General features: G+C 34.0%; 54 protein-coding genes and 1 pseudogene (2 of these 55 cut by a window edge). 42 read left to right on the plus strand and 13 right to left on the minus strand.

Annotation, left to right across the window (positions count from 1 at the left end):
* The 11 genes from K6T82_RS22845 to K6T82_RS22890 form a co-directional block, all read left to right on the plus strand.
* A protein-coding gene (locus K6T82_RS22845) for a phage tail protein (protein ID WP_223711115.1) crosses the window boundary here: on the plus strand, positions 1–581 show its 3' portion. Its footprint begins 43 nt before the window's first position; only the last 581 of its 624 coding nucleotides appear in the window; its start codon lies beyond the left edge, outside the window; its stop codon occupies positions 579–581.
* 6 nt (positions 582–587) lie between these two features.
* The gene (locus K6T82_RS22850; protein ID WP_223711117.1) at positions 588–1,184 is read left to right on the plus strand and encodes a phage tail protein; all 597 of its coding nucleotides are present in this window, start codon (positions 588–590) and stop codon (positions 1,182–1,184) included.
* Between the two features lie 11 nt (positions 1,185–1,195).
* Complete coding sequence (locus tag K6T82_RS22855; RefSeq protein ID WP_223711120.1) at positions 1,196–8,107, plus strand: MBG domain-containing protein; 6,912 nt, start codon at positions 1,196–1,198, stop codon at positions 8,105–8,107.
* Between the two features lie 28 nt (positions 8,108–8,135).
* Positions 8,136–9,452: an OmpA family protein gene (locus tag K6T82_RS22860; RefSeq protein WP_223711123.1), complete on the plus strand. Its 1,317-nt coding sequence runs from the start codon at positions 8,136–8,138 to the stop codon at positions 9,450–9,452.
* A 271-nt stretch (positions 9,453–9,723) separates the two neighbouring features.
* Positions 9,724–10,656: a quinolinate synthase NadA gene (nadA, locus tag K6T82_RS22865; RefSeq protein WP_223711126.1), complete on the plus strand. Its 933-nt coding sequence runs from the start codon at positions 9,724–9,726 to the stop codon at positions 10,654–10,656.
* Between the two features lie 27 nt (positions 10,657–10,683).
* On the plus strand, positions 10,684–12,198 hold the full coding sequence (gene nadB / locus K6T82_RS22870) for an L-aspartate oxidase (protein WP_223711128.1): 1,515 nt from the start codon (positions 10,684–10,686) through the stop codon (positions 12,196–12,198).
* A gap of 27 nt (positions 12,199–12,225) precedes the next feature.
* Positions 12,226–12,957 (plus strand): iron-sulfur cluster repair di-iron protein, encoded by a 732-nt coding sequence (gene ric / locus K6T82_RS22875; RefSeq protein WP_223711130.1) that lies wholly within the window; start codon positions 12,226–12,228, stop codon positions 12,955–12,957.
* An 11-nt stretch (positions 12,958–12,968) separates the two neighbouring features.
* Complete coding sequence (locus K6T82_RS22880) at positions 12,969–15,092, plus strand: ribonucleoside triphosphate reductase (protein WP_255596602.1); 2,124 nt, start codon at positions 12,969–12,971, stop codon at positions 15,090–15,092.
* Positions 15,073–15,240 carry an anaerobic ribonucleoside-triphosphate reductase gene (gene nrdD, locus K6T82_RS24560; RefSeq protein WP_255596603.1) on the plus strand — a complete coding sequence of 56 codons (168 nt, stop codon included), beginning with the start codon at positions 15,073–15,075 and terminating at the stop codon, positions 15,238–15,240. The genes K6T82_RS22880 and nrdD overlap by 20 nt, the downstream gene beginning before the upstream one ends.
* Positions 15,241–15,244: 4 nt before the next feature.
* Complete coding sequence (locus K6T82_RS22885; RefSeq protein ID WP_420828333.1) at positions 15,245–15,907, plus strand: anaerobic ribonucleoside-triphosphate reductase activating protein; 663 nt, start codon at positions 15,245–15,247, stop codon at positions 15,905–15,907.
* Positions 15,908–15,931: 24 nt separating this feature from the next.
* Positions 15,932–16,378, plus strand: a complete 447-nt coding sequence (locus K6T82_RS22890) for a copper resistance protein CopD (protein ID WP_223711135.1) — start codon at positions 15,932–15,934, stop codon at positions 16,376–16,378.
* Between the two features lies 1 nt (position 16,379).
* Here the strand turns inward: K6T82_RS22890 and K6T82_RS22895 are convergent, their stop codons facing one another.
* From K6T82_RS22895 to K6T82_RS22920, 6 genes are all read right to left on the minus strand, one after another.
* The gene (locus tag K6T82_RS22895; RefSeq protein ID WP_223711137.1) at positions 16,380–16,751 is read right to left on the minus strand and encodes a hypothetical protein; all 372 of its coding nucleotides are present in this window, start codon (positions 16,749–16,751) and stop codon (positions 16,380–16,382) included.
* A gap of 31 nt (positions 16,752–16,782) precedes the next feature.
* On the minus strand, positions 16,783–17,151 hold the full coding sequence (locus tag K6T82_RS22900; protein ID WP_223711139.1) for an immunity protein Imm33 domain-containing protein: 369 nt from the start codon (positions 17,149–17,151) through the stop codon (positions 16,783–16,785).
* A 340-nt stretch (positions 17,152–17,491) separates the two neighbouring features.
* The gene (locus tag K6T82_RS22905) at positions 17,492–18,238 is read right to left on the minus strand and encodes a hypothetical protein (protein ID WP_223711142.1); all 747 of its coding nucleotides are present in this window, start codon (positions 18,236–18,238) and stop codon (positions 17,492–17,494) included.
* A gap of 112 nt (positions 18,239–18,350) precedes the next feature.
* A complete protein-coding gene (locus K6T82_RS22910; RefSeq protein ID WP_223711144.1) occupies positions 18,351–18,941 on the minus strand; it encodes a hypothetical protein in 591 nt (196 codons plus the stop codon).
* Positions 18,942–18,979: 38 nt separating this feature from the next.
* On the minus strand, positions 18,980–19,135 hold the full coding sequence (locus tag K6T82_RS22915) for a hypothetical protein (protein ID WP_223711146.1): 156 nt from the start codon (positions 19,133–19,135) through the stop codon (positions 18,980–18,982).
* The gene (locus tag K6T82_RS22920; RefSeq protein WP_223711148.1) at positions 19,120–19,356 is read right to left on the minus strand and encodes a hypothetical protein; all 237 of its coding nucleotides are present in this window, start codon (positions 19,354–19,356) and stop codon (positions 19,120–19,122) included. Before K6T82_RS22920 ends, K6T82_RS22915 begins: the two co-directional genes overlap by 16 nt.
* Before the next feature lie 191 nt (positions 19,357–19,547).
* Here K6T82_RS22920 and K6T82_RS22925 point away from each other — a divergent pair, with 191 nt between their 5' ends.
* The 6 genes from K6T82_RS22925 (at position 19,548) to K6T82_RS22950 (ending at position 26,580) form a co-directional block, all read left to right on the plus strand.
* On the plus strand, positions 19,548–20,447 hold the full coding sequence (locus tag K6T82_RS22925; RefSeq protein ID WP_223711151.1) for a carbohydrate kinase family protein: 900 nt from the start codon (positions 19,548–19,550) through the stop codon (positions 20,445–20,447).
* A gap of 160 nt (positions 20,448–20,607) precedes the next feature.
* Positions 20,608–22,785 (plus strand): HAD-IIB family hydrolase, encoded by a 2,178-nt coding sequence (locus tag K6T82_RS22930; protein WP_223711154.1) that lies wholly within the window; start codon positions 20,608–20,610, stop codon positions 22,783–22,785.
* Positions 22,786–22,884: 99 nt separating this feature from the next.
* A complete protein-coding gene (locus K6T82_RS22935) occupies positions 22,885–24,417 on the plus strand; it encodes a glycoside hydrolase family protein (protein WP_223711156.1) in 1,533 nt (510 codons plus the stop codon).
* A 12-nt stretch (positions 24,418–24,429) separates the two neighbouring features.
* A complete protein-coding gene (locus K6T82_RS22940; RefSeq protein ID WP_223711159.1) occupies positions 24,430–24,951 on the plus strand; it encodes a PPC domain-containing DNA-binding protein in 522 nt (173 codons plus the stop codon).
* A 273-nt stretch (positions 24,952–25,224) separates the two neighbouring features.
* Complete coding sequence (locus tag K6T82_RS22945; protein ID WP_223711161.1) at positions 25,225–25,815, plus strand: Crp/Fnr family transcriptional regulator; 591 nt, start codon at positions 25,225–25,227, stop codon at positions 25,813–25,815.
* A gap of 75 nt (positions 25,816–25,890) precedes the next feature.
* Positions 25,891–26,580 carry a CPBP family intramembrane glutamic endopeptidase gene (locus K6T82_RS22950; RefSeq protein WP_223711164.1) on the plus strand — a complete coding sequence of 230 codons (690 nt, stop codon included), beginning with the start codon at positions 25,891–25,893 and terminating at the stop codon, positions 26,578–26,580.
* A gap of 78 nt (positions 26,581–26,658) precedes the next feature.
* Here K6T82_RS22950 and K6T82_RS22955 read toward each other — a convergent pair whose 3' ends face one another.
* Positions 26,659–27,015: a hypothetical protein gene (locus K6T82_RS22955; RefSeq protein WP_223711167.1), complete on the minus strand. Its 357-nt coding sequence runs from the start codon at positions 27,013–27,015 to the stop codon at positions 26,659–26,661.
* Between the two features lie 196 nt (positions 27,016–27,211).
* On the opposite strand from K6T82_RS22955, the gene K6T82_RS22960 reads away from it, so the two are divergent.
* Positions 27,212–27,541 (plus strand): hypothetical protein, encoded by a 330-nt coding sequence (locus tag K6T82_RS22960; RefSeq protein WP_223711169.1) that lies wholly within the window; start codon positions 27,212–27,214, stop codon positions 27,539–27,541.
* A gap of 220 nt (positions 27,542–27,761) precedes the next feature.
* Here the strand turns inward: K6T82_RS22960 and K6T82_RS22965 are convergent.
* Positions 27,762–27,863 (minus strand): annotated as a pseudogene (locus K6T82_RS22965) (SDR family NAD(P)-dependent oxidoreductase); the annotation flags it as partial.
* Positions 27,864–28,381: 518 nt separating this feature from the next.
* Here K6T82_RS22965 and K6T82_RS22970 point away from each other — a divergent pair.
* The 15 genes from K6T82_RS22970 (at position 28,382) to K6T82_RS23040 (ending at position 42,004) form a co-directional block, all read left to right on the plus strand.
* Positions 28,382–29,197, plus strand: a complete 816-nt coding sequence (locus tag K6T82_RS22970) for an alpha/beta fold hydrolase (RefSeq protein ID WP_223711172.1) — start codon at positions 28,382–28,384, stop codon at positions 29,195–29,197.
* Positions 29,198–29,254: 57 nt separating this feature from the next.
* Positions 29,255–29,572, plus strand: a complete 318-nt coding sequence (locus K6T82_RS22975; protein WP_223711174.1) for a phosphoribosylpyrophosphate synthetase — start codon at positions 29,255–29,257, stop codon at positions 29,570–29,572.
* A 148-nt stretch (positions 29,573–29,720) separates the two neighbouring features.
* Positions 29,721–30,353 carry a hydrolase gene (locus K6T82_RS22980; RefSeq protein ID WP_223711176.1) on the plus strand — a complete coding sequence of 211 codons (633 nt, stop codon included), beginning with the start codon at positions 29,721–29,723 and terminating at the stop codon, positions 30,351–30,353.
* Positions 30,354–30,395: 42 nt separating this feature from the next.
* Positions 30,396–31,784, plus strand: coding sequence for an alginate export family protein (locus K6T82_RS22985; protein ID WP_223711178.1), 1,389 nt, complete (start codon positions 30,396–30,398; stop codon positions 31,782–31,784).
* Between the two features lie 231 nt (positions 31,785–32,015).
* A complete protein-coding gene (locus tag K6T82_RS22990; protein WP_223711181.1) occupies positions 32,016–32,750 on the plus strand; it encodes a M17 family peptidase N-terminal domain-containing protein in 735 nt (244 codons plus the stop codon).
* Positions 32,751–32,757: 7 nt separating this feature from the next.
* A complete protein-coding gene (locus tag K6T82_RS22995) occupies positions 32,758–34,644 on the plus strand; it encodes an amidohydrolase (RefSeq protein WP_223711184.1) in 1,887 nt (628 codons plus the stop codon).
* A gap of 11 nt (positions 34,645–34,655) precedes the next feature.
* Positions 34,656–35,084, plus strand: coding sequence for a DoxX family protein (locus K6T82_RS23000; protein ID WP_223711186.1), 429 nt, complete (start codon positions 34,656–34,658; stop codon positions 35,082–35,084).
* 1 nt (position 35,085) lies between these two features.
* Positions 35,086–35,559, plus strand: a complete 474-nt coding sequence (locus tag K6T82_RS23005) for a Dps family protein (protein WP_223711189.1) — start codon at positions 35,086–35,088, stop codon at positions 35,557–35,559.
* 6 nt (positions 35,560–35,565) lie between these two features.
* Positions 35,566–36,234, plus strand: coding sequence for a YoaK family protein (locus K6T82_RS23010; protein WP_223711191.1), 669 nt, complete (start codon positions 35,566–35,568; stop codon positions 36,232–36,234).
* 52 nt (positions 36,235–36,286) lie between these two features.
* On the plus strand, positions 36,287–38,554 hold the full coding sequence (locus K6T82_RS23015; RefSeq protein WP_223711193.1) for a tetratricopeptide repeat-containing sensor histidine kinase: 2,268 nt from the start codon (positions 36,287–36,289) through the stop codon (positions 38,552–38,554).
* A 17-nt stretch (positions 38,555–38,571) separates the two neighbouring features.
* On the plus strand, positions 38,572–39,933 hold the full coding sequence (locus K6T82_RS23020; protein WP_223711195.1) for a sigma-54-dependent transcriptional regulator: 1,362 nt from the start codon (positions 38,572–38,574) through the stop codon (positions 39,931–39,933).
* Positions 39,934–40,006: 73 nt separating this feature from the next.
* Positions 40,007–40,297 (plus strand): GNAT family N-acetyltransferase, encoded by a 291-nt coding sequence (locus K6T82_RS23025; RefSeq protein WP_223711197.1) that lies wholly within the window; start codon positions 40,007–40,009, stop codon positions 40,295–40,297.
* A 16-nt stretch (positions 40,298–40,313) separates the two neighbouring features.
* Positions 40,314–40,937 carry an alpha/beta hydrolase gene (locus K6T82_RS23030; protein WP_223711199.1) on the plus strand — a complete coding sequence of 208 codons (624 nt, stop codon included), beginning with the start codon at positions 40,314–40,316 and terminating at the stop codon, positions 40,935–40,937.
* Positions 40,934–41,287, plus strand: a complete 354-nt coding sequence (locus K6T82_RS23035) for a cupin domain-containing protein (protein WP_223711202.1) — start codon at positions 40,934–40,936, stop codon at positions 41,285–41,287. Before K6T82_RS23030 ends, K6T82_RS23035 begins: the two co-directional genes overlap by 4 nt.
* A 96-nt stretch (positions 41,288–41,383) precedes the next feature.
* A complete protein-coding gene (locus K6T82_RS23040) occupies positions 41,384–42,004 on the plus strand; it encodes a TMEM175 family protein (protein WP_223711204.1) in 621 nt (206 codons plus the stop codon).
* On the opposite strand, the gene K6T82_RS23045 is transcribed toward K6T82_RS23040, so the two are convergent.
* Positions 42,001–43,581 (minus strand): sigma-54-dependent Fis family transcriptional regulator, encoded by a 1,581-nt coding sequence (locus tag K6T82_RS23045; RefSeq protein WP_223711207.1) that lies wholly within the window; start codon positions 43,579–43,581, stop codon positions 42,001–42,003. The genes K6T82_RS23040 and K6T82_RS23045 overlap by 4 nt on opposite strands.
* A gap of 319 nt (positions 43,582–43,900) precedes the next feature.
* Between K6T82_RS23045 and K6T82_RS23050 the strand changes: the two genes are divergently transcribed.
* The 9 genes from K6T82_RS23050 to K6T82_RS23090 all read left to right on the plus strand — a co-directional run bounded on the left by K6T82_RS23050 (position 43,901) and on the right by K6T82_RS23090 (position 50,552).
* A complete protein-coding gene (locus K6T82_RS23050; protein WP_223711209.1) occupies positions 43,901–44,839 on the plus strand; it encodes a ring-cleaving dioxygenase in 939 nt (312 codons plus the stop codon).
* Positions 44,840–45,013: 174 nt separating this feature from the next.
* Positions 45,014–45,790: a DUF2500 domain-containing protein gene (locus tag K6T82_RS23055; RefSeq protein ID WP_223711211.1), complete on the plus strand. Its 777-nt coding sequence runs from the start codon at positions 45,014–45,016 to the stop codon at positions 45,788–45,790.
* Between the two features lie 47 nt (positions 45,791–45,837).
* Positions 45,838–46,461, plus strand: a complete 624-nt coding sequence (locus tag K6T82_RS23060) for a hypothetical protein (protein WP_223711213.1) — start codon at positions 45,838–45,840, stop codon at positions 46,459–46,461.
* Between the two features lie 58 nt (positions 46,462–46,519).
* Entirely contained in the window at positions 46,520–46,978 is a 459-nt protein-coding gene (locus tag K6T82_RS23065) for a DUF4440 domain-containing protein (protein WP_223711215.1), read from the plus strand.
* Between the two features lie 18 nt (positions 46,979–46,996).
* Positions 46,997–47,611 (plus strand): hypothetical protein, encoded by a 615-nt coding sequence (locus K6T82_RS23070; protein ID WP_223711217.1) that lies wholly within the window; start codon positions 46,997–46,999, stop codon positions 47,609–47,611.
* 143 nt (positions 47,612–47,754) lie between these two features.
* Positions 47,755–48,234: a DUF3805 domain-containing protein gene (locus tag K6T82_RS23075; protein ID WP_223711219.1), complete on the plus strand. Its 480-nt coding sequence runs from the start codon at positions 47,755–47,757 to the stop codon at positions 48,232–48,234.
* A 113-nt stretch (positions 48,235–48,347) separates the two neighbouring features.
* Complete coding sequence (locus tag K6T82_RS23080; protein ID WP_223711222.1) at positions 48,348–48,878, plus strand: hypothetical protein; 531 nt, start codon at positions 48,348–48,350, stop codon at positions 48,876–48,878.
* Positions 48,879–48,893: 15 nt separating this feature from the next.
* Positions 48,894–50,048, plus strand: a complete 1,155-nt coding sequence (locus K6T82_RS23085) for a DUF4291 domain-containing protein (RefSeq protein ID WP_223711224.1) — start codon at positions 48,894–48,896, stop codon at positions 50,046–50,048.
* Positions 50,049–50,093: 45 nt separating this feature from the next.
* Positions 50,094–50,552 carry an SRPBCC family protein gene (locus K6T82_RS23090; protein WP_223711227.1) on the plus strand — a complete coding sequence of 153 codons (459 nt, stop codon included), beginning with the start codon at positions 50,094–50,096 and terminating at the stop codon, positions 50,550–50,552.
* A 177-nt stretch (positions 50,553–50,729) separates the two neighbouring features.
* Here K6T82_RS23090 and K6T82_RS23095 read toward each other — a convergent pair whose 3' ends face one another.
* The 4 genes in view from K6T82_RS23095 to K6T82_RS23110 are tightly spaced (at most 5 nt apart) and all read right to left on the minus strand, a layout consistent with a single transcriptional unit that may run on beyond the window.
* A complete protein-coding gene (locus tag K6T82_RS23095) occupies positions 50,730–51,251 on the minus strand; it encodes a DUF3347 domain-containing protein (RefSeq protein ID WP_223711230.1) in 522 nt (173 codons plus the stop codon).
* A complete protein-coding gene (locus tag K6T82_RS23100) occupies positions 51,248–53,686 on the minus strand; it encodes a zinc-dependent metalloprotease (protein ID WP_223711232.1) in 2,439 nt (812 codons plus the stop codon). Before K6T82_RS23100 ends, K6T82_RS23095 begins: the two co-directional genes overlap by 4 nt.
* A gap of 5 nt (positions 53,687–53,691) precedes the next feature.
* On the minus strand, positions 53,692–55,116 hold the full coding sequence (locus K6T82_RS23105) for a RagB/SusD family nutrient uptake outer membrane protein (RefSeq protein WP_223711234.1): 1,425 nt from the start codon (positions 55,114–55,116) through the stop codon (positions 53,692–53,694).
* Positions 55,117–55,120: 4 nt separating this feature from the next.
* Positions 55,121–57,671, minus strand: the 3' portion of a protein-coding gene (locus tag K6T82_RS23110; protein ID WP_223711237.1) for a SusC/RagA family TonB-linked outer membrane protein. It continues 1,094 nt past the right edge of the window; the window shows 2,551 of its 3,645 coding nt (coding positions 1,095–3,645); its start codon lies beyond the right edge, outside the window; it ends in the stop codon at positions 55,121–55,123.

Raw genomic sequence — 57,671 nt, forward strand, 5'->3', positions numbered from 1 at the left:
CAATCTCGACATATGCACAAGATACTCCCATTTTAGGAGAGATACGAATTTTTCCTGGTAAGACTGTTCCTAGAGGATGGATGAGATGTGAAGGACAAATTCTAAATGTAATGCAAAATCAAGCGTTATATTCTCTTTTAGGAAACTCTTATGGAGGTAGCCCCGGTACTACTTTCGCATTGCCAGATCTTAGAGAAAGAATGCCCGTAGGTGTTGCAAACACCACTAACTGGTACCCTTTTAGCCAAGTATTTACTTTAGGTATGAAAACCGAAGGCAACAAAACTATAGCTTTAGCTAATCTACCAGCTCATACACATAATGTTTCCATTATGGCTTCATCAAATACTGGAAATTCGAAAACGCCTTCTTCAGCATTATCAATAGCCGCTCCTGTTCAATTTTTTAACAACTCTACTCGCAACATTACTTATTATAATAATTCAGCTCCAGACATAACACTTCCAGTGACAAGTCTATCAATATCAACTGTAGGCTCAGGAAGTCCTGTTGTGCAACAACCTATTTTAGTAACCAATTATTGTATTGCAGTACTAGGAATTTATCCATCACGTAATTAGTAAAATATGAAGAAAAAATACTTTTTAATGTTTGTTTTGTTTTTATGTACAAAACTAATATATGCTCAAAATCAGCCATACATAGGAGAAGTTAGAATTTTCGCCGGTAATTACGCTCCTATTGGATGGGCTATTTGTGATGGTAGCTTATTAAATATTAGCGGAAATGAAGCTTTATATACTTTATTAGGAACTACATATGGTGGTGATGGACAAACAACGTTTGCACTTCCTGATTTTCGAGGTAGAGCAGGAATAGGATTTTCGGGGACTTCGCCCCTTGGTACAAAGGATGGTTCAGAAAATGTTGTTCTAAGTATCTCTAACCTACCGCCACACACTCATTCTGGTAATATAAAAGTGAGCTCTGCAAAAGCAACAGTAACTACTCCTGTTGCTAATTCTTCTATCGCTTCGCCGTCTATAACAGTAAATGGAGTAACAAGAGATGTATTAGGTTATAATGACAAGACTCCTAATACTACTTTAGCTCCTATCAACACAAGTCTTAATGGTGGATCTTTACCCATAAATGTGATGCAACCCTATTTAGTAGTTAATTATATAATAGCTTTAGAAGGTATTTTCCCTTCATCTAATTAAAATCAAATAAAATGAAAAAAATATACACAATACTATTTGTTATATTCCTTTTTTCTAGCTCCATTTTTGCACAAACAACTGAAACATTTGAAGACGAGACTGCTAATTCGACAGTTTTCACAGACAATGGTGTGTCTTTCAATATTACAAGTCAAACTGGAGGAACATTTGCTATAGCAAATTATGCAACAAAAGGATGGAATGGAACTACTGCTGATAATAAATTTATTGACAATTCAAATTCAGCAGATATAGGTATTCCAGTAGAATTTACAATTAAAAGTAGTGGTTCTTCACTATTTAAACTAAAATCAATCTATCTTCTTTTAAGACAATCAGATTTAGGTACTGGAGCAGGATCTTGCACTATTAAAGGAAAACGAAATGGAAGTGTTGTTTTTACAGCTACTTCAGCTTCGGGATTTAATAATAGTAGTTCGACTAATAACGGCTACACTAATATTGATTTTACAACTTATGGTGGTGCAGATAATTCAAATACAATTATTGATGAATATGTTGTGACTACAACTGGAACTTTCGAATATGTTGCACTTGATGCAATGAGATGGGAAAAGGTTACTTCTCTAATCACTACAAGTAGTTCTTTCACTACATTTACTTCATGCTCAGGTGTACCCTCTGCAGAACAGTCTTTCCTTGTTTCTGGTTCAAATTTAAATGGCAATATCACAGTAACTGCACCAACAGGTTACGAAGTATCAACAACTTCAGGCAGTAATTTTACGTCAAATCTCACATTACTTCAATCTGGTGGAACGATAACTTCTATGCCCGTATATGTTCGTACAACTTCAAGTGCTTCAAATAATTCTGGCAATATAATTTTAACATCACCAGGAGCAAATGCTACTTTGGCAGTAACAAATTCGACAACTTTAAGGCCTACAATAAGCCAATCACCAACAAGCAAAACGATATGTCAAGGATCAAATACGACATTTAGTGTTACTGCGACAGGAGCGAATTCTTATCAATGGTATCAAGATGTATCTGGAGTAATAACCTCTGTTACGGATGGAGGTTCATCGCCTGCTTTTTCTGGAGCTACAACAAGAACATTAAGTGTATCGAATGTAAATTCAACCATGAGTGGTTACAAGTACTATTGTGCTGTAAGTAATAATTCATGTACTGTAAATACAAGTGCAGCCACTTTAACTGTACCTGCAAAAATTGAGACTTATATTGAAGCGCAAACCAATGTTAGTATATACGGTTTGTCTAATGGTTCAGCAAGAATTTCTGTTACTGGAGGTGTTTCTCCCTACTTTTATTCTTGGTCACCAACAGGAGGAACAGGTCGTGAGGCAACTGGTCTATCTGCTGGAACTTATTTCGTAACTATTACCGACAGCACACCAAATGGTCTGGGAGGTTGTAGTGCAACTCAAGAAGTAAAAATAACTCAACCGCCAGGCATTATTGTATCTACTAGTTCTTTAAACAATTTTACATCTTGTGAGGGAACAACACCCACACCACAAAATTTCACTGTAAATGGAGAAGGTTTAACTGCTAACTTGCTTATCTCTGCTCCATCAGGATTTGAGGTTGCTACATCTTCAGGAGGAACTTATGGAAGCAGCATTTCACTAACCCCTACAAGTGGTTATATAAGTACTAGGTCTATTTTTGTAAGGCTTTCAAACACAGCTACAGGTAGTCCTTTAGGATATATTACCTTATCATCAAATAATATACCGCCTAAAACTGTAGCAGTTACAGGAAGTGTTACTCCTATTACCACTATTGATACAAATCCAACCGACGTTTCTATTTGCAATAACTCAAATGCGACTTTTACAGCCGCTGTTTCTAATGCTACAAGTTATAAATGGCAGATAAAACAAGGAGTACAATTCAATGATATTTTAGAAGGAGGTGTATACTCAGGCACTACTACGACTACTCTTACTGTAACAGGGGCAACCTCTGCTTTAAATAACACGCAATATCGTCTAGTGGCTTCAGGAAACTGTACGCCATCAATTGCAAGTTCCGAGGCTACATTATGGATATCTAATATAGCTGCAGCTACAGTGCAAACCAATATTGCCTGTAATGGAGGTAATACTGGTAACTTAACTGTTAATCCTACGGGAGGTGTAGGAACTTATACTTATCTGTGGTCAAATGGAGCAACGACTTCTTCGATTACCAATTTAATCGCAGGTGACTACAGTGTAACTGTAAAAGATGCTGTTTGCGAAAAAGTATTCAATTTCACAATAACTGAATTTCCTCGCTTAATAGCTACTGCTGGTACCGTTAAAAATGTAAGCTGTAATGGCGGTTCAAATGGTACTGCAACAGTTAACGTAACTGGAGGTACTCCTTCTTATACATATTCTTGGGCGCCATTTGGAGGAACTGCTGCAACTGCAACAGCCCTTACAGCTGGTGACTATACTGTTACTGTAAAAGATTTTTATGGTTGCGAGACTAAACAAGATTTTACTATTACACAACCAACTGATCCTTTAATTGCTACGGCCTCTGCACAAACCAATATTTTATGTCGAGGAGCAGCTACAGGATCTGCAACAGTTAGTGTTACAGGTGGTAGTCCATCATATACTTATTCATGGTCGCCATTTGTTGGTACTGGTGCAACCGTCTCAAATCTTACTGCTGGAACCTACACCGTAACTGTTAGAGATGCTAATTTATGTCAAACGACCCAAACGTTTACCATTACAGAGCCGGCATCAGCACTAACAGCTTCTCCAGGTGCAATTACAAATGTAAAATGTAAAGGTTATTCAACAGGACAAGCAACTGTAATTGTTACAGGAGGAACTGGTGATTATACTTATTCTTGGGCTCCTTATGGTGGAACTAATGCAACGGCCACAGGTCTTACTGCCGGTACTTATACAGTAACTGTGAAAGATGCTAATTTATGCCAAACTACACAAAGCTTTACTATTATTGAACCGTCATCTGCTCTAGAAGCAAGTTTTGGTTCACAAAATAATGTTTCATGTAACCAAGGAGCAAATGGTACTGCAACTGTAAAAGTTATAGGAGGAACAGGTGCATATACTTATTCTTGGGCTCCGTATGGAGGAACTAATGCAACTGCTACAGGTTTAAGTGCAGGAACTTATACAGTAACCGTGAAAGATGCTAATTTATGCCAAACTACACAAGATTTCACTATTACTCAGCCAACAGCTTTAGTAGCAAGTTTTGGTTCACAAACCAATGTTTCTTGTAATGGAGGTACTAATGGTTCTGCAACAGTAAATGTAACCGGAGGAACCAGTGCTTATACCTATTCTTGGGCTCCTATGGGTGGAACTGCTGCTACAGCTTCAGGATTAATAGCAGGAACATATACTGTAACCGTAACTGACGCTAATAATTGTCACGCTATACAAAGTTTTACTATTACACAACCAACAATTCTAGATGCTTCGATATCAAAAACAGATGTTCTTTGTGCAAATACTGCTACAGGAACTGCTACAGTAAAAGCTACTGGAGGAAGCAATACATACACTTACGTATGGTCTCCCTCTGGAGGTACTGCAGCAACTGCTACTGGGTTAGCAACGGGAAATTATAGCTGTTTAATTACAGATGCTAATGGCTGTTCAATAACAAGAAACATTCTTGTTGGCCAACCTCCTACATTAGACGCATATCCTTCTCAAACAAATGCTACTTGTTCTGTTGGTGGCGAAGCTAGCGTTTCAGCATCTGGAGGTGTAGGAGCTTATTCTTACTTGTGGACTCCTGGAGGTGCTACTACATCAACTGTCACTAATTTAGCTGCTGGTAATTATAGCTGTCGTATTACAGATGGCAATGGTTGTACTATTACTAAAAATTTCACAATAACTACAACTAATACGTTAGTTGCTAGTACTCGTCAAACAGACTTATTATGTAATGGATCAAGTACTGGATCCGCATCTGTAGTTCCATCTGGAGCACCTGGACCATTTACTTACGTTTGGTCTCCTTCTGGAGGAAATGGAGATACAGCTACGAACCTTGCAGCAGGAAATTACTCTGTAACTATAACAGCTGGTAATGGATGTTCTATTGTAAAGAACTTTACGATCACTGAACCACCTGCAATTGTTATCACTAAAACTGGACAAACTAATGCTAGTTGCTTTAACGGAACTAACGGATCTTTGTCTGTAGCTGTAACTGGAGGAACTGGTTCTTATACTTATAAGTGGGCACCCTCTGGAGGAACTGCTGCAACAGCAACTGGTCTTGCTGCCGGAACTTATACAGTAACGGTAAAAGATGCTAACGAATGTGTCAAAACAGAAAATTATATAATCACACAACCTGCTGCACTTACACCATCAATAACCAAAACTGACGTATCTTGCAATGGTGGTTCCAACGGATCTGCAACGGTAAACGTTACGGGAGGAACTGGAGCTTATACGTATTCATGGGCACCTTTTGGAGGAACTGCTGCAACAGCATCTGGCCTTACTGCAGGAAACTATATTGTTACAATAAAAGATGCTAACTTATGTCAGACCACAGCAAACGTTCTAATAAGTCAACCTGATTTACTTAATGCAACGGCAGAAAAAACAGATGTTACTTGTCTTGGTGCTAGTGACGGAACTGCAACCATAAATGCTGTTGGCGGAACTGGTGCTTATACCTATTCATGGGCTCCTTATGGAGGAACGGCTTCCACTGCAACTGGATTAGCTCCTGGAACTTACACGGCAATCATAACAGATGAAAATGGATGCTTTATAACAAAAACTGTTACTATAAATACAACTCCTGATGTAACAGCACCAATTCCTAGTGTAGCCGTATTACCAGAGATTACAAACTATTGTGCTGTTTTAGCCTCTCAAATTACCATTCCTACAGCAATAGACAATTGCGTGGGAGCTGTAAACGGGACAACAACTGATACTTTAAATTATAATACTCCTGGTACCTATACAATTACTTGGAAATATGATGATGGCAATGGCAATACAACAATGCAGCCTCAGACTGTAAAAGTTCTTGGATCTCCTATTAATGCAGTAACTTTTAGCAATGCTGAATTTACTTATGATGGAAATCCGCATTCAATTGAGGTCGCTAACTTGCCAACAGGAGCATCGGTATCCTATTCAGGAAACAATGGAGTTGTAAATGTGGGAACTTATACCATTACAGCCACAATTACACCAGCTTCAACATCTCCACACTGTTCTCCAGTGGTTCTTACTGCAAATCTTGTGATCAACAAAGCATCACTTAGCATCATCGCAAATTCTCAAACTAAAGTATACGGTTCGTCAGATCCAGCACTTACTTATGTTGCAAATGGTTTTGTTAATACAGATGACGCTAACATCCTAGGTGGTAAATTAACAAGAGTCGACGGTGAAAATGTTGGTACGTACACCATTAATCAAGGTACACTAAGTGCAAACAATAATTATAATATCATCTATACAAGCGATAAGCTGACTATTACTCCAAAGGCAATTACTGTTATTGCAAATGCTCAAACTAAAGTGTATGGTTCAACAGATCCAGCACTTACTTATGCTGCAAATGGTTTTGAAAATGGAGATAATACAAGCATTATCACAGGGACTTTAACAAGAGTAGATGGAGAAAATATTGGTACTTACACCATTAATCAAGGTACATTAAGTGCAAACAATAATTATAATATCATCTATACAGCCGATAAGCTGACTATTACTCCAAAGGCAATTACTGTTATTGCAAATGCTCAAACTAAAGTGTATGGTTCAACAGATCCAACCCTTACTTATGTTGCAAATGGTTTTGAAAATGGAGATAATACAAGCATTATAACCGGTTCGTTAACACGAGCAGCTGGTGAAAACACTGGTAATTATACTATCAATCAAGGTACAATTAGCGCAGGTAATAATTATATTATCAACTACACCAGTGATAAATTAACAATTACAGCAAAAACACTTACTGTCATTGCTAACGCACAAACTAAAGTATACAACACTGCAGATCCAGTATTTACTTATACAGCAACAGGTTTTACAAATAGTGATACAAACGCTGTTATTACTGGTCAGCTTTCTAGAGAAGCAGGAGAAAATGTTGGAAAATATAACATTATACTAGGAACTTTAAATTCTGGCTCAAATTATACTATTGTTTTTACAGGAGCAGAATTTGAAATTACCAAAGCCAATCAGGTGATTACTTGGAATCAAGTTTTAGAATATGGTTGTGATGATTCGACAGAAATAGTGTTAACCGCATCAAGTAACAGCGGATTACCAATTTCTTATACTATAGCAAATCCTCAAATAGGAACAATAGCTGGAAATGATCTTACTATTTTGAATTCAGGCAGTACAACAATTACAGCCTCACAAAATGGAGATCAAAATTATAATGCTGCTGTTGTTGTCATTAAACCAATTGAAATTAGCCAAGCTGGACTTATAGTACAGCAATGGGCAGATGTTCTTTTATTTGATAATAAATCTAATAATTTCGTTGCTTGGCAATGGTACAAAAATGGAAATCCAGTTTCTGGTGCAACGCGTCAGTATTACAACGAAAATCAAGCTATAAATGGTTCTTATTTTGTTGTTGCAACAGACAAAAATGGAAATTCAATTAAATCTTGTCCAGTTGAAATAACAGGTACTGCTTTTTCAAAAAGTTTAAAAATTCATCCTAACCCAGTTAGACCATTAAATGAATTTACTTTAGAATGTGATTTTAGCGAATCTCAACTAAGTGGATCCGAGATTACAATTTTTGATGTTTCAGGAAAATTAGTCCAAACTATTACGAATGCAAAACCTCAAAACCAAATCATCGCTCCTTCTCAGTCGGCTATATATGTTGTAGTTCTTTCTCTGAGCAATGGTCAGAAAAAAACAATCAACTTATTGGTTAAATAAAAATGGGATTTATTTTAAAATGAAAAAAATGAAAATTAAAATCACCTTAGCAATCCTAGTATTGTTTAATGTCACCATAAAAGCGCAGGAATTTAATGTAAAAATCAATGGAGGACCTTCTGGAATTCTATATGATAGTACTATTGGAAACGGTAAACTAAAATTTGGCGGAGGAATTGGTCTTGGATACACTTATTTCTTTAGCAAAAACTGGGGAATTTCAACTGGTATTGATGTTGTTTACAATCAAAATACATTTGAGCTTAATGATGGAAATACAATTTCTACTTATGAAATTGATGACCAGACTTCTGCATTTGAGTATCGTGTAACACCGACAAAATACAAAGAAGAACAGCATTTTATATCGGCAGCTATTCCGCTTCTTTTACAGTACAGAACAGCTTTTGCTTCACAAACACAATGGTATCTGGGAATTGGAGGAAAAATTCTCTTTCCAGGAAAACAAACTGTAAAAGCTTCTGCGTCTGAATTACAATTGAGCGGTTATTATCCAGATCTAAACTTACTAATCGATGACCTACCAACTCACGGATTTGGTAGTGTATCAAACTGGCAGGATAAAACAACAGTAAATCTGGAGCCTTCCTTTTTATTAAGTGCAGAAACTGGTCTTACTTTCAAAATAAAAGAAAAGACGCAACTTTACACAGGTGTTTATATCGATTATGGTTTGTCCAATTTAGCAAAAGATATTCCAGATCTTAATATCGTTGCATATGATCCAAACGGAATTGATAATATTCAGGCAAATGGTACAACTGGAAATAAAAAAATAATACAAGAAAGTCGTTATCTATCTGCAGGAATTCAGCTAAAATTAGGTTTTTCTTTAGCAAAAGACAAACAACAGCCAGTACAACCAATAACAGAAACTGTAGCTCAAACTGAGGCGCCAGTTCAAGAAGCACCTGTATCAAAGCAAAAAGCTGTTGAAGCAGTTCCGCAGAAAACTGAACTGACTGTAACGGAGAGAAATTACATTGAAAAACAACCTCTTGCCTTCGAAGAAATTGGTAATACCAGTGTAACTCCTGAACTTTCTGTTCGATTAGATGAAATTGCAAAAATTCTAAAATCAAATAAAGACACTGATTTAAATATTACAGGATATACTTGTGATATTGGAACTGAAGCAAGAAATTTAGAAATCGGAATGCAGAGAGCACAAGCTGTTGCCGATTATCTAAAAAACAAAGGAATTGAATCGAACCGTATGCATTTATTCTCAAAAGGACAAAACGAACCTTTGGTTCCAAATACTCCAGCAGAGAATAAACCTCTTAATAGAAGAGTTACTCTTGTCTTAGTAGACGTAAAATAGATTATCCAACTTCCAAAAATTAAAGCCTGAAAGAAGAGATTCAATTCTCTTTTTTCAGGCTTTTTCTTTGAATAGATATTTCAGACTTATTCATCGCATAATATAAAAAAATAAATATTCAACAGTATGATTTGAATCATGTTTTGAAAGAAATGATGATGATACATTTACCCTATTAAAAATTATATGCTTTAAAGCATTTCAAAACATACTAAATCAATACCAAAAATTATTTCTGTAATAAAATGCAGAAAGAAATTAAAACCAAAAAATGGACAAGAACTTTTTAATACAGGAAATCATCCGATTAAAACAAGAAAAAAATGCTGTTATCCTGGCTCATTATTACCAGAATGAGGAAATTCAGGAAATAGCAGATTTTATCGGAGACAGTCTTGAATTATCTAAAAAAGCGCAACATACCAATGCCGATGTTATTGTTTTTGCGGGAGTTCATTTTATGGCAGAAACGGCTAAGATTTTAAACCCAAACAAAAAAGTATTACTTCCAGATTGGGAGGCTGGCTGTTCGTTGGCTGACGGTTGTGATCCAAAAGATTTTAAGTTGTTTAAAGAGCAATATCCCGATCATGTTGTAGTGACATATATTAATTGTTCTGCCGAAATAAAAGCCATGAGCGATTTGGTTTGTACTTCGGCGAATGCCAAAAAAATAATCGGGTCTATTCCCGAAGAACAAAAAATCATATTTGCTCCGGATGAGAATTTAGGTAATTATCTCAAAAAAGAAACCAAACGTGACCTCGTCTTATGGAAGGGCTCTTGCATTGTGCACGAAGCCTTTTCATTAGACAAATTGATTGAAATCTATAATAAGAACCCGAATGCCAAAATAGCAGCGCATCCAGAATCTGAAAGTCATATTTTGAAAGTGGCACATTACATCGGTTCTACATCGGGCATAATTAATTTTATTAAAACGGATCCTGCTTCCGTTTTCATTGTGGCTACAGAAGCCGGTATCCTGCATGAGCTTTCTAAAGCGGTACCTGATAAGACGTTGATTCCGGCTCCTTCCACAGAAGACAACAGTTGTGCCTGCAGCGAATGTGCTTTCATGAAAATGAATACGCTCGAAAAATTGTACAGATGCCTTAAATATGAAAATCCGGAAATGAAGATTACCGAAGAGCTCAGAATGGAAGCTTTAAAACCAATTGAAAGAATGCTTGAATTATCATAAATGCAATAACGCTAAAATCAAAATAACATGCTTAAAACAGATATATTGATCATCGGTTCTGGTATTTCGGGATTATTTTTTGCCATGAAAACAGCAAAAAAACGCCCAGATTTATCTATTGTTATAATGACGAAAGAAAGTGCTCAAAATACCAATACACAACTCGCTCAAGGCGGAATTGCTGTGGTGACTGACCTTATAAAAGACAGTTTTAGCAAACACATTCATGATACGCTTCGTTCAGGAGGCGGATTGTGTGATAAGGAAATTGTCAATATGGTAATTAAACAAGCCCCAGAAAGACTTCAGGAATTAATAGAAATTGGAACTTCTTTCGATAAAAATGAAAAAGGACAATGGGATTTAGGTTTAGAAGGCGGGCATTCGCAACATAGAATATTACATCATAAAGACAGCTCCGGATTAGAAATTGAGCAAAAACTGCTCAAAATCATCAGGAAAATGCCAAACATCGAACTTTTAGAAAACCATCTGGTGATTGACCTGAATACAGAAGTAAAGCGGAATAAAACAATCTGTACCGGAGCATTTTTTTATGAAAAAAAACACAATAGAATAAAATACATCAGAACCAGATCTGTGGTTTTAAGTACAGGCGGATGTGGTCAGCTTTTTGAAAATACGACGAATCCAAAAATTGCAACGGGAGACGGAATAGCAATGGCAGCACGCGCAGGAGCAGAAATTGTTGACATGCAATATATACAGTTTCATCCGACGGCTTTATTTACTGGAAAAAAGAATCCGCTGTTTTTAATTTCTGAAGCTGTTAGAGGTTTTGGCGCTCATATCGTAAACGAAGACGGAAAACGATTTTTATTCAAATATGATATTCGAGGCGAATTGGCGACTCGTGATATGGTTTCAAATGCGATCAGTAAAGAACTTCAATTGAGCGGAAAAGATCATGTTTATCTAGATTGTCGCCATTTGAATGCGGCTGAATTTTATGCTCATTTTCCTGTAATTGCCGCACACTGTAATGAATTAGGAATAAAACCAGAAAAAGATTTAATACCGGTTGTTCCAGCGGCTCATTATCAATGTGGTGGAATAAAAGTAGATGAAAATGGTGCGACTTCTATAAAAAATCTTTACGCTGTGGGTGAATGTGCAAGGACAGGTTTGCATGGAAAAAACCGTCTGGCTTCCAATTCTCTTTTAGAAGCTTTGGTTTTTGCGCATCAGGCTTCAGAAAATGTAGACCGAACTATTGCCGAATTTACTTTTTCGAACAAAATATTAATTCCGAAGTTTCCTAAAGCAGAACAAACCAATGATTATTATGCTTTTAACATTCTAAAAAATGAATTGCAAAAACTGGTAACGGCTTTTTATACGAGCGAAGAACGTGATGCCGATTTGGCTTTTGAAAAAATCAAACTGCTTAATAACAGCGCCATTGCATTAGTCAAAGATCATGAAATTACAATTCCGTTTATAGAATTTTCAAATATGATTGCGACGTCTCTAATCATTATCAAACAATGTAAAGAAGCGGCAAACAAACAAATGTGCTGAACCAAAAATTAATCTATACCTCCCATTATGAAACTATCAAATAAAAGTACCATTGGCGAAATCGTAGCAGATGATTTCAGAACAGCAGCTGTTTTTACCAAATACCACATTGATTTTTGCTGCAAAGGCTATCGAACTATTCAAGAAGTCTGCAAAAAAAGAGATATCGACGAAATTGTTTTAATAGAATACATTCGAGATGCCAAAAGAAACACAGCCAATCAATCTTTTGATTATAAAACATGGCCTGTTGATGTAATTGCAGATTATCTCACCAAAACACATCATCGTTATATTGAAGAAAAAGGCCCCGTTATCCTTCAGTATTTAACCAAATTAGCTGGTGTTCATGGACCAATACATCCTGAATTGCATGAAATTCATACAATTTTCTCTAAGTCATTTTTGGACTTAACCGCTCATATGAAACGAGAAGAAATGGTTGTTTTTCCTTTCATTATAAAAATGAAAAATGCACAAAGCAAAGGAACTGATTTAGATACGCCTCCTTTTTTAAGCATCGAAAATCCGATTGCAACTTTGAAAGAGGATCATGAAACAACAAGTGAGCGCTTTAGAAGAATTGCAGCCTTAACCAACAATTATACACCACCAACCGAATCTTGTAATACGTATAAAGTGGCTTTTGCCATGCTGGAAGAATTTGAAAAAGATTTACGAAAACATATTCATTTAGAGAATAATACCTTATTTCCGAAAGCAATCGAACTGGAAAAAACTTTTGAAAAAGTACTGTAAACACATTTATGATGGAAAAATATGTAATCAAACGCAATGGAGATTATAAGCCTTTCGAAGCTTATAAAATTCAGGATGCCATTCAAAAAGCTTTTCAAAGCGTCAATAAACCTTTAGATAAAAGAATCTACAAAATTGTACTTTCTGGTTTGGAGGTTAAATATTCTTGGCCTGTAGAAGAAATTCAGGACATGATTGAAAGAGTGCTTTTTGAAAATGGCTATTTCCAGACCATGCGTTCCTTTATTATTTACCGCCATACCAGAAAATTACAACGTGAACATGTAGACGGTTTAAACGATGATACCACCTATATTGACAGTACACAAACTGTTGAAGAATACATCAATCAGTCCGACTGGCGTATTAATGCCAACGCGAATATTTCGTATTCGAACGCCGGACTGGTCAGCAATACCGCAGGAAAAATAATTGCCAATTATTGGCTGGATAAAATATACACTAAAGAAGAAGGTTCTGCTCATAGGAATGGCGACATACACATTCATGATTTGGATTGTCTTACCGGATACTGCGCTGGTTGGAGCCTACGAGTGCTATTAAATGAAGGTTTTAATGGCGTTCGAGGACGTGTCGAGAGCAGACCTCCTTCTCATTTTAGAGAAGCTTTGGGGCAAATGGCTAATTTTCTGGGAATTTTGCAAAGCGAATGGGCTGGTGCTCAAGCCTTCAGTTCTTTTGATACTTATTTGGCGCCTTATGTTTTTAAAGATCAGCTTTCTTATGAGGAGGTTTTAAAAGCAATTAGAAGTTTTGTTTACAATCTGAATGTACCCGCTCGTTGGGGGCAATCACCTTTTACGAATATTACTTTGGATTGGAATGTTCCTGAAGATTTGAAAGGACAGATTCCGACAAGAAATGATCAACATTTATTTTTAAATGTGGGTAATGAAAATCTGATTTTGGAAGCCAAAAAGAGAGGCGCAACTAAATTAATAGATTTAAAATATGCTGATTTTCAAAAAGAAATGAACCTCATCAATAAGGCCTATTATACGATTATGACCGAAGGAGATGCCAACGGACAACCGTTTACTTTTCCGATTCCGACTGTGAATATTACAGAAGATTTTGACTGGCAAGGCGAAAATGTTGATTTGTTGTTTGAAAACACCGCTAAAATTGGTTCTTCTTATTTCCAGAATTTTATTGGAAGTCAATATATTTTGGATGAAAAAGGAAATCGAATCGAAAATCCTGAAGCTTACAAACCCAACGCAGTTCGAAGCATGTGCTGTCGCTTGCAATTGGATTTAAGAGAACTTTTAAAACGAGGAAACGGGCTTTTTGGAAGCGCCGAAATGACCGGAAGCATTGGTGTAGTTACAATTAATATGGCACGTTTGGGGTATCTTCACAGAGGAAATATTCTCAACTTGTTTGCTCATTTAGATGAATTACTTAAAATCGCTAAATCGACTTTGGAAAAGAAAAGAAAGTTCATTCAAAAAATGTACGACCGCGGACTTTATCCGTACACCAAACGTTATCTAGAACATTTTAGAAATCACTTTTCTACAATCGGTGTAAACGGAATGAACGAAATGGTGATTAATTTTTCTGAAGGAAAACAGGATATTACGTCTAGTTCAGGAATTCATTTTGCTACAGAAATTCTGGATCATATTCGTTTAAGAATGAAAGAATTTCAGGAAGAAACGGGAAATCTTTACAATCTGGAAGCCACTCCAGCCGAAGGTACAACCTACCGTTTTGCCAAAGAAGACAAAAAACGTTTTCCTGAGATTATACAAGCGGGACAAAATGAAAATATTTATTACACCAATAGTTCACAAATTCCTGTAGATCATACCGACGATCCTTTTGAAGCTTTACTGCTTCAGGACGAATTGCAATGCAAATATACTGGCGGTACAGTTCTGCATCTTTATATGAGAGAAAAAATAAGCAGCCCAGAAGCTTGTAAAAACTTCGTAAAGAAAGTTTTAACCAACTTCAAACTGCCATACATCACCGTAACCCCCATTTTTAGCATTTGCCCTATTCATGGTTATTTAAATGGAGAACATGAATATTGCCCAAAATGCGACGAGATTTTACTCAATAAAAACAATCAAAAACACTTGGCTTATGAAAACAAAAACGCATAAAATTCTATCAGAAAACAAAACCGAAAGAAGCAAATGTTTGGTTTATACACGTGTAATGGGTTATCACAGACCTGTAGAAAGTTTTAACATTGGAAAAAAAGGGGAACACCAACAACGTAAACATTTCGAAGAAACCATTATCTATTAAGGGAATATTTAGCCTCACGCCTTTTACTTTATTAGATTATCCGCATAAAACAGCCTGCATCGTGTGGTTTGCGGGCTGTAACATGCGGTGTTTATACTGCTATAATCCAGACATTGTTTTAGGAAAAGGAAAAATTGATTTTACTAATGTTTTGAATTTTCTAAAAACCCGAAAAGGATTATTAGACGGTGTAGTTTTAAGCGGTGGCGAATGTACTTTACACCAAAATATAACTGATTTTATAAAAGAAATCAAAACCATGGGATTTGCGGTTAAAATAGATACCAACGGTTCCAATCCAAAAATATTGAACAGCCTGATTCATGATCGATTAATTGATTATGTCGCGTTAGATTTCAAAAGTCTTCCTCATACCTTTAAACACCTAACGCAATCAGGCTTATTTTCTGAATTTGAAGAAAGCCTTTCTCTTTTAATTGAATCGAATATTCCGTTTGAAGTCCGCACGACTTTTCATTCCTCTTTAATTTCGGAAGATGATTTTGTGAAGATGATTCAATATTTGCAAACCAAAAATTTTGAGGGTAATTATTATGTGCAGCATTTTATGAATAATGTGCCAACGCTTTCAGAATTAGATCATTCCAACAAGGAAATACAGCATAAAAACTTCTCTACTCCAAAAATAAAGGTTATTTTTAGGTAGTAATAAATTCAAAATAAACACATTATGATTTTACATCATTTTGTTTTGATAATCCATCTTTTGGCTGCTACTATTTGGGTCGGCGGTCATTTGCTGCTTGCAATTTGCTATCTGCCAACCGCTCTAAAGAAAAAAGATCCTCATATTATTTTAAACTTTGAAAAGAAATTCGAAGCACTCGGAATGTCTTCATTGGCTTTATTAATTATTACAGGAATCTGGATGGCGTACGATTTTGGTGTTACAATGGAAACTTGGTTTGCTTTTAAAAGCGGATTCGAAAAAGTAGTTTCCATAAAACTGATTCTGCTTTTCTGCACTTTTATCTGTGCTATTTGTGCTCAATTTTATGTGATTCCGAATTTGAACGAAACCAATATTAAAAGAATCGCTGTGATTATTATTTCGGTTACTTCAATTGGCGTTGCCATGTTGGTTTTAGGATCAACATTACGGTATGGCGGGATTTAGATTATTTGCTTTTCTGTAAATATTCTTCAGCAATCTTTTTAGTTTTTTCGTCTAAAAATTTCTTATCAATCGTTAAAATATCATAGACATCAAAAGATGCTACTTTATAATTATACTTATTTGACATGATCATCGCATAATAAAGAAAGCCTGTAAATTTTTGTTCGCCTATATAATGAATCGCTTTTAATTCATTATAAGCTAAAGTATCACCTTTACTCAAAACAAGATCATTTAAACTATCCATCAATTTTTTATTCTCGAGTTTTCTTCGAAAATAACTAGCTGAATTATCATCTGTTATAATTGGATCATTATTCTTTTTATTACAAGAAATTAACACGAAAATTAAAATGACAAGGCTCCATTTCATCGATTGATTTATTTAAAGTGTTTGGCTTTTTCTATTTATATTCAAGTAACGACAAATCTTCCCACACATCTACATAATTGCCATTTTCTGCAATTAAAAATCTACTTCCTGGCGCTAATCCTAAATAAGGTAAAAGTACTGGACAATATTCCTCTAAGTGAGAAGCATGCAAAGGCTTAAAGAAATCATCATCTTCAGAATAGTCTCCAGCCCAAATATACCAACCATTTGTGCCATTTTCGACACGAAGTCTTAGGGCGTGAATTGGCATTTCGTAGTTTTTCTCAATTATATTTAATGAAATTCCAACTTTTAGATGTAATTCGCAAGGTTCGAACTTAAGTCCGTATTTATGACAAATTTGTTTTTGAATTTCTGTTATTTCAGTGTTTTCGATCATAAATCCGTTACGTTTTCTCTGACTTCTGTTTAATACTATTTCACAAAGCTATTTATTCTTAAAAAAATGATATTTAAAATATCCCACAAAACAAACATACGAAATAATGCTATTCCTATAATTTTCAGGAAATTTTTAATCTAATCTAATTCAAACATAGCCCACGGTTTCAACCGTGGGTTCGCAATGGGAATCTCTTCTGTTTGTGTACCCACGGTTGAAACCGTGGGCTATGATCATTAAAAAACCTAATAAATAAATAAATAAATAAATAAAGAAGCTGCCAATTTTTGGCAGCTTCTTTTAGCTTAAAAACTTAGTATCTTAGAATCTCAGAAACTTAACTACCAAAAGTTTTTCTGTATTTTTCCATTACCGTTTTAAACAAATCTTTATTCGAAGGCGGAGAAAGTACAATCGCTCTAGAGCCAGAATCAATTGATTCTTGAATGCTTTCTAAATTTTTGCCACCAGTTGCCATTATAGGAAAATCTGGAAATTTATCTTTAATTTCTTTTACTATTTTACTAGTGTGAGAGCCTCCTGAAACATGAAAAACAGTTACTCCAGCATCAATTTTCCCTTTTAAAAATTTATAATCTGATGAAGTAACAGTTGCTATAATGGGTAATGCAATTTTTTCTCTTATTTTTTTGATGTCTTTATTTTCAAACGGAACATTTACAATGATTCCATGTGCGCCCATTTGCTCGGCATAAATTGCCATTTCAATTGATTTCTTTCCCTTTGTTTGCCCGCCTCCAACGCCGCAGACGATCGGTTTTCCTGCAAAATCAATAAGCGTTTTGATAATTTTCGGCGATGGTGGAAAAGGATAAACCGCCAAAATTGCATCGGCATCGTTGTTTTCTATTAGTGCCATATCTGTAGAAAAAAGAAATGATTTTAAACTTTCGTTTTTCAACAGCAAGCCTTGACAATTTTTACCAATTATTTCTGGTGTTGTCAGTGCTTTATTAACAGGTTTATCTCTTCGAAATAATCTTTCCCAAAAAGAAATTTTCTTTTTGCTCCCCCAAAATGATTCTGACATTAAATTGATTTCCATGGTCGTAAATTTTTGCATTATGACCAAATTTAGAACATTGAAATTTATTTTTTTTATAAAATAAAAGCGAAAAATTATATTTTGTAATGAGTGGAGAAAAATTTGTAGTGAAATTAAAAAAGTTCCGTTTTTATGATTTACTAACTTCAATTAGTAAATTACCTTCCCAATCTGTTTTGTTTGGAACAAACTTTTCGTGCCATCTTTTTACAAAACAATCGATATTTTTCATATCTGTCTCAATTAACTTTTTTAGTTTCTTGACTTTATTAAAATATCCATCTTTGGTATAAAACTTTCCAAGTTTGTGTTCTGGTAAAAATAGCATATAAAATAATGGAGGACCTTTATAATCATCGACCCTCAATCTCATCCTGGTTGAAATCTTGTTTGGAGTGCCAAATTCCAATCCTTCAGAATCTTTTAAAATTGCCAATGAATCTAAAGAAGGAGAAAGTTCATAAATATTCAAATAAATTTGAATCCATTTTTCGCTTCCAAAAATATAGACCGAAATTTGTTCTAAATTATTTTTTGGAGATAATCTACAAAAATCATAAATATAGCCGCGGCTACTTTTGTCATATTGACCATGCCACGAAGTTTTAAATGGTGAAAATTCAAAACCATTCTCTAATAAAGAAGGAATTCCAACTTCTTTAAAAATTTCATTTCTAACTTTTAGAATTTCTTTATCAGCAACTTTATAAAGCAATCTCATTTCGGTTTCAATTTTTATTTTTTTTCTAAAGTAAAATTTTATTCGGAAACAGGAACAGTATCTGTCCGGTTAAAAATAAATTTTTCAGAAGTAACTTCAATTACATTAAAAGAAAACAATCCGTAAAAATAAATCTCTTTTTCGAATTTAATTTTAGCATCTGTACTAATCAGTTGAACTACGTTTCTTCCCAAAGAAAATTAAATCCTTTAGAAAATGGAGAAGGAATATTGACATTTAGCGTATCAATATTTTGGTTGTTTACAATTAGTACAAAATCATTTTTATAATGATTCAATTCTCCTCCATAAATACCTAAATACGAGTTGGCTTTATAATTGAAATATAAGTTTGCAGTGTAAATAAAACCACTAATAAATAAACATCCTATTGCAATTTTAACCCACTTTATCATCTTATAACTTATAATTTTATAAAAAAAAGATTACTGTTTAAACAAATATAAATCAAAATTTTATACTTTTTAAAGTGAATAGATTGTTATGAATCTTACAATTGGGTTGCAGAAACCACTAATGTTTTTTATTTTTATGGATTGAGTTTAAATTTACAAGCCCCAAATTATAAATTATAAAACAAAACTACATGAGTAACAACAAACAACTAAAAGCTGTCGCTTTCGGAGAAGTATTGTGGGATATTTTTGATCATGAAAAAAGAATTGGCGGAGCTCCGCTAAATGTTGCACTTCGTATGAAAGCCCTTGGTGTAGAATCGGATATGATTAGCTGTGTTGGTGAAGATGAAGATGGAGAAGCTATTATAAATGAAGTAAAAAAATTAGGTTTAGAAACGGAAACCATTCTAAAATCTGATCATTTTCCAACCGGATTGGTAAATGTTACTTTAGACGAAAATAAATCTGCCACTTACGAAATTCTATATCCTTCGGCCTGGGATAAAATTGTACTTACCGAAGAAGCCAGAGAACTAGTTGTCAACGCTGATGTTTTAATATATGGCAGTTTGGTCTGTCGCGATGAAGTTTCAAGACATGCACTCGAAGAATTACTCAACACACACGCTTACAAAGTGTTTGATGTCAATTTAAGAAAGCCGCATTACGATTACGAACTTTTATTAGAATTGATGCAGTTTGCCAATTTCATCAAATTTAATGATGAAGAACTGGCCGAAATAAGTGCTGCTTTAGATTCTCCTTATACTTCTTTAGAAGAAAATATAAATTTTATTTGTTCGCTTACCAATGCAACTGCAATTTGTATTACAAGAGGTAAAGATGGCGCTGTATTACTTTGGGATAAACATCTTTATGCAAATAAAGGTTACAGCGTAAAAGTAGAAGATACAGTCGGTGCTGGAGATTCGTTTTTAGGTGCTTTGATTACTTCGCTTTTAACAGAGGTTGAACCTCAAAAAGCGCTGGATTTTGCCTGTGCAACTGGTGCTTTGGTCGCAGGATCGGCAGGTGCAAATCCCGAAATTTCAAAAATTGATATTGAAAATCTTATTCATAAAAATTAAAGACAAATAGAGAAAGCCTGATTTAAAATCAGGCTTTTTTTATAGTTAAAACATCTCTTTTTAATCCCAAACATGGGAAATATGTAAATTTAAAATGTAATTATTTCTTCCTAATCAATGCAAGCGCTGTAAATTGCATTTCCAAAATATTTAATGAAGAATGATGAAAAAATTACGAATTTCACTTATCAATATACACGGACTTTTAAAAGGTTCTGGTCTTGAAATTGGGCGCGATGCCGATAATGGGGGCCAAACTAAATATATATACGAATTAGCAGAATTTTTATCACAGCATGAAGATGTAGAACATGTTCATATTTTTACCAGATTAATAGATGATCCCTCACTTTCACCGGAATATTCAGTCCCTGTCGAAATTATTAATGATAAATTAGACATAAGGCGAATTCCTTTTTTGGGAAAAAAATACAAGTCTAAAGAACAGCTTTGGGAAGGTTTGGACACTTTCGTGAATGGCGCGATGCAACACATCAAACAGCATAATATTTTTCCCGATTGGATTCACTCTCATTATGCCGATGCAGGATATGCCGCCGCCGAATTATCAGCCGTTTTAAATATTCCGTTTGCTCATACTGGACATTCCTTAGGATTTTACAAAAAGAAAAAATTACTGGAAGGTGGACAAACCGAAGAAGAACTCGAAAAAAAGTTCAAATTCAAAGCCAGAATTGCCTCCGAAGAAAAAACACTTGAGCTTGCCGAATTTATCGTTACTTCTACAGAACAAGAAATTGAAACTTACAAAGCCTACAAAAATTTTGAATTAGGAAAATACCACGCCATTTCTCCCGGAATTGATACCCGAAAGTTTGTTCCTTATTATTATCAAGAAAATGATTCGGACAAAAATATGGAAGAAGCACAAAGAAAATATTGGGTTGCCGAAACCATTTCAAAATTCTTGACCAACCCACACAAACCTATTATTTTGGCACTTTCGAGGCCAGATCGTCATAAAAACCTCAACACTTTAATTGAAGTCTACGGAAAAGACAAAGAGCTACAAAGTATGGCCAATCTGGTCATTTTTGCCGGAATTCGAAAAGATATCGCAAAAATGCCCGAGTCTGAAAAGAATGTTTTAACAGATTTGCTTCTTTTAATGGACAAATACGATTTGTATGGAAAAATGGCGATTCCAAAAAAGCATGATGTCGAAAATGAAGTCTCTATTATTTATCGTTATGCCGCAGAAAAAAGAGGCGTTTTTGTGAATTTAGCATTACATGAAAATTTTGGCTTAACGGTTATTGAATCAGCAAGTTCAGGACTTCCGGTTGTGGTGACTCAAAACGGAGGGCCTTCAGAAATCATTCCGGTTTGTCAAAATGGCGAATTAGTAGATCCGCAACAAGAGAGTCAAATAAAAAAAGCACTTCGAAATATCTTAACAGATGAAAATCAATGGAAATATTACTCAAATAATGGCGCCATAAATATTCAAAAATACTACAGCTGGGTAAGTCACGTAAATCAATATGTTGATTTGATCAAAGAAAATCTATCCGTTTCTTCGACCGGAATAAAGAAACAGCATTATCCAAACATCAATATTAGCCGACTAAAAAGAAAAGTAGATCATCTACTGGTTTCTGATATTGACGGAACTTTAATCGAGCCTAAACTTTCGAATCCGGGTTTAAAAGAATTAAAATCGCATTTGATCAACCGGACCGATAAAATGGCTTTTGCAATGGCATCTGGAAGAAATCTCCAATTAGTTAAAAAAGTGATTGACGAAGAAGAATTTCCCCTACCCGATTTTATTATTTGTTCTGTAGGAACAGAAATTTATTACACCAACGGAAAAGATTATATTCTGGATAAAGGCTGGGCAAAATTCCTTTCGGGAAGATGGAAAAGAGACGATATCGTCAATAGATTGAAAGCCGTTAAGTGGATTCGATTGCAGGAAGAAGAAGCGCAGAATCCTTATAAAATCTCATATTATTATGATAACGAACACTACGATCACGAAGAATTAATTCGGGTTTTAGGAACAGGATGGTACAAAGTCAATATCATTCCGAGTCACGGACAGTTTTTAGATTTTATTCCCAAAAGAGCTTCTAAAGGAAATGCCATTAAATTCTTATGCCGTAAATGGTCAATTCCATTGGCAAATGTAATCGCAGCAGGAGATTCAGGCAATGATGTCGATATGTTTAGAGGTCCTGTAAAAGGGATTATTGTTGGAAACCGAAGTGAAGAGCTTGCCGCTTACGAAACTACCAAAAGTATTTATGTGGCTACAATGTCGGCTTCAGAAGGAATTTTAGAAGGATTAAAACATTACAAAATCATTAAATAAAAAAAAGCCACGAATTACACCAATTTACACCAATTTCAAATTCGAGAAAATTAGTGCAATTCGTGGCAAAAAATATACAATCATAAAATAAGTAATAAAATGTATTCAGGTTCAGGATTTAGCAATTGGGAAATTGGAGATGTTGATGTATTTATAGATGAAAAAGGAGTTCATCATTTATTTCATTTAATTATCCCTAATCACGATTATATTGCGCACGCGGTTTCAAAAGATGGTCTTTCGTGGAAAAGGGTAAAAAATGCCATATTTGTCGGTGATCCAGGCGAATGGGACGACGATATGCTTTGGACGATGCATGTCAGCAAAAAGTCGGAAGGTGAAGGTTATGAAATGTATTACACCGGACTTAAACGTCAAGACAAAGGAATTGAACAAAAGGTTGGACGAGCTGTTTCTGCCGATTTGATTACCTGGAAAAAAGAAAATCTATACGGACTTCCATTCAAAAGCGAAGCACCGCATTATGAAGGTCAAAACAACAATCCGAGAAAATGGATTAGTTTTCGGGATCCTTTCAAATACCAATACAAAGGCGACGATTATATGCTGATTTGTGCCAGAAGTGCCTCTGGACCAACGTATCGTAGGGGTTGTATTGCCGTTGCAAAAAGAGAAAAAGAAGGTTTTGTACTTCAAAAACCATTACATATTCCGTATGTGTATGACGATGTTGAATGTCCTTGTGTATTTGAAATTAAAGGAACTCATTATCTTTTAGGTTCTATTAGAGAAGATATTAAAGTCCGTTATTGGTCTTCCTCAGAATTTAGAGGTGAATACTCCGCTTTTCATAATAATGTTTTGCTTCCACAAGGAAATTATGCCGCACGTGTTGTAAAAGATGGAAAACACTTTTTAGTTTACAATTTCTATTTTGCTGACGGAAATGTGAATACACATCGCGTTATTCCGCCGCCAAAGGAAGTTACAGTAGATAAAAGTGGTAGGCTTTTACTGAGAAGTTATTATTATTGGGAAAAATTATATCAGAAAACCATTCACCAAAAAGATTTACCACAGCCAATGCCAATTTTGGGAAATCCAACAGCAGAATTTGTGCAGGAAAATGAAAATAAATGGAGATTTGGATGCCGAAGCGGTTATGAAATTTATTGTTTTGAAAAACCGTCAAATGATTTTATTTGGGAAGGAACGCTTTCTGTGGAAGGAATGGGAAAAACTGGATTTGTTATTGAATGTGATAAAGAAGGAACAGCGTATTATATTTCAATCGACTTTATGAATGGTTTTGTCCAGTTTAGAGCTTGGGGATTTAATGAAAAAGACGTTAAAAACAATTTTATTTTTGAAAACATCCAAACCAATCAATTTGAAATTGGCGAAGAAAAACAGATTTCTTTTAAAATTATCCGTTACGGAAATTATTATGAACTTTCGATCAACGATATCGTAAAATTGACTTTACTGGATTTTAAATACAACGAAGGAAAAGTCGGAATTTATGTTTGTTCGGCTGTAATTTCTATTAGTGATTCACAAATTCATGTAATTCCAGAACCAGAAAATGAATATGCGGCTTCGGATCCTGAAAAATACAATGAAGATTATAATAGAATGATGCAGATTGACACTCGAACAAACGTCAATTAATTTTACACGATTATGAAAATAGAAATCAAAAAAATTACAAGTTTGTTACTATTAAGTTTCGCTTTTAATTTCTCTCACGCCCAACAAAAAGACAGTGAAAAATGTCGTTACACGAAAACACCGCAAGGTTATCTGATGGTTCTTCGCGAAGGCGATAATGTTTTGGCTTTAATTGAAAATCTGGCTAAAGAACAAAATATTCCATCAGCCAATTTTACCGGAATTGGTTTTGCACAAGATGCTACTTTTGGATTTTATGATTTTAGTGAAAAGAAATTTCATCCAAAAACATTCAATAAAGTCGAAATGGGAAGTATTACAGGATCAATTGCTTGGAGTGGCGACAAACCTTCTATACATATGCACGGCGTTGCAACAGATAATAAATTTGACGCTTACGGTGGGCACATTTTAGGATTGAAAGTTGGAACCGGTTCGATGGAAATTTACATTACAGTAAACCCTGAAAAATTAGAAAGAAAAGTAGAACAACCACTGAATGCGAATGTTTTACAATTGCCTTGTTTGAAATAAATTTTTACTCGCGTAATTTTAATTTAAACACATAGAAACATAGTTTTAGATTGTGTGTAAAGACGTTTCACTCACATCAATACACATAGCGCTCAAGTGGTAAACTTTGTCCGCAAAACTATGTGTTAGAAACTAGTTTCTTTTTGTATTCTTTTCCAAATCAGAAATTCTATGTTTCTATGTGTTTAAAAATTGGATCAGTGAGCAATAAAATTGTTTTTATTTTGAAAGATTAAACTTATATTGGCATTTCTAAACTGATACTTTTATAAAATGCCACAAAATCCTTCTCCAGAAGATGTAAAGAAAATTTTCGAAAGATATTTTACTGCCGATATGAATGTCTGGAAAGGCTTTTCGGAGAAAATTAAAGTCCGTGAATTCGAGAAATCTGACATTATTAAGGATTATAACGGCGTTGAAAAATACCTCAACATTGTGATAAAAGGCTCGGCAGGATTATTTGTTTGGGATGGCAAAAGAGACATTTGCATTAATTTGTTGTATGAAAATAGTTTTATCAGCGATTATATGTCTTTTCTAAATCAGCAACCATCTGTTATTAAGACCGAAGCTTTGGAAGATATTACATTATGGTCCATTTTTCATCAGGATTTAAATGAATTGTATCAAAGATCTGAAACAGGTTTACGAATTGGAAAAGCCATTTCTGAAATGCTTTATGTACGTAAACAGCAAGAACAAATCAACCTTTTGACGCTTTCACCGCAGGAACGATATTTAAAACTCATTGAAGGACGTCCGGAAATTTTTCAGAGAACTCCACTCAAAATCATTGCTTCCTATCTCGGATTAACGGCTGAAAGTTTAAGCCGAATTCGAAAAAGAGTTATGGAAAAATGATTTCTTACCCAAAGTCAATTTTAGTTTCAATCTGGCTCACTAAGTTTGCTTCACTAAACCAAACAAATTGAACTCATGAAAAATAAAATCAACTTCGGTGCTATTATAGTTTATTACATAATTGCTGTAATCTGCAGATATGCAGCTACTAAAACTAATTTATTATCTGGAATAGAAAATCCGTATTTAGTAATTTTGCTTCGCGGTGTTGGTCCAGCTTTGGGTGCTTTGGCTGCCATAAAAATATTCGCTCTTAAAAATCCAATGTCGTTAAAAGGAATCTACAAAAATGCAATTGTTCCATTTGCTGTTTATTGGATTCTTCCAGCAGTTTTAATCGCAAGTTCTTATTATTTTACAATTGGTAAATTCCCAATTTTATTAATGTTTACAATTTTAGTTTACGGACTTTTAGAAGAAATTGGATGGCGTGGATTTTTGCAAGAACAATTAAAATCTCTACCTAAGTTTACCTCGATATTAATTATTGCAGTTCTTTGGTTTGCGTGGCATTTAAATTTCGAAATGACAGCAAGTAACTTGATTTTCTTCGGTATCATTTTCTTTGGAACATGGGGAATCGGAAAAGTATATTCTTCTACAGGATCGTTATTGGCAGCTGCGGGAGTACATTCGTTGAACAATTTCTTTCGTAACGGTCTTCATGAAACAGAACTTACTTTAATTGTTGTTTTACTTATAATTTGGGTTGGATTTATAATTATCTATAATAGAAAATATAAAACAGCTGTAAATCCTGCTTAAACCGATATATTTTAATTTTATTTATAAAAAAACTGCGCAAATGTTATGAGTTTGCGCAGTTTTTTATTTTGATAAAATTTAATTCAGTCTTTCTGTAGTTTCCATTCTCAAACAATATTCACTTCCTAAATAAAGTGGGTTTCCATGTTTTTCTGACCAAAATCCGTCTAGAATATCTTTATTGATACATCTGTAAACCGCAACGCCTTTATAGGTTTCATTATCGTCGCCTTTGTAATTGAAATTAATGACCAAAATATTGTCTTTGAAAAATCCGTGTCCTTTTTGTTTGGAATCATTGATAGTCCAATCTGCAACAATTCTATTGTTTTTATCTAAAGTTAATCCTAAAACGCCTTTATAGGTTATCTGATTACTTTCATCCTGATTGCTTCCTGAAATAGCATAATTTCCAACTAAATCTTGTACTGTCATTCGTTATTAATATAAAGCGGCAAAGATAAAAATATCAGACCATTTCTGAAAAGTAAAAGCAGTGAGAAATCTTGATTTCGATTCGTAATGAAAATTTAGCAACTGTAAATGAGAATCGTATAAAATAACCCGAAATCTAATTTTTAATTTTAATACTATAAGTTTTTCAAATTTTATTAATTAAAAAAAACGGATTATGACAACTGACAGATACACCAATTACGACGATGACAATATAGAAAATCAAAATTTTTCGGAACAATATAATGATCCCTTTGACGAGCGTTTTCTTTTGGAAGAAAAGCAATTGAGTGATAAAGATTATATAGATAGCGAATACTCAAATGCATTAGATAGAAATAATGAAGATGATTTTGATTTCGAAGAAAATACTCCCGAAAGTGACCTCGAAGACGAAGATGATGATTTGGACCCAGACGATATGGATGATGATCTTGTAGAACGCTATGATGAAAATGATCGCGAACCCGAAACTTTTACAGATGATGGTTATAAAGTTGATTAACCAAAAAAAATGCTAAACGAAATTGTTTAGCATTTTTTTTTGAATTAAATCTGCTTTCGCGAAGATTATTTTTTCCTCTTTAAATTTTAAATCAAAGATTCCTCCTAGTTTTCTTTCCGAAAAATCTCCGGTAAATTCTACTTGCAGATGTACGTTTTCTTCATCTTTTACATTCAGTTTTACTAACGTTGTATTGGTATTATAACCTATAAAACAACCTACGCATTGTTGCAATTACATTCCATCCTTTTGCCTGAAATAATTTAGCGGTTTCTTTTCCTAAACCCGATGACGCACCGGTAATAAAAATGGTCTTTCTCATGATTGTAGTGTTTTTACTAATTGTACACTGCAAAGTTGCTCCAAATGGATTTTTAGGATGTAGCCAAAAAGGAGAATTGATAAGTCTAAATTACGGCAGCAGCATAATTCTCTTTTTTCTAAAAATTGATGTTTTTCATATAAAATACAACGACCATTTCATAAAATAACGAAATATCGTAAATCAAAAAACGCCTGAAATTTACGAATTCCTTTAAAACAAAGGCTTTAACATTAAAGGCACATTAATTGGCTATTCTCTGGCATCAACATACAATTTTAAAATGCCAAACATGAAAACACGCTTTTTTCCATTTACACGAGATCCTATAATTAAAAAATTGGAGAAAAATTTGACTTCTTAATCTAGATTAACCGATGCAGGTTTCATTCTACAATACATTTGCATCATACCAATAACAAAAGAAAACACAAAACGACTTAAAAGTTAATATTTTAAACTTAAAAGTCATTTTAAATTAAAAACATAAAACAATATTAATCTAAATATCAAAAACCATGAGCACATTTACAGTAAAAGACGGAACACAAATTTATTACAAAGATTGGGGAACAGGACAACCAATTGTTTTTCATCACGGATGGCCTTTATCAAGTGATGACTGGGATGCACAAATGATGTTTTTCCTTCAAAAAGGATACAGAGTTATTGCACACGATCGCCGAGGACATGGTCGTTCTGGTCAGGCTTCTGAAGGAAATAACATGGAAACTTACGCAGCAGATATTGCTGAATTAACTGAAGCTTTAGATCTAAAAAATGCTATCCACGTTGGTCACTCTACTGGAGGTGGCGAAGTAATTCGCTACGCAGCAAAATACGGAAAAGGACGTATTGCTAAAGCGGTTATCATCAGTGCTGTAACGCCTATAATGATTCAAAACGAATCGAATCCAGAAGGTGTTCCATTGTCAGTTTTTGACGAAATCAGAAAAGGAACTGGATTTAACAGAGCACAATATTTTTACGATTTCCCAATTCCTTTTTACGGATGGAACCGCGAAGGACAAACTGTTCAAGAAGGAATTAAACAAAACTGGTGGCGTCAAGGAATGATGGGTTCTGTTTTATCTCATTATGAAGGAATCAAAGCTTTCTCTGAATCCGATTTTACAGAAGATTTGAAGAGTTTAGACATTCCAGTTTTAGTTTTACACGGAGAAGATGATCAAATCGTTCCTTATGCTCAGGCACCACGAGCTGCAAAATTATTGAAAAACGGAAAATTGATTTCGTATCCAGGATTCTCTCACGGAATGCCAACCATCAATGCTGAAACGATCAATAACGATATTTTAGAATTCATCAAATAAATCAATCATCACTGCCTGTAAGGTTCAATTTATGGGCAGTTTAATCTTCTTCAAATTATGAGTTTATTTCAACCACCCTCTTTTGATACCGTTACAGAAGCTCTGCAATGGTTAGGCACGCAAGGTTTTACAGAAAACTTTAATCTGGACAGCAATTGCATTCGCTACAATAATAATACAAAAAGTATGTCGCCAGAAGAATTCAAGATTGAATATATATTTCGTTTTGAAGGCGATACTGACCCAGGAGACGAAGATATTGTCTACGGAATTAAATCTGAAATCTACAATTTAAAAGGTGTTTTAACGAGCGCTTTTGGAATTTATGCTGACTCTGTTTCTGCCGAAATGATAAAAAAACTTTCAACGCATTAACATAAAAAAGACGTAACCCTTTAATAAAATTACGATATATCGTAAGAGCTTTTGATCTCTAAAAAATCTAAAACCCTATTCAACAACAAATTAAAAATTTGGCACCTCATTGGCCTAACTAATTATAAATCTTAAAAAATAAATAATCATGAAACCATCATCTAACTTATTATCTCCAAACAACCACGCCTTAGTATTAATCGATTTTGAAGGTCAAATGGCTTTTGCTACAAGCAATATTCCTTTAAGCGAATTACGCACGAATGTGGCTATTGTAGCTGGAGCTTCTAAAATTTTTAATGTTGATACAATCGTTACCACTGTTGCAGAAGAAAGTTTTGCAGGACCTGTTTTTCCAGAAATTGAAGAATATTATCCAATTGCAACTTCAGGATACATTGACAGAACATCAATGAACACTTGGGAAGACGAAAATGCTTATAAAGCGATCGTAGCAAAAAACAAAAAGAAATTAGTTCTTGCAGGATTATGGACAGGAGTTTGCATCGTTGGTCCAGCGCTATCTGCAATCGAAGAAGGTTATGAAGTGTATGTAATTACAGATGCCTGCGGAGATGTAAGCGCTGAAGCTCACGAACGTGCCGTTCAAAGAATGATTCAGGTTGGCGCTCAACCGATTACTTCTATTCAATATTTATTAGAACTACAAAGAGACTGGGCACGTGAAGAAACGTATGTTCCAGTAACGAACTTAATGAAAAAACATGGCGGATCTTACGGTTTAGGTATTCACTACGCACACAACATGTTGAAACACTAATTTGACTAATTCAATTTTATTATAAATCTCTTACGCTTCATTATGTTGGAATCATCAAAATCCATATTTAAAAACGTCAAGTTACTTGTTCTTTTTCTCTTTATAGGAAACCTAACATTTGCACAAAGTTTCAAACTTTTGCGTTATGACGAAAATTATGAATTCTTAAAAGACGCTTCCAGAAACTTTTATGAGAATTTAAAATTTGTCCCTTTAAACAAAGAGAAAAATTTTTACCTGTCTTTTGGAGGCGAAGCAAGATATGAATACGTTGATTTCAACAATGAAGATTGGGGCAGACTGAATATTGGTCATAACAATTTCCTGCTGCAGCGCTATGATCTTCATGCCGATATTCATTTAGGAAAAACCTTTAGAGTATTTGCCCAATTAAGAAGTGCCTTAGAAGATGGCCGAGTAAACGGTGCACGTGGCATTGACGAAGATCAGCTGAATATTCAGAATTTATTTTTGGATGTAAATGTCTGGCAGCAAAAAGATAAAAAAATAACCGTTCGAGCCGGAAGACAAGAACTAGATTACGGCTCCGGAAGATTGATTTCTGTTAGAGAAGGTCCGAATGCGAGACTTTATTTTACAGGAGGAAAAGTAATGTATTCTTCCGAAAGAGTATCTGTTGATGCTTTTGCAATGATGGCAGATACCATTTACACAGGAGTTTTCGATAATAAAATGTCCAAACAGTTGAATCTTTGGGGAGCTTATTCTAAAATCATCTTTCCAAAAGCAGGAAATCTTGATGTTTATTATCTCGGAATAAGAAGAGACGAATCGCTTTTTGAAGAAGGAATTGCACCTGAAAGACGTCATACAATCGGATCAAGATTATGGAAATACGGCGGTGGCTTTATTTATAACCTGGAAGCGGCTTATCAATTTGGAACTTTTGATTCAGGAAATATAAATGCTTGGACAGGATCTATTGACATTGGATATATGTTTGAAAACATAAAATTCAAACCCACGATAAATCTTCGAAATGATTATATCTCAGGAGATAAAAATCAGGGAAATGGAAATCTTCAAACGTTTAATCCGCTTTATCCGAAAGGAGGTTATTTTGGTTTCAGTCCGCAGGTTGGTCCAGTAAACCTCATCGATATACATCCTTATGCCACAATGGATTTACTTTCGAATTTAAAGATGCAGGTCGATGTGGTTTTCAACTGGCGATATTCAACTCAAGACGGCGTTTACAGACCAAGCGGAATGCTTAACCTTCGCGGAAGCGATTCTGACGAAAGATACATCGGAACTGCTTATTTAGCCAACTTTACCTATAGCGTAAACAAATATATTTCGGTAGTCAGTGGTATCCAATATTTTAAAACGGGTGCTTTTATCAATGACATTATTCCGAACTCTAAAGACGGGGTTTTCTTTAATGCCCGACTTGGATTCAAATTTTAATTTTTTTAAACATATAAAATTAAACACATAGGTACATAGCTTATTGGAATGTAAAAAAGGCGTTACACTTGCATGAATAAACATAGCTCTGTCAACTTTGACAAAGTTCTCGCAAAGTAATTTACAATGAAGCTATGTGTTAGAAACTAGTTTCTTTCCCTATTCTTTTTCAAAATAAAGAAAATCTATGTCTCTATGTGTTTAAAAATTTTCACCACTAAACCCTTAATAATGAAAACAAACAATTCAACATACAGATTTAGATATTCCTATCTTTTTCTTTTAATCATAACATTTGCAGGCGCACTTAGTAACCATGCTTTTGCTCAAACAGCATCTATAGGCTCAACTACTACATGGGGGAAAGTAGACGGAGTTGCAGTAAACGGATTGGTTCAAGGACCATCTGCTGCAGAAGCAGATTTACAAGTTGCCTGCGTTTTTGAATATACAGAAGGTGATATTTTCAATCCTCCTGCCCTTCCTGCAAACCTAAACGGAATGGTGCATTTGGACGATGCTTTAAAAGGGATTATTACAGAATTACGCAAAAGCGGAAAATTTACCGGACATTCTCTTGAAACTTTATTGATTACACCAGCAAAAGGAACTTTAGCAGCAAAACAATTATTGTTAATCGGATTGGGTGACCGCAATAAATTTACTCCCGATTTAATGATCAGCGTTGGAAGCACTGCCATGCGTGAAGCTTTACGTTTAGGCGTTTCAAATTTTTCTTTTGCAAGTGATATTAAAGATGCGGGAATCGATTCTCCAACGGCTTTGGTTGCTACAAATGTTGTTTTAGGTTCTTTTGAAGCGTATAGAACGCAATCTTATCTAAAAGAAAAAAAATTAGCAGATTACAAGCCTTTAACGAAAGTGATTCTACTTGCCGGACCTGCTTTTTACAATGTCGCTGGAGAAGGAATTAAAGATGCTATTTCAAAATTAAACTCTAAATAATCAAATTATGAAAGCTGATTTAATTTTATTCAACGGAAAGATTCATAGTTTCAATACCGAAACTCCAAACGTTACAGCCGTAGCTATTAAAGATGGAAAATTTATCGCAGTTGGAAATGATAACGACATCATGACTTTTGCTTCTGAAGAAACCAAAATAATCGATCTTCAAAATAAAAGAGTAGTTCCTGGAATCAACGATTCACACATTCACCTTATTCGTGGCGGTTTAAACTACAATTTAGAATTGCGCTGGGATGGTGTTCCTTCTTTGGCAGATGCACTTCGAATGTTGAAAGAACAAGTAGATCGTACTCCAAATCCGCAATGGGTTCGTGTGGTTGGCGGTTGGTCTGAATTTCAGTTTGCTGAGCGCAGAATGCCAACTTTGGAAGAAATCAATGCAATTGCGCCAGATACTCCTGTTTTTATTTTGCATTTGTATGATCGAGCCATTATGAACAGAGCGGCTTTGAGAGCAGTTGGTTACAACAAAAATACGCCTGCGCCTCCTGGTGGTCATATCGAACGTGATTCTAACGGAGAACCTACTGGACTTATCATTGCTACACCAAATGCGATGATTTTGTATTCGACTTTGGCTAAAGGTCCGACACTTTCTTACGAACATCAAATCAATTCGACACGTCATTTTATGAAAGAATTAAACCGTTTCGGAATTACAAGTGTGATTGATGCTGGAGGTGGTTTTCAGAACTTTCCTGATGATTATAAAGTGGTTAATGAATTGAATGAAAAAAAACAATTAACCGTAAGAATCGCTTATAATCTTTTCACTCAGAAACCAAAACACGAATTTGAAGATTTCAACGACTGGATTGATACCGTAAAATTATATCAAGGAGACGATATGTATCGCCACAACGGAGCTGGAGAAATGTTAGTTTTTTCTGCTGCCGATTTCGAAGATTTCCTTCAACCAAGACCAGATCTTCCTGAAAATATGGAAGCTGAACTAGAAAAGGTAGTACGTCTTTTGGTAGAAAATCGCTGGCCTTTTAGACTTCATGCCACTTACAACGAAAGCATTACCCGATTTTTGAATGTTTTTGAAAAGATAAACAGAGATGTTCCTTTCAACGGACTTCCGTGGATTTTTGATCACGCTGAAACGATAGACGAACGTAACATCGAACGAGTAAAAGCGCTTGGAGGTGGAATTGCAGTTCAAAGCAGAATGGCGTATCAGGGAGAATATTTCACCGATCGTTACGGAGCAAAAGCTGCTGAAAATACACCGCCAATCAAAAAAATGATTGAAATGGAAGTTCCTGTCGGCGCAGGTTCAGATGCTACACGTGTGAGCAGTTACAATCCGTGGGTTTCAATGTATTGGATGACCGTTGGAAAAACAGTTGGAGGTTTACAATTGTATACAGATACAAGATTAAACAGACAAACTGCTTTAGAATTATATACTCGTGGAAGCGCTTGGTTCTCTCAAGAACAAACTAAAAAAGGAGATATTAAAGTGGGAATGTTTGCCGATTTAGTGGTTTTAGATCGTGATTATTTTACAATTGACGACGAAGACATCAAAAAAATCGAAGCTGATTTGACGATTGTAGATGGAAAAATTGTGTATGCCAATGGAGATTTTTCTTCGTTCTCACCGCCACATATTCCGATTTTGCCAGATTGGTCGCCAACGAATATTTACAACGGTTATCCGGTAAGAAGCGGTTTGCAAAGTGCAATTGAAAAGAATGCGAAAGCAGATGCAAAACCTAAATTAACAGCACAAATTCATAGCTGTAGCGGAAGTTGCGATGTTCACGCTCATAATCACGATGTTGCCCGAATGAGCAATGTTCCTGTTAACAATTATAATGCATTCTGGGGCGCATTGGGTTGCTCTTGCTTTGCTTTCTAAATAATAAAAAAATGATTGAAATTATTAAACAAATCCTTCACTCTGATTTAGGAAATTCATTCAACAATGCAGCGCTTTTGTTTTTTAGAATTCTGCTTGCAATTGAACTTTTCAGAGTACATGGAATGAAGAAATTCAGAGTTGAAAACGGTCAGAAAGAACACGTTCCGAATCCGTTGCATTTGCCTGAAAAACTAAACGGATTGGTGGCCACTTTTTCAGATACGATTATTCCGTTTTTCATCATTTTCGGACTCGGAACACGGCTTGCAGTTCTGCCAACAATTGGTGTAACTGCTATTGGATATTTTGTCGTTCACAGAAATGATTCGCTCGAAGTGCGCGACGTTCCTTACATGTACACTTTATCTCTATTATTACTTCTTGCACTTGGTGCAGGAACTTATTCACTTGATTATTATTTACTAAACCTAATTTAAAATGAAAGCAAACATCGGAATCAAACAAGAAAGCATCAACAAAGTAGTTGAGGTATTAATTAAAATACTAGCCGACGAATTTGTACTTTATACCAAAACAAAAAGAGCACATTGGAATGTTGAAGGTCCAGATTTTTACAACAAACATCTTTTTTTCGAACAGCAATATGATGCGATTGATGAGGTTGTAGATACCGTTGCAGAAAGAATCAGATCTTTAGGACATTATACGCCAGCAACGTTGAAAGATTTTTTAGCATTGACGCATTTGACAGAAGAAATAAAAGAGAAAAATGATAGCAATGGTTTTATCAAAGAATTGCTTTTAGATCACGAAAGTATTATTATTTACTTACGTGAAAACATTAATAGCATTGCTAACGAATTACAAGATGCTGGAACAAGCGATTTTATTACTGGACTTGTAGAAAATCACGAAAAAATGGCTTGGATGCTTCGTGCTCATTTGAACTAAAAAATTATGGAAATACAACAAAAAAACATTTGGTACGTTACCCTGCTTTTAACCATTATAGCAGGGTATTGCGATACCGTAACTTTTGTCGCTGCCGATTCGATATTTTCGGCACACGTTACGGGAAACTTTATTGTCTTTGCTTATCAAATTATAAAAGGCTCAGACATACACGCTTGGATTAAACTTCTAACATTTCCTATTTTTATTATTGCAGTAATTACTGGTGGAAGAATTGCATTAAAAGCGACTAATCGATATACTATCTTGTTTTGGGAAGGTATAATATTGGTTTTAAGTGGCATTGCTTCTTACGTTTTTGGTTATTTAGAAAATTTTGAAGAATGGACAATGTACACCGTTGCAATGACAACCGTATTTGCAATGGGACTTCAGAATGCTTTTGGAAAGCTTTACGCGAAAGAAACACACGGTCCAACTACCATGATGACTGGAAATGTAACACAAGCTTCTCTCGACTTAGGAAGTTTACTAAAAAACGGATTGAAAGACGTAGATGTGGTATTAAGTTTTAAAAAACAGCTCGTTACCATAATCGGATTTCTTGTAGGTTGTTTTTTAGGCGCAATTGCTGGAAAATTTTTCGGATTGGGCACTTTAATTCTTCCTGGAGCAGCTATGATAATTTGTTATTTATACCATCGAGAAAGCTAGACAAACAAGGATTTTGGATTGCAGATTTCTGATAATATAGTATCTTTAAAAAATGAATTTCATCCCTATTATTTCTGTCAAAAACCACGTATGCGCCTTATTTACAGCCATCTTATTTTTGCTTGTAAATCATGGCACAACGGCGCAATCCGAAGAAGATCCTAATGTCTTAAAAAAGAAAATTGCTAAAGCTGAAAGTAATCCGAAAAAGGTCGATTTACTTTTAGCTTTAAGCAGTTATTATCTAAATAAAACTGGCGAAAACAAAACCGATCTGGATAATGCAGATCTTATTAATACACAGGCAAAATTATTAAGTGATCGTGTAAAGTATAAACTTGGAAAAGGGAAATCCATACTTTTGGGAGCTCAGATTTATAGAGAAAAAGGCGATAGAGAAAATGCTTTAGAAAAAACAAAAAATGCCATTACGTATTCTAAAAAAAATAATTTAACCGAATTGCAGGCAAGCAGTTATTCTGAACTTTCTATCTATGATGCAGAAGTTGACCAAAAAGCCAAATACAAACAAACGGCGATTCAGCTCTTTAAAAAAGCAGGTGCTAAAGAAAAACAGGCCACAACTTTAAAAGAACTTGGAGAATTATATAGCATTAATGAAAATCCGGATAAAGCAGAACCTTTGTTGCAAGAATCTTTGGCTTTGTACAAATCCATTCATTATCCAAAATTACAAGGAGTTTACAATTTACTTTCTGAAGTTTATACCTCAAAAGGAAATTATCCTGAGTCTTTAAAACATGCCCTTTTAGCAGAAAAAACTGCTCTTGCGGTAAATGATCATTCGTTGCAATTAAGTTCTATTTACAATCATGTAGGATTGGTTTATTATTACTTACGCCAGAATGATGATGCCGAAGAATATTGGTACAAAGCTTTTGAAGTTGCTAAAAATTTTAACGATACAGAATACGTAAGAACCATTGGAGAAAACCTTTGCTCCCTTTTGATTCGACAAAAAAAGGAAAAAAAAGCGCTTGAGCTTATTAAGGAAATGCAGCAGAAATTTCCGAGCTCCAATATCGAGCGTATCATGAAAGAGAATTATTTGTTATTTAATATTTACAGAATTCTAAACAACAATGCAACGGCTTCTATATATTATAAGAGACTTGCTGATTTTTATGGCGAAAATGCAGATAGAAACGGAAACAGTATTGCAGTTCTGAGAAGTTTTGCTTCTTATCATTATCAAATAAAAAAATTCAATGAATTCTATAAAAATGTACGACGCTTAGATTCGCTTGCTGCGGGTGCTGGAAATAATTTAATTCGCTCAGAAAGTTATTTGATTTGGTTCAAAGCCGATTCTTCAAGAGGCGATTATATCAATGCGATCAAACATTACCAGTTATATAAAAGCCTTTCTGATTCTGTTTTTAAAGGAGAAAAAAGCAAGCAGATCAATAGTCTTCAAATTGAATACGAAAGCGAGAAAAAAGATAAAAACATCAATCTGCTTCAAGAACAGGCAAAAGTACAGCAGATTCAAATTCAGAAAGATACCGTTGTAAAATATGTATTTATCGGAAGTGTTATTGTTTTAATCCTTTTTCTAGCACTTTTATACAACAGTTTTAGATTAAAAAAGAAAAAGAATGCAGAGTTAGAAATTCAGCGTCAGCAGATTAATGAACAAAACGAGTTGAACAAAAAAATGCTCGTTGAAAAAGAATGGCTTTTGAAAGAAATTCATCATCGTGTAAAGAATAATCTTCAGATTGTCATTAGTTTATTAAACACACAATCGGCGTATTTGGACAACGAAGATGCTTTAATGGCCATTCAAAACAGTCAGCACCGAATGCATGCCATGTCGCTTATTCATCAGAAATTGTATCAATCTGATAATCTGGCAAATATTGATATGTCTTGGTATGTTTATGAATTGACCAATTATATGAAAGAATGTTTTGATACCGATCGAAACATCAATTTTGTTTTGGAAGTAGAAAAAACGTATCTTGATGTTGCACAAGCTGTTCCGCTTGGATTAATCATAAACGAAGCAGTTAATAATGCTATTAAATATGCTTTTCCAGAAGACAGAAAAGGAGAAGTTACTATCGTTCTTAAAAATATTGGCGAAAGCAATTACGAATTAAAAATTGCGGACAACGGAATTGGACTTCCTGTTGATTTCGATAGCACCGAAAGAGATTCATTAGGTATGAATTTAATGATGGGATTAAGCGATCAAATTGACGGAGTTTTTGAAATGAAAAACGATAACGGACTGAAAATCACAATTACATTTACAAGAAACACAGAATTTGAAGTTACTGCAGAGAATTCTTAAATGATATAAATAACATAATGAAGGAGAAAATTCTAATTGTTGAAGATGAATTTATAGTAGCAAATGATTTAAAAATCATGTTGCAAAAAACAGGATATCAAGTTGTTGGCATTGCTTCTTCTGTAGTTCAAGCACGAAAATTAATCGAAGATAAAAAACCAGAATGGGTTTTATTAGACATCATGTTAAAAGGTGATTTGACCGGAATTGATTTGGCTTGGGAACTTCGCGAGATGAATCTTCCTTTTTTATATATTTCGGCAAACACCAATCAAAGCACGCTTGAAGCTGTAAAAGCAACACAACCATACGGATTTATGGTGAAACCTTTTCGTGAAAGAGATCTTATCGTAATGCTAGACATTGCTAAATATAGATTTAATGAAGAAAAAGGAAGTTTGGGAGAAGCTAAAATCGATAATCAAATTCAGGAAATTGAAGGAATTGTCGGTAGTAGTCAGCTCTTACAAGAAGTTATTGAAAAAATAAAAATTGTGGCTCCGGCCGAAACTTCCGTTCTAATTTTAGGCGAAAGCGGAACCGGAAAAGAAAGAGTGGCGCATTCCATTCACGATCTATCAGCTCATCAATCCAATCCGATTGTAATTGTAAACTGTGCTGCCTTACCACAATCTTTAATCGAAAGCGAATTATTTGGTCATGAAAAAGGTGCTTTTACTGGAGCAAATACATTACGAATCGGAAAGTTTGAACAAGCCGATAACGGAACTATTTTTCTAGATGAAATTGGAGAATTACCATTAGATTCTCAGGTAAAATTGTTGCGGGTTTTACAGGAAAAAGAAATTCAAAGACTTGGTGGAAACAAAACTATCAAAATCAATGTTCGTATTGTAGCGGCAACCAACAGATCTTTGGAAAAAGAAGTGGCAGAAGGACGTTTCAGACTTGATCTCTATTATAGATTAAATGTATTTCCGATACAATTGCCAACTTTAAAAGAACGAAAGGAAGATATTGAAGCATTAGCGAATCATTTTCTGAAGAAATATGCAGCAAGTTCCCGAAAGAATGTCAATAGTATTAGTCCGAACGCTTTATCTCAATTAAAAAATTACGATTGGCCAGGAAACATTCGTGAATTAGAACATTTAATCGAAAGAAATGTTCTGCTTGCCAAAACAACTGAAATTGAAAAATTTGATCTTCCTTCTACAACTCCTTCCACTTTTGAAGTTGTTCATACAGGAAAAATGAAATCGATGGAAGAAATGGAAAAAGAACATATTATGAATGCACTTCAACTTTGCGACGGAAAAGTTTCTGGTCCAGGAGGCGCTGCTGAAATGCTAAAAATACAACCGCAGACTTTGTATTCAAAAATGAAAAAATTAGGGATAAAACAAGGATATAATTAATCTACATTAAGTTCTCGTAACTGCAGGCTTCGCTAACTTTGCTTATGTAAAACGAACCATAAAATTAAAACATATGGAAACAATAAAATTAGAATTAGACGAAAAACAACATGGTGCATTTAATCTCTATGTTGATGATAAAAAGTTAGGCGAAATGACAGTAAGCATTAAACCAGATTTACTAACCGTTTACCACACAGGTGTTGAGCCAGAAGCCGAAGGAAAAGGGTATGCAAAGAAACTTTTAGAAGAAATGGTTTCTTATGTTCGAGCCAACCATTTAAAAGTTTTACCGCTTTGTCCTTATGTTCATGCTCAATTTAAAAGACATCCAGATGAATATGAAGATATCTGGAAAAAATAATTAAAAATATACTAATATGAACACAAATATATTAACAGACGGCGTGCCTTTAAATGAAGCAAAAAAAGCCTTAGTCCTGATTCATGGTCGTGGTGCCAACGCTCATGATATTCTTTCGATTGCCAAGCATCTTAAAGTAAACGATTTTGCTTTGGTTGCACCTGAAGCAGAAAACAGAACTTGGTATCCGTATTCATTTTTAGCTCCGCTTGATCAAAACGAACCATCATTTTCAAAATCATTAGAAGCCATTCATCAGGTTGTGGTGGCAATTCAGCAAAACGGAATCGAAAAAGAGAATATTTATTTCTTAGGTTTTTCTCAAGGTGCTTGTCTTGCATTGGAATTCGCCACAAGAAATGCAGCAAAATATGGCGGAATTGTAGCTTTTACCGGTGGATTAATTGGTGATCAGGTTTATGAAAATCATTATTCAGGAAACTTTGAAAACACACCTGTTTTTATCGGAACAAGCGATCCCGATTTTCACGTTCCTGTAGAAAGAGTAAATGATACTGAAGCACTTATGACAAAAATGGGCGCAGATGTAACCAAGAAAATCTATCAAAATATGGGACATACCATTAGTATGGACGAAGTAGATTGTGCCAACGCTCTCATTTTCAACAAAAAACAATGATCACGATAACGCGTGTTTACAGCGATGACAGCGGAGAAAGTCATTTTGAAGACTTCGAAGTTCCATTAAAAAACAATGGCGATATCGGATTTTTATCTGAAGATGAACCTGTCAAATCTATCGTTTTTAGAGAAGTCAGTCCTTCTTATGACTACGATTTTCACAATGCTCCAGACCGTCAATATATTATTTTACTGGAAGGCGGTGTAGAAATCGAAACGTCATTAGGAGAAAAAAGAACATTTAATACCGGTTCGATTCTTTTGGTTGAAGACACCACAGGAAAAGGACACAAAACAAAAAATATTGAGCCTAAACTTCGAAAATCAATATTTATAAAATTAATCTAAACCTATAGAAACATCGATTTTGATAACGAAATGCCTTTCTTCTACAGTTAAGGCTATGTTTCTATGTATTAAAACATCAAATAAAAATCATAAAAAATGGAAAAAGAAACCGTTAGAATTGAGAATTTTAGCGATGCCGTATTTGCTATCGCTATTACACTTTTGGTTTTAGATCTTCATGCGCCAGATGTTACGGCTGTAAAAAATGGTACCGAATTGCTATCTTATCTTAAAAACGAATGGACTTCGTATCTTGCCTTTACGCTTTCTTTTTTCAGTATTTTTATCATGTGGGTCAATCATCATAAAATTTTCAAACAAATTTATAGTCGAAATACCGCTATCATGTTTTCAAACGGATTGATTCTTTTTTTGGTTACGGCGGTTTCTTATCCAACAGCTTTGATAGCACGTTTTTTTGAAGGTGAAGCTTCCAATATTGCAGTAGCAATCTATACCGGAATTTTTGTACTGATTAATATTTCATACAATCTATTGTGGTTTATTGCGAGTCATAACAAGAAATTATTGCGTCCCGGAATTACAGATTCTGCCATCAAAAAAATCAGAAACAATTATCTCTACGGATTTCCAACGTATTTAATCGCCTTCGGTATCTCATTTCAATATCCAACAACGGCTTTGGCCATAAGTATGCTTTTACTGATTTATTGGGCGGTTTCTTCAGGAAAAATAAAAATGATTGTAATAAATTAATCTAGAAAATGCTCTTTTTTAATGCCTAATTTCTGCATTCTAGAAGCTAAAGTTGTAGCAGGCAAACCCAATAAAACGGCAGCGCCTTGTGGTCCAGAAATTCTTCCGTTGCATTTTTTAATGACTTTAAGAATATGCTCCCTCTCGACTTCTTGTAAGGTTTTGATCTGAAATTCTGTTTTAGAAGTCTCTGATACTGCAATAAAAATTTCAGGAAAAGTCATTTGTCTGATCGTATCATCTTTTGCAAACAAAATACTTCTTTCGATCATATTTTCTAATTCACGTACATTTCCTGGCCAAACATTTGCCATCATGCCGTTAAGTACTTTTTTAGAAAATCCTTTTATTTTCTTTCCTATTCTTGCTGAATGTTTTTCTAAGAAAAAATTCCCAAGAACTTCAATATCGCCTTTACGATCACGCAAAGCTGGTAGAGGAATTGGATAAACATTCAGACGATAATACAAATCGCTTCTAAACCGTTCTTCTGCAACTTCTTTTGGGAGCGATTTATTTGTAGCGGCAATTACTCTTGCATTTACTCGGATGCTTTTATTTCCGCCAACTCTTTCAATTTCTTTTTCCTGCAAAACACGAAGCAGTTTTCCTTGCAATTCTAAAGGCAACTCTCCTATTTCATCCAAAAAAATCGTACTGTTTTCTGCTTGTTCAAATTTTCCGATTCTTTGTTCTGTCGCTCCCGTAAAAGCTCCTTTTTCATGGCCGAATAATTCACTTTCAATCAAATTTTCAGGAATAGAAGCGCAATTTACTTTGATCATTCTGTTTTTGGAAACTGACGATAATTGATGAATAGCACTTGCCACCAATTCTTTTCCCGTTCCTGTTTCACCAAAAATTAAAACTGTTGAAGGAGAAAAAGCCACTTGAGAAATTAGTTCGTAAACGTTTTGCATGGCATCGCTATTACCGACAATTCCATGAAAACCTTCTTTTGTAGATTCGGCCGTTTCGTTATTATTTTCTGAAAAGGTTGTTTTGAGTTTTTTCAATTCTTCATTATTATTTTTACATTCTTCAGTCAAAATAATATTTCGAATTGTAATAGAAAGCTGCGTTGCAATTCCTCGTAAAATCCGATTGGATTCCCGAGTAAAGGTTTTGGCATTTTTAAAGAAGAGAAAAAGTACGTTTCGGTTTCCATTAAAATACGGAAGACAAAGACCAATTCCATTTTTAAAACCTTTATTATTTATGTTTTGAATAAAATCGGGATTTTTTTGATTTTCATTTAAATCAAAAATAACCGTATCTGCAGAATCCAGACAGAGATTAAAAAATCCGTCCTTTAGCACATAATTTTTTGAGTCTTTATTTTTAATAGATGATTGATAGAAAATTTGATATTCGGTTTCGTCATTATTGGAAGAAGTCAGGATAAAATCGTCAAACTGAAAATGGTCTTTTAACAAACCATTTACAACCGTATTAAATTCTTCTTTAGTTATAGTGGAAGAAAGCGCTGTACAGATAGATAAAATCAACATTTGTTCTTGTTCTCTTTCCTGCAATCGTTTCATCATGAGTGCAGTTTTATCTGTATGATTTTCCATAACGGTAATTCTTGTGGTATTTTTTATGCGCAGCAGCGTAAATTTAAGAAATAGCCCTAATTAAATTACTATTGATTTTCTAAATATGAGATACTTCATTCATAAAATTACGATATATCGTATAATCAAAAAGCATATTTCTTTTCAAAAACCCTGATAAATAAGAGATTATTCTAAATGGAATATTATTTGGATGTATACTGGCACGTTGAAAATTTAACGGCTTTTTATTTCTTAATCTAGGTTAATCGATGCGCAGCCATAACAGACGTAAATTTGTAAAAGAAAAATCAAACAACAATTTAATATCAAAAATACCATGGAAAATAAAATTTTAGGCTTACACCATATTACTGCAATCGCAGGTGACGCTAAACGTAATTTCAACTTTTACTCTAACATATTAGGATTAAGATTCATCAAAAAAACTGTGAATTTTGACGATCCAGGAACCTACCACTTTTACTTTGGTGACGAAGTAGGAAGCGCAGGAACAATTTTGACTTTCTTTCCTTGGGGAGAAGGAATTCAGCAAGGAAGAAAAGGTTCCGGAATGGCAACTGAAATTGGATATTCTGTTCCAAAAGGAAGTTTAGATTTCTGGCAAAAACGTTTTGAGAAATACAACGTAATCTACAACAAACCGGCTGAAAAATTCGGAGAAAAATATTTGACTTTCTTAGATCCAGACGGACTGAAATTAGAGTTAATCGAATCTAAAACAGAAGACAACAGAAAAGCTTGGGAAACTGACGAAGTAAAAGCTGATGTGGCAACAAAAGGTTTTCATAACATTACTTTGACTTTAAACGACATTAAACCAACGGCTGCGATTTTAACCGAAATATTTGGTTATAAATTAATCGATCAGGACGTAAACCGTTACCGTTATGCAACAGACGCTGTAGAAAATGCTGCCATTGTTGACTTGGTAGAATTGGCTGATGAAAAACGTGGTTTTAATGCCAACGGAACTGTTCATCATGTGGCTTTCAGAGTTCAGAATGACGAAATTTTGATGAAATTCAGAGAAAAAATCGAAGAGTACGGATTGCAGATTACACCACAAATTGACAGACAATATTTCCACTCTCTATATTTCAGAGAACCAGGAGGAGTTTTGTTTGAAATCGCTACCGACAATCCTGGATTTACAGTAGACGAAAGCTTAGAAGAATTAGGTAAAAACTTAAAACTTCCGGCTCAATACGAACCGCAAAGAGCTGCTATTGAAAAACATTTGGTTAAAATAAATTAATTCGAATGCTAAACTGGGTTTATCCCAAAACACACAACTATTTTTTAGAAAAGCTGTCCTTTTTGGGATGGCTTTTTTTATTGGATGATTTAAAAGGCTTTTCAATTTTTATAGGAAAATATTTTATATTTGAAAACTATAAAGCGAAATAAACCTCCACTTATTTACTCCATTTTGAACAAGAAAAAAAATACTAGTAGAGAAAACATAAGAACTTCTTTTATAAGAAAAGAATTTTACAAAAAACTTTTACATATAGGATTGTGCATCATTCCGATTGCATTATTTGCTAACAACAAAGGAACATTTAGACTTGTTCCGTTACCATTCTTCCTATATGGAATGTATCAACTCATACAAATAGTTGCAATTTCAAAGCTTATTGTTGATGATTTTTTTCCTCCAAAGATATCTTATGAAAAAAAGACTAAAACAATTGACAAAGTAGTTTACTATTTCTCGACTACTCTTTTTTTTATTAGCCTGATATCGTTATTATTTGAAATCAGGAATTTTGACAACACCATACAGGGCACAAAACTTTTTTGGACAGCGGGTCTTTTCGGAATTCTGGTAGCAATCATTACCACAATAATCTTAAAATTAACAATTCCTAGCGTGTATTATGAAGGTAAAAGAAGATATACGGTTCTTCTAGGACTATTTATCGGATTCTTTCTACTATTTACATCTTTGGCAAGTTTTGTAAACCATTATTTTGCTGACCCAACAACTTTTTACAAAAATTTTAAAATAGAAAGCAAAAGCATTAGTGGTGGTAGATCTACTGAATACTTTTTTTATTTTAAAATGGAAAATGGTACTGAAGAAAGGTTTTCTGTAGGGAAAACAAGATATGATAATTTTGAAGAGGGTGAAGAAATAAAACTATGTCTGATGAAAGGGAAACTTGGATTTGATTATGTGACAGGATTTAAAAAAATAAAATAATAAATTTTACATGTTGGCTGTAGAATTAATCTTTACAGAAAAAAATCATGCAGAAATTTTCAATTTATATAAAGTCGAATAAATTTTATTGGAGTCCGCAAACTATCACATATTCAATACTATTTTTTATTTGTGGTATGATGCTTTTTAAGCAAAAGATTCTTCGTTTAGAGCCTAACTTTATTGACGAAATTTTTGTTTGGCTTGCAGTTGGTGGTTTTATGTTCGCTGTAATTTTAAAATTGTATAATTTTAATAAAATTGAACCATTTCGAGGAAAACTTGAAGGTTACTTATCATTTGAAAAAGATTCAATAATTGCTGGTAATGAAATTTATCCAATTGAAAAAATACGAAAAATTCAAATTTCTAATGATGATTATGTTGGCAGATTAGCTCATATTTCAAGTGGAAATCTAGGTCCAGCGCTTTCAAATGGAATTAATAATTTTATAATAATCTATTTGGAGTCTGGTACATCAAAAAGATATGATTTTGAATTAATTAATTCAGATGATTTTCAAAAAGAAAGAGAAACACTTATTGATTATCACATAATTGGAAAAATAGATTACTGGGAGCTGGCAAATGTATTAGGTGAAAAGAATACTGATGAAATTCATTCGCTTACTGATGAAATTAATAAAAGGCGTGCTATCGTTAAGCTTTAAAAAATCCGATAAATTTACACAGCAGATTACATATCATTAATAATCAAAATAACAAAAAATGAAAAAATTCAACACTCTAATTTTCATGATATGTTTTACAACACTATCATTCGGACAAAGCGCATCCAAAACCGATCAATCGCAAATAAAACAATTAATCATTGAATCTTTTGATGAAATTTGGTCTAAATTAGATTCTAAAAACATTGATAAATATTACACCAAAGATTTTCTTCTTTTAGAAAATGGAGAAATTTGGAACAATGACTCCATTGCAAATTATTTAAATAAGGCTATACTTGATAAACCGATTCCGAAACGAGTAAACTCAATTGAAGTTATTGAAATTAAAATCTTAAACAAAACGGCCTGGATTGCGTATAAAAACAAAGCTGTATTTTCGTTTGACGATAAAAAAAGTAGCAAAATGTATTGGCTAGAAAGTGCGACCGCAGTTTTAACCAAAAACGGATGGAAATTAGAAATGTTACATTCTACTGCAACGAAAAAAGAATAAAATTAACACCTATTAAACTTGAAAGTAAACCGAAACCAAAAGAAAACGGAAAAAAGAATATTAAAAAACAAAGAAAAAAAAATAGACTTAATCCATTATATTCTTTTAATAGCAGCTTTAATTCTTTTTATTTTAAATTATACATTCTTTACAAGTAAAACGATTGGACACGATGTACGATATACTATTTATGTACTCTGGTTGCCGTTAATTACTGGAGTGCTTTTTTTGGGTATTTACAGAAAAGATTTTTTAATTAAAAAATATAGAAGTTTTAATGAAACGTATGCCAAAATATATGTGATTGCATTTTATTTGATACAAGGGATTTTTGTTTCCTATGTAACTTTTGGGCAAATTGCAAGTACAACGTGGAATTATTTAAATAAAAAAGAAGCAGCAAAAAATAAAATCGAAATAATAAACTGCAAAGTAACAGGATTTTATACCAAAAAAAATCCAGATGTATCTTTTCAGTTTAAAAATAGAATTGAGGTTTTTGAAGTTAGTTCTGAAATGAATCGGGAAAATTATAATCGCAATCCAAAAGATTATAAATTAGAAATAAAGGTCGAAAAAGGAATTTGGAATTACTATGTCGTGACGTACTGGAAATTAAAAAAAATGTACTAACTACTACTGTAACATATTTGCAGAGGATTCTGTAAATATGGAAATTAGAATTAATTCAGACAGCTTTTTTTGATTAATACGTAGCGTTTTTAATTTATATTTGGATAAGATCTGAGATTTTCAAGAAACAAAAAAAAGCTATAATGAAGCAAACATATTTTTTAATATTTCTTCTATTTATGAATTGCAGTAACAAACCTGAAACTTATATATTCACATCAAATTTCGAGTACTCAATCATATTGCCAAAAAACTGGGCTGAATATAAAGACGAAAACAACACTAATGCATTTTTCGATACAGAAGAATGGTCGGGAAATCTCAGAATAACTCCAATTGAAATTGACCCCAACAGAAATTCCCAATTATTAAAAAGTGAAATAGAAAGTTTTAAGGAAAAAGCAGAAACTTTTAAAACCAAAGAAGGATTTGAAGGTTTAAAATACTCTGAAAAAAGCGATCAAGATTTCATTTATTATTGGCATATAATTGCTGAAAACAAAATGTTCATTTGTTCGTTTACAATAGATTCAAACAAAAGAAACACTCTCAAAAATCAAGAAGAATTGAAAAAAGTGATACTGATCATAGACTCGATTAAACTCACAAATACCAGTCCCTAAAAGTCAATACAAGAGATTTATTCAATTGTAAAACCAAGAATAAAATAAACCATACTCTTTTAAGTATGAAAACAATTTGAAAAAAGGCCTTATAAAACTTTAAACAACTTGACATGAGAAAAATTGTACTTCTATTTCTTATCGTTTTTTCAATAAGCTGCAAAAAAGAAAATGTTGTAGAAAAACCAAAACCTAAAGAAAGCACGCCAGAAAAAACGCCTAAAAAAATCAGCGATTATATATCTGATGATCAAGATTTTATTTGGTCTGCTAAACAAAATGATACGGCCAAATATTTGGTAAGAGTAGTTTTTCAAAAAGAATTTGCAGTTTATCAATTTCATGGCCAATGCATCTATGAATTTTTTACCAATCATTATCATACTAAAACCGACAAAATAGAACTTCTTTGGACTTATAAAAGTGATTGTTTACTAGATATGAAATTCTTAAAACAATCAAACGGTATTAAAGAATATCCGAAAAACGGAGACTCTTTTTGTGAGTATACTTTGGTAAATGATTCTGTTATAAAAGTGAATTATAAATTTCCACAATGGGTACAAAAAATTAATGAAACCGAAAAAGATTCCATTTTTCCGCATTATTTATATCTTCAACCAAGAGACAATTTATATAAATAAACATCATCAATAAAAATGAACCTAAAGACAATCCAACATCACAGATATGAAAAAGGACTTCCTCAAGAAGGAAATTTTATACTTGGACAAAAACGCGGAGCCAACATTTTTGTATATCAGGCTTTCAATGATAAAATCGCAGACTATGCCATAAAAAATCAAAAATTCGGAGGACAGGATTACAGCTTTGACAGAATGACCTGGATAAAACCAAACTTTCTGTGGATGATGTACAGAAGCGATTGGTCGAATAAAGACAGTAACCAAAGTCGAATCTTAGCTATTGAGATGACTTATGAAGGCTTTGAAGAACTTCTTACCGAAGGTGTTTTGACAAGCTATGACAAATTATACGGAGACGAATTTACTTGGAAAGAAAATCTTGATAATAGCAACGTAAGAATTCAGTGGGATCCAGATCACGATATTAAAGGTGACAAGTTAAAACGTAGAGCTGTTCAAATTGGAATTAAAAATGAGGCATTAGAAAAATTCAATAACGAGCTTATAAAATCGATACAAGATATTACCGATTTTGTAAAAGAACAAAAAGCAAAAATCGACAGCGGAAACGAATGGTTTTATGTAATGAATGAATCTATAATTGAAGTCAATAATGCTTTAAAAAAGAAATTTTCTATTCCTGATGTGTTTCGAACGCCATTTGTTGAAGAAATAATTTCAGAATATGATCAGACAAAATCTGTTAGTCAACCTAATTTTGAAAAGCTGCTAATTGAAAACGATCAACCAGAAAGAGATGAATTTGTTGGTTATGTCAAAAATTATAAAAATATAGAACTGTCAAGGTATCTATTAAAAACCGCTATCGTTTACAGAAGAGATGATGAAATGAGCGAGTTTTACTGCATGTGTGAAGACTTGTTAATGTTCAGTTACTTTGCCAGCAAAAATAAACATGTTATTGACCTTCATTTAGTTTTAGAGGCCAAATTAGTGGACTTTGACACTTGGTGCGGCTTTGATGGTGAAATGATTTTTTATCCACTTGGCTATCAACAAACAAAAGATTACATAGCGAACAATAAAGAGTTTTTAGTAGAAAATGTTGAAGGATTTGCGCCTCAAACCGCTGACTATTTTATTGAATCTTTCGATGAAGAATACTTATACAAACAAATCCATAGCAGGGCATTTTGGTATTTCTAATCAAAATAATATGTAACTTTAAGCTTCTAAAAAAACAAAGAAGCCATGCAAAAATTACAATTTAAAAAAGAAATAAATGCATCAGCTCAAAAAGTATATGAAACGATGCTGGGCTTAAAGGACAAAGCCACTTACGAATATTGGGTTGCCACTTTTAACCCTACTTCTACTTATGAAGGCAGTTGGGAAAAAGGAAGTAAAATTAGCTTTGTTGGAACAGACGAAAACGGTAAAAAAGGTGGAATGCTTTCGGAAGTTGTAGAACATAAAGCAGCCAATTTTGTTTCTATTCGCCATTACGGATTTCTAGTTGGAGATACCGAAGTAACCACAGGCGAAGAAGTAGAAAAATGGGCCGGCGGACATGAAAACTATAGCTTTGAAGAAAATAATGGCATTACAACCTTAACCGTAGAAATGGATACTATTGATGAATATTTGGATTATTTCAACAATACTTATCCAAAAGCGTTAGATAAATTAAAAGAAATTTCAGAAAAGTAAAGACTTTACAAATTATAATATCAAAAAAAGCTGTCTAATTTTAGACAGCTTTTTTTGAGTAATAATTAACCTATATTCTTATAAAAAAATAGTCCATTAATCGCTTTTTATTATAAATGACAAATACGGCTCCTTTTCAGAATACCGCATTTATCAAACTAATTCAAATTCTAACTTTTATAAACTTGCTTTTACTTCACCGCAAGTCAGCATATTTTTTGGATAATATGGATTTTTAATTTCTTTACTGTCACTTGTCCAAACCGCTCCGGTCATTGGACAAACTTGTAAATATAAAGTTTCGTCAGCAGGTTTGAATTTTCCTGCCTGATCCCAATATTTTACAGAAAGTGTTTCAAAAATTTTACGTTGTTTATTGATATTTTTAGTGGCTGTAAGTTGCGTTGCTAAATCAATAATTTCTCTTCTTGATGTTGTTGCTGCATTCATATTTTCAAGGCTTAATTTTTTAAACCTGAAATTTTTTAATGAACCTTTCAAAGCTTCCGCATTTTTGACAACAGCAAGACTATCTGAAGTAAGAAAACTGTTTTTTAAAGCCAGATAATTTTTGGTAATCTCTTTCTTTTCTGCTTCTCTTTTCGCAACCAATTCGGGAACTACTTCTTCTTTTGATGTTAATTGCGCTTGTGTTAAAGTGAAAAAGAAAATGAATGCTAGAACTAATAATTTTTTCATGATGTTGGTTTGTCTAATTTTGTAATAATTTTTTCGATGTCAATCAAAATGCTTTCGTAATGATCTTTGCTGATTCCTGTTGCTTCATTCATCATTTTTGTAACATCTGATTTTAATTTTAAAAGATGTTGTCTTCCATACAATTTCACATCACTTCGTTGTGCTGCATTTGAAGCTTTTCCTGGCTCTAATTCCTTTGGTAATAAAAGCATTCCTAATTTCTCTACATAACCACGCTGAAAGTTTCTTCTGTAAAAATCTTGCTTTTCATCTCCACTAAATTTTACCCAAACCGTTTTTTGCAAATCATTTAAAAACTCAGGAACTGTGTAACTTCCTTCAAATTGCATCGATTTAAGGCTAATATTATAAAGCATACCTGAACTCAACAACATAGTCAAAACCTGATTTTGCTGATCCAAGATTTGATCTTCTCTTTTCATCGGAATAAGATCATCTATTTCCTTTGGATACATCCAAAGTGGCGCAACAAATAATTGTCTTCCTAAATAATCTATAGCAGCTTTTACTTTTGCTTTAGGAACTGGTTTGTACACTACTGCTTTTTCATCAACAGTTCTTTTTGTCACATAGTTGTTTCCAATGTTTTTTAACACATGATATAAATAGATACTGTATTGTCTTACCACTGCTTTATGCATATCCTCTAAATTATTGTAGGCATCATTCGGCTGATAAGTCCATTCGATAAGATGCGGTACAACACGTTTTAGATTTTTGATTCCGTAATCACTCGCCAAAACAGCATCATCTCCAAGATCTTCAGACTGGCTTCTCGGGTCTTCGTCTTTTCCTTCGCCTCCAAACCACAATTTTGGGTTAGCTGTTAAACTATCTGTGGTCATTTTGGCTAATATTTTTTCTTCGTCGAATTCATCTTTAGCATTTGGATAATAACCATATCCCCATTGTACAGCCCATTTGTCGTACATGCCAATACGTGGATAAATTCCTTTTGGACCAATATTGTCTTCCGGTTGTGCCACGTAATTAAAACGAGCATAATCCATAATAGAAACCGTATGACCATTTGCTTCTACCCATTTTTTATCACGAAGTTTTTCTACAGGGGTAGCACTACTCGCTCCCATGTTGTGACGTAAACCAATTGTATGTCCGATTTCGTGAGAAGAAACAAAACGAATTAATTGTCCCATTAATTCATCATCTAAATGCATTTTTCTAGCTCTTGGGTCTAAGGGCCCAGCCTGAATCATGTACCATCTCTGAACCAATCTCATTACATTATGGTACCAGCCAACATGGCTTTCCATAATTTCTCCACTTCTTGGATCGCTAATTCTTGGTCCATAAGCATTTGGTGTTTCAGAAGCTAAATATCGTACTACAGAATATCTTGCATCTTCCAAACTCATTGTTTTATCATCTTCTGGCCATTCTTTACCCACGATTGCATTTTTAAAACCAGCTGCTTCAAAAGCTTTTTGCCAATCGTTAATACCTGCAATTAAGTATGGTCTCCATTTTTTTGGTGTTGCAGGATCGATATAATAAACAATTTGTTTTTTTGGTTCAACCAATTCTCCTCTCAGGTATTTCTTGATATCCTTGTCTTTAGGTTCTAAACGATAACGCTGAACAATAAATTTTTTCTGTGCACGCTGTTCATCATCATCAAACAAAACATATTTATTGGCAAAGTAACCTACTCTTTCATCAAAAAAACGCTTACGCATAGGTATTTTAGGAAGCAAAACAATTGAAGTATTTAACCTCAATGTTACGGTTCCGCTACTTGCTAGAGTGCTTGTATATGTTTTTGTTGTTTTTACTTCAACGTTAATTGGATAGGTATCAATTGCTTCTATAAAAGATTTATCATCAGCCAGAGAATTTAATTTTTTCTCTGTTTTCTCGGAGTTTCCAATAGAAAACATCGTATTATCCTTTTTGAAAGCTTCGGTAACATCTATTACAACACTTCCTGTATCAGGATTGGTTGTTTTAATTGGAAATGCAGCCACAATTGGATTTTCGTTACTTCCTGCCAATGCTTTTGCCAACATTGAATCGGCAGAACGAACATCTTGCTTGTATTGCAATGATCTTAAATAAACCGTGTTATTCGATCCTTTCTCAAAATAAATAGTCTGCTCATTGGCTTTTTCTCCACCAAAAATCCCCATTCCTTCAGGAGTAGACAAATATCGTGTTACAACCAACATATATCGGTTAAACAAAGTATCAGGAATTTGAAAGTAATACTTTGTATCAACCTGACTAATCGTAAGAAGACCTGATTTATTGATTGCCTTATCTGTAATTACTTTATGATACGCCTGCATGCCTTTCGGCTGAGTACTTGTACTGTCAGCTTTTTTTTCTGGAGTTTGAGCAAAACCATGCTGGTTAATGGCAACCAGCATGATTAGTAATAAAATTATTTTTTTCATTGGAATTAAAATGGGACTTTTTCGTCTGTGTTTAATGTCAGTTTCGGATTTTTTTGTAAAACCGATAAAGGAAATGGTATAATATATAATCGGGAATTAGGCTGTAAAGTGTACGTTTTTTGAGGAACGGTTTTGTTTACTAATGGAAATACCCTCGTAATTGTTTTAGCATATTCTGTTTCGGTATTTAATCTTTTAAGATCAAAAAAACGGTTAAAACCTAAAAGTAATTCTCTTCTTCGTTCGTTGATTACCAACTCCATTGTTTCTTTTCTCGTTGCTGGAACCGCTAAATTTACTGTTCCAGAAAGAATTCGTTTTGCTCTTAATTTGTTTAAAACAGTAACTGCTTCATTAAATTTGTTATCTCTTGCATAACATTCGGCAAGCATTAAATACACCTCGGTTGTTTTCATTCCAACTGTCGGATAAAAGAATCTTGTATATTGTGTTGCCCAATACGCTGTATTTGAACCTTGATCTAAATTGGTTGTGCTTGTTGAATTGAAAAACAAATTAAAACGCGCATCGTTAGTTCCGAACAAAGTTCTCAATTCTGGACTGATGATATAGCTCTGAGCAAAGTTCATTTCATTATAACCAGTCATATACATATAACTTAGAACTTCTATATTGTTTGCGGCTGGAACAGCTACTGCTGTTGGTCCGCCTTGTGCATTATAAGCTACCAAGTCAAATATCTGATTGTTATAACTAAGTGATTTTTCTGCTGCTGCTTGAGCTAGTGCAATTTCACGTTTAAACAAATGCACTTTAGCTTTAAAAGCATACGCAAATGCTAATGACGGATGATACACATCAGCTGGTTTTTCTTTAATAAACGGTAATGCATCTTCGATATCTTTTTGAATAAAATCGTAAACTTGAGCCACTGTTGATTTGGAAGGTTGTGCTTCCAAGTCAAATTTATCCATGATACAGATTCCTCCATCTGTCGTTGCAGTTTGAGGATCGTATCCTTTTGCATACGTATTTACTAATAAAAAGTGATCGTAAGCTCTGTAAATTTTAGCTTCTGCTTTCGCTAATCGTTTGATGTCTTCATCTCCTTTACTATTGTCAACTAAAGAAATAATCGTATTCCATCTGTTGATATAAGTGTAAGCCTGATTATAGAAACTTGAACCTGTCAGTAAAGAAACACGATCGACGCTTTCATCAAAAGTAAAATTAAGAATATCAATATTTGGAGTTCTTCCAATAACGTTCGCTTCTCTCATCCATTGATCATCAGATAAATATTGAAAGTTATTTATCGGATAACCTCTATTGGGCAATGAAACCAATTCAAGAAATTGTTGAGGAGTTTCAATTACTAAAGCTCCTTTTGGTGTAATATCAGTGTAATCTTCACATGATGTTGTTCCTAACATCAGAACTGATAGTAGTGTTATATATATCTTTTTCATTTTTCTAAAGAGTAAGATTAAAGCCAACTAGATAAGTTTTTGGCAATGGTAAATTACGTGTACCTGAATTAACTGAATAAACTTCCGGATCAATGCGATTTCCAGCTGCACTCCAGTACCAGATATTATTCATCTGAAAAGTAAATTTAGCCGATGAAATATTCATTTTATTAGCAAAAGTCTTTGGCAGATTATATGCTAAAGAGATATTTCTCAATTTAATGTAATCTCCGTCAACAACATTAATATCTGAATTTCTCCATTGAGTACTCATGTTTACTGCATAAGTTCTAACACTCTCGTCTAGATCTACATACAAACGTGTATTGCCATTTTGATTCGTATCTGTGTAACGATCTGCAATACCTGAAAGATTTACAGCATCTGAACTCATATCAATAGTTTCTTTACGCATTACATTTCCTCCTGAGAAAATGAATAAGAAATTCAAATCAAATTGCTTATAAGAGAATCGCTGAGATAATGAACCTGAATAAGTTGGTGTTAGACTTCCCATATTTACCAAAGCATCCGGGTTATTTATGATTTTAATACTGCTCGCTATCGGATTCCCATTTGCATCAAAAGTAATTGATGGATTTCCATTTTCATCTAAAACATAAGGATATCCATTAGTTGTTCCTCCATATCTATAGGCATATAAACTATTGTAAATCTCGTTTTCAAAAAAGTAATCTATAGGCGAACTTATATATGACGCAGGAGTTGATTGAGCTCTTGTTATTTTCTCAACTGTCGTTTTATTAAATCCTAAAATCACAGTAGAACCAATTCGTAAATTTCCGTTGTTATACCAATCAGAATTCACACTAAACTCTATACCCTTATTCATAAGAGCACCTGCATTAATGGTTCTGGACAAGGCACCTACAGTCGGATCTAAGTCAGTTGTAGCCAATAAATCACTGCTGTATTTTCGATAAACATCAATAGTACCGTTTAATTTTGCACGGAATAAACTATAATCTAAACCAACGTTGGTACTTTGCGTTTTTTCCCATCGTAGCATCGGGTTTGGTTGTGATGTAATGTTCGTATATTGCAATGACTGATAAAGATTATCATTTCTTCTTGTAGCCGTAATGTATGGAGTTGTAGATTGATCAATGTTTCCATTAACACCATAAGTTGCTCTAAGTTTAAGTGCCGTAACCCATTTATATGGTTTCATAAACTCTTCGTTACTCACATTCCATCCTAAACCTGCAGACCATAATGGGCGGTTTTTATACTTTGGATCTACTCCAAATAAATCTGCTCTATCTACTCTATAACTTCCTGTTACATTATATTTTGATAAAAAGGTATACCCAAGAGTACTAAAAACTGAAAAATAACGGTGTAAAATTTCAGTCTGTGTTCTTGATAAAGCAGATAAAGTTCTGTTGCTGCCGTAAATATAACTTGCCGTTCCTGTCTGGCTCAAAGCTAGGTTATTGATTACCGAAGAAGCAAGTGTTACAGGATCGTAACCATATCTTAATTGTTCGATAGTTCTAGGAACAAAAGTTTCTCTCATTTCGAAACCTGCAAGGGCATTAATAGCGTGTTTACCTCCGCCAAATTCTTGATTGTAATCTAATTGATTTCTAAAAGAATAATTACTTGCCTGACTGCTCATTTGTTTGTAGCGTCCTCCTGCAGAAAATCCATCTACATAAGTGTAAGCATTAGTTGTTGGATTATAGGCTGTTAATGCATTAATAGCGTAACGCATTTTATAAGAGTTCAGATCGTAGTACTGATCCTCGTCATTTCTTCTTATTTCATATTGAAATTGTGTACTTAAGCTTAATCCTTTCCATATTTTAGCACGAATATTAGCAAAAGCTCTTAAGCTTAATGATTTTTCATGTTTTATTCCTTCTTGAAGTGCATTTAAAACATTAAAAGTCATTGGTTTAAAACCACTTAAACCAGCTAATTTTTCTGCAATTGCAGGATTTATAATACTGCTTGAAGTAAAGCCATCTTTAATTCCTACAAAAGGAGAAATTACAAGATTTCCGTTATCATCTGTAATACGTTCGTATCTTTTTTGAATATCGTAATTACCAAAATCGCCATCCGTAACATCATCATTACTATAAGTTGAATTTACTCCAAATGTTGCGTTTAACCAATCATTGATCTGGAAACTGCTTTTTGCATATAAATTGAATGATCGGCTCTCGTTATTTACAATTCGATTTTTAGATTCATCATAATTAAGCGATACATAAGTATTTTGTCTACTAGTACTTCCTGAAAATGCCACATTGTAACGTTGTCTAAATTCGTTTTGCCACACATTATCACGATAATCTCTGTAATAATCGTTTTTTCTCCATTGCTCTATTGTACTGTCATAATCGAGATTGCTGATTTTTCCATCTTCTAAATTTCTATTCAATTGATAAAGCGGACTGTAATATTTAGGGCTACTGTTTCCTATATCTCCATAATTGCTAAACATTGTAGCTGTATTCGCGAATCTTGCTCTTTCTCTATTGTAGACAGCCTGTTCAAAATCAATCAATTCACTTGTCGAAGCA

The organism is Flavobacterium potami (genome assembly GCF_020026915.1).
GTDB classification, from domain to species: domain Bacteria; phylum Bacteroidota; class Bacteroidia; order Flavobacteriales; family Flavobacteriaceae; genus Flavobacterium; species Flavobacterium potami.

What these genes read in the sequence shown, in the direction of transcription:
- K6T82_RS22850 (WP_223711117.1), top strand. Translation starts at nt 588, where the DNA reads ATGAAGAAAAAATACTTTTTAATGTTTGTTTTGTTTTTATGTACAAAA.
- K6T82_RS22855 (WP_223711120.1), top strand. Translation starts at nt 1,196, where the DNA reads ATGAAAAAAATATACACAATACTATTTGTTATATTCCTTTTTTCTAGC.
- K6T82_RS22860 (WP_223711123.1), top strand. Translation starts at nt 8,136, where the DNA reads ATGAAAATTAAAATCACCTTAGCAATCCTAGTATTGTTTAATGTCACC.
- nadA (WP_223711126.1), top strand. Translation starts at nt 9,724, where the DNA reads ATGGACAAGAACTTTTTAATACAGGAAATCATCCGATTAAAACAAGAA.
- nadB (WP_223711128.1), top strand. Translation starts at nt 10,684, where the DNA reads ATGCTTAAAACAGATATATTGATCATCGGTTCTGGTATTTCGGGATTA.
- ric (WP_223711130.1), top strand. Translation starts at nt 12,226, where the DNA reads ATGAAACTATCAAATAAAAGTACCATTGGCGAAATCGTAGCAGATGAT.
- K6T82_RS22880 (WP_255596602.1), top strand. Translation starts at nt 12,969, where the DNA reads ATGGAAAAATATGTAATCAAACGCAATGGAGATTATAAGCCTTTCGAA.
- nrdD (WP_255596603.1), top strand. Translation starts at nt 15,073, where the DNA reads ATGAAAACAAAAACGCATAAAATTCTATCAGAAAACAAAACCGAAAGA.
- K6T82_RS22890 (WP_223711135.1), top strand. Translation starts at nt 15,932, where the DNA reads ATGATTTTACATCATTTTGTTTTGATAATCCATCTTTTGGCTGCTACT.
- K6T82_RS22895 (WP_223711137.1), bottom strand. Translation starts at nt 16,751, where the DNA reads ATGAAATGGAGCCTTGTCATTTTAATTTTCGTGTTAATTTCTTGTAAT.
- K6T82_RS22900 (WP_223711139.1), bottom strand. Translation starts at nt 17,151, where the DNA reads ATGATCGAAAACACTGAAATAACAGAAATTCAAAAACAAATTTGTCAT.
- K6T82_RS22905 (WP_223711142.1), bottom strand. Translation starts at nt 18,238, where the DNA reads ATGCAAAAATTTACGACCATGGAAATCAATTTAATGTCAGAATCATTT.
- K6T82_RS22910 (WP_223711144.1), bottom strand. Translation starts at nt 18,941, where the DNA reads ATGAGATTGCTTTATAAAGTTGCTGATAAAGAAATTCTAAAAGTTAGA.
- K6T82_RS22920 (WP_223711148.1), bottom strand. Translation starts at nt 19,356, where the DNA reads ATGATAAAGTGGGTTAAAATTGCAATAGGATGTTTATTTATTAGTGGT.
- K6T82_RS22925 (WP_223711151.1), top strand. Translation starts at nt 19,548, where the DNA reads ATGAGTAACAACAAACAACTAAAAGCTGTCGCTTTCGGAGAAGTATTG.
- K6T82_RS22930 (WP_223711154.1), top strand. Translation starts at nt 20,608, where the DNA reads ATGATGAAAAAATTACGAATTTCACTTATCAATATACACGGACTTTTA.
- K6T82_RS22935 (WP_223711156.1), top strand. Translation starts at nt 22,885, where the DNA reads ATGTATTCAGGTTCAGGATTTAGCAATTGGGAAATTGGAGATGTTGAT.
- K6T82_RS22940 (WP_223711159.1), top strand. Translation starts at nt 24,430, where the DNA reads ATGAAAATAGAAATCAAAAAAATTACAAGTTTGTTACTATTAAGTTTC.
- K6T82_RS22945 (WP_223711161.1), top strand. Translation starts at nt 25,225, where the DNA reads ATGCCACAAAATCCTTCTCCAGAAGATGTAAAGAAAATTTTCGAAAGA.
- K6T82_RS22950 (WP_223711164.1), top strand. Translation starts at nt 25,891, where the DNA reads ATGAAAAATAAAATCAACTTCGGTGCTATTATAGTTTATTACATAATT.
- K6T82_RS22955 (WP_223711167.1), bottom strand. Translation starts at nt 27,015, where the DNA reads ATGACAGTACAAGATTTAGTTGGAAATTATGCTATTTCAGGAAGCAAT.
- K6T82_RS22960 (WP_223711169.1), top strand. Translation starts at nt 27,212, where the DNA reads ATGACAACTGACAGATACACCAATTACGACGATGACAATATAGAAAAT.
- K6T82_RS22970 (WP_223711172.1), top strand. Translation starts at nt 28,382, where the DNA reads ATGAGCACATTTACAGTAAAAGACGGAACACAAATTTATTACAAAGAT.
- K6T82_RS22975 (WP_223711174.1), top strand. Translation starts at nt 29,255, where the DNA reads ATGAGTTTATTTCAACCACCCTCTTTTGATACCGTTACAGAAGCTCTG.
- K6T82_RS22980 (WP_223711176.1), top strand. Translation starts at nt 29,721, where the DNA reads ATGAAACCATCATCTAACTTATTATCTCCAAACAACCACGCCTTAGTA.
- K6T82_RS22985 (WP_223711178.1), top strand. Translation starts at nt 30,396, where the DNA reads ATGTTGGAATCATCAAAATCCATATTTAAAAACGTCAAGTTACTTGTT.
- K6T82_RS22990 (WP_223711181.1), top strand. Translation starts at nt 32,016, where the DNA reads ATGAAAACAAACAATTCAACATACAGATTTAGATATTCCTATCTTTTT.
- K6T82_RS22995 (WP_223711184.1), top strand. Translation starts at nt 32,758, where the DNA reads ATGAAAGCTGATTTAATTTTATTCAACGGAAAGATTCATAGTTTCAAT.
- K6T82_RS23000 (WP_223711186.1), top strand. Translation starts at nt 34,656, where the DNA reads ATGATTGAAATTATTAAACAAATCCTTCACTCTGATTTAGGAAATTCA.
- K6T82_RS23005 (WP_223711189.1), top strand. Translation starts at nt 35,086, where the DNA reads ATGAAAGCAAACATCGGAATCAAACAAGAAAGCATCAACAAAGTAGTT.
- K6T82_RS23010 (WP_223711191.1), top strand. Translation starts at nt 35,566, where the DNA reads ATGGAAATACAACAAAAAAACATTTGGTACGTTACCCTGCTTTTAACC.
- K6T82_RS23015 (WP_223711193.1), top strand. Translation starts at nt 36,287, where the DNA reads ATGAATTTCATCCCTATTATTTCTGTCAAAAACCACGTATGCGCCTTA.
- K6T82_RS23020 (WP_223711195.1), top strand. Translation starts at nt 38,572, where the DNA reads ATGAAGGAGAAAATTCTAATTGTTGAAGATGAATTTATAGTAGCAAAT.
- K6T82_RS23025 (WP_223711197.1), top strand. Translation starts at nt 40,007, where the DNA reads ATGGAAACAATAAAATTAGAATTAGACGAAAAACAACATGGTGCATTT.
- K6T82_RS23030 (WP_223711199.1), top strand. Translation starts at nt 40,314, where the DNA reads ATGAACACAAATATATTAACAGACGGCGTGCCTTTAAATGAAGCAAAA.
- K6T82_RS23035 (WP_223711202.1), top strand. Translation starts at nt 40,934, where the DNA reads ATGATCACGATAACGCGTGTTTACAGCGATGACAGCGGAGAAAGTCAT.
- K6T82_RS23040 (WP_223711204.1), top strand. Translation starts at nt 41,384, where the DNA reads ATGGAAAAAGAAACCGTTAGAATTGAGAATTTTAGCGATGCCGTATTT.
- K6T82_RS23045 (WP_223711207.1), bottom strand. Translation starts at nt 43,581, where the DNA reads ATGGAAAATCATACAGATAAAACTGCACTCATGATGAAACGATTGCAG.
- K6T82_RS23050 (WP_223711209.1), top strand. Translation starts at nt 43,901, where the DNA reads ATGGAAAATAAAATTTTAGGCTTACACCATATTACTGCAATCGCAGGT.
- K6T82_RS23060 (WP_223711213.1), top strand. Translation starts at nt 45,838, where the DNA reads ATGCAGAAATTTTCAATTTATATAAAGTCGAATAAATTTTATTGGAGT.
- K6T82_RS23065 (WP_223711215.1), top strand. Translation starts at nt 46,520, where the DNA reads ATGAAAAAATTCAACACTCTAATTTTCATGATATGTTTTACAACACTA.
- K6T82_RS23075 (WP_223711219.1), top strand. Translation starts at nt 47,755, where the DNA reads ATGAAGCAAACATATTTTTTAATATTTCTTCTATTTATGAATTGCAGT.
- K6T82_RS23080 (WP_223711222.1), top strand. Translation starts at nt 48,348, where the DNA reads ATGAGAAAAATTGTACTTCTATTTCTTATCGTTTTTTCAATAAGCTGC.
- K6T82_RS23085 (WP_223711224.1), top strand. Translation starts at nt 48,894, where the DNA reads ATGAACCTAAAGACAATCCAACATCACAGATATGAAAAAGGACTTCCT.
- K6T82_RS23090 (WP_223711227.1), top strand. Translation starts at nt 50,094, where the DNA reads ATGCAAAAATTACAATTTAAAAAAGAAATAAATGCATCAGCTCAAAAA.
- K6T82_RS23095 (WP_223711230.1), bottom strand. Translation starts at nt 51,251, where the DNA reads ATGAAAAAATTATTAGTTCTAGCATTCATTTTCTTTTTCACTTTAACA.
- K6T82_RS23100 (WP_223711232.1), bottom strand. Translation starts at nt 53,686, where the DNA reads ATGAAAAAAATAATTTTATTACTAATCATGCTGGTTGCCATTAACCAG.
- K6T82_RS23105 (WP_223711234.1), bottom strand. Translation starts at nt 55,116, where the DNA reads ATGAAAAAGATATATATAACACTACTATCAGTTCTGATGTTAGGAACA.